At 59.7% G+C, this 55131-nt stretch carries 55 protein-coding genes and 2 pseudogenes (2 of these 57 running past the window's edge); 24 read left to right on the forward strand and 33 right to left on the reverse strand.

From position 1 onward, the window contains the following. The 3 genes in view from ACMGGH_RS08250 to ACMGGH_RS08260 are tightly spaced (each overlapping or abutting the next) and all read right to left on the reverse strand, a layout consistent with a single transcriptional unit that may run on beyond the window. Positions 1-35 carry the 5' portion of an MFS transporter gene (locus ACMGGH_RS08250; RefSeq protein ID WP_232948668.1) on the reverse strand. 1585 nt of this gene lie to the left of the window's left edge, so the window shows 35 of its 1620 coding nt (coding positions 1-35); its start codon is at positions 33-35; its stop codon lies beyond the left edge, outside the window. After that, positions 32-439, reverse strand: a complete 408-nt coding sequence (locus ACMGGH_RS08255; protein WP_028015359.1) for a DoxX family protein — start codon at positions 437-439, stop codon at positions 32-34. Before ACMGGH_RS08255 ends, ACMGGH_RS08250 begins: the two co-directional genes overlap by 4 nt. Next, the gene (locus ACMGGH_RS08260; protein ID WP_045259557.1) at positions 439-2310 is read right to left on the reverse strand and encodes an amidohydrolase; all 1872 of its coding nucleotides are present in this window, start codon (positions 2308-2310) and stop codon (positions 439-441) included. The genes ACMGGH_RS08255 and ACMGGH_RS08260 overlap by 1 nt, the downstream gene beginning before the upstream one ends. A gap of 219 nt (positions 2311-2529) precedes the next feature. Between ACMGGH_RS08260 and ACMGGH_RS08265 the strand changes: the two genes are divergently transcribed. The 5 genes and pseudogenes from ACMGGH_RS08265 to ACMGGH_RS08285 all read left to right on the forward strand — a co-directional run bounded on the left by ACMGGH_RS08265 (position 2530) and on the right by ACMGGH_RS08285 (position 9752). Further along, complete coding sequence (locus tag ACMGGH_RS08265) at positions 2530-3216, forward strand: hydrolase (RefSeq protein ID WP_023331928.1); 687 nt, start codon at positions 2530-2532, stop codon at positions 3214-3216. 61 nt (positions 3217-3277) lie between these two features. Then, positions 3278-3499 (forward strand): DUF1427 family protein, encoded by a 222-nt coding sequence (locus ACMGGH_RS08270; RefSeq protein ID WP_028015362.1) that lies wholly within the window; start codon positions 3278-3280, stop codon positions 3497-3499. Next, complete coding sequence (locus ACMGGH_RS08275) at positions 3496-3756, forward strand: XapX domain-containing protein (RefSeq protein ID WP_232948667.1); 261 nt, start codon at positions 3496-3498, stop codon at positions 3754-3756. Before ACMGGH_RS08270 ends, ACMGGH_RS08275 begins: the two co-directional genes overlap by 4 nt. 23 nt (positions 3757-3779) lie before the next feature. After that, a complete protein-coding gene (locus ACMGGH_RS08280; protein ID WP_028015364.1) occupies positions 3780-4160 on the forward strand; it encodes a response regulator transcription factor in 381 nt (126 codons plus the stop codon). 9 nt (positions 4161-4169) lie between these two features. Then, a pseudogene (locus ACMGGH_RS08285) lies at positions 4170-9752 on the forward strand (trifunctional serine/threonine-protein kinase/ATP-binding protein/sensor histidine kinase). 3 nt (positions 9753-9755) lie between these two features. Here ACMGGH_RS08285 and ACMGGH_RS08290 read toward each other — a convergent pair. Beyond that, positions 9756-10373 (reverse strand): response regulator transcription factor, encoded by a 618-nt coding sequence (locus ACMGGH_RS08290; protein ID WP_045259555.1) that lies wholly within the window; start codon positions 10371-10373, stop codon positions 9756-9758. Between the two features lie 179 nt (positions 10374-10552). Further along, complete coding sequence (locus tag ACMGGH_RS08295; protein ID WP_045631073.1) at positions 10553-10939, reverse strand: VOC family protein; 387 nt, start codon at positions 10937-10939, stop codon at positions 10553-10555. Between the two features lie 85 nt (positions 10940-11024). Between ACMGGH_RS08295 and ACMGGH_RS08300 the strand changes: the two are divergent. Further along, positions 11025-11630 (forward strand): annotated as a pseudogene (locus ACMGGH_RS08300) (ATP-dependent Clp protease proteolytic subunit); the annotation flags it as partial. A gap of 135 nt (positions 11631-11765) precedes the next feature. Continuing rightward, positions 11766-12887: a cupin domain-containing protein gene (locus tag ACMGGH_RS08305; RefSeq protein WP_219357871.1), complete on the forward strand. Its 1122-nt coding sequence runs from the start codon at positions 11766-11768 to the stop codon at positions 12885-12887. Positions 12888-12925: 38 nt separating this feature from the next. Here the strand turns inward: ACMGGH_RS08305 and ACMGGH_RS08310 are convergent, their stop codons facing one another. Next, the gene (locus ACMGGH_RS08310) at positions 12926-13114 is read right to left on the reverse strand and encodes a hypothetical protein (RefSeq protein ID WP_028015370.1); all 189 of its coding nucleotides are present in this window, start codon (positions 13112-13114) and stop codon (positions 12926-12928) included. A 220-nt stretch (positions 13115-13334) separates the two neighbouring features. On the opposite strand from ACMGGH_RS08310, the gene ACMGGH_RS08315 reads away from it, so the two are divergent. From ACMGGH_RS08315 to foxA, 3 genes are all read left to right on the forward strand, one after another. After that, a complete protein-coding gene (locus tag ACMGGH_RS08315) occupies positions 13335-13568 on the forward strand; it encodes a DUF2171 domain-containing protein (protein WP_028015371.1) in 234 nt (77 codons plus the stop codon). 138 nt (positions 13569-13706) lie between these two features. Then, positions 13707-14660 (forward strand): AraC family transcriptional regulator, encoded by a 954-nt coding sequence (locus ACMGGH_RS08320; protein WP_048959775.1) that lies wholly within the window; start codon positions 13707-13709, stop codon positions 14658-14660. Between the two features lie 121 nt (positions 14661-14781). After that, complete coding sequence (gene foxA / locus ACMGGH_RS08325; RefSeq protein WP_232948708.1) at positions 14782-16890, forward strand: ferrioxamine B receptor FoxA; 2109 nt, start codon at positions 14782-14784, stop codon at positions 16888-16890. Positions 16891-16969: 79 nt separating this feature from the next. Here the strand turns inward: foxA and ACMGGH_RS08330 are convergent, their stop codons facing one another. Beyond that, positions 16970-18385, reverse strand: a complete 1416-nt coding sequence (locus tag ACMGGH_RS08330; RefSeq protein WP_232948665.1) for a PLP-dependent aminotransferase family protein — start codon at positions 18383-18385, stop codon at positions 16970-16972. Positions 18386-18561: 176 nt separating this feature from the next. On the opposite strand from ACMGGH_RS08330, the gene ACMGGH_RS08335 reads away from it, so the two are divergent. Then, on the forward strand, positions 18562-18723 hold the full coding sequence (locus ACMGGH_RS08335; protein ID WP_032644967.1) for a DUF1127 domain-containing protein: 162 nt from the start codon (positions 18562-18564) through the stop codon (positions 18721-18723). Positions 18724-18760: 37 nt separating this feature from the next. Here the strand turns inward: ACMGGH_RS08335 and ACMGGH_RS08340 are convergent, their stop codons facing one another. Continuing rightward, the gene (locus tag ACMGGH_RS08340; protein WP_232948664.1) at positions 18761-20149 is read right to left on the reverse strand and encodes a PLP-dependent aminotransferase family protein; all 1389 of its coding nucleotides are present in this window, start codon (positions 20147-20149) and stop codon (positions 18761-18763) included. 101 nt (positions 20150-20250) lie between these two features. Between ACMGGH_RS08340 and ACMGGH_RS08345 the strand changes: the two genes are divergently transcribed. Then, positions 20251-20730: a carboxymuconolactone decarboxylase family protein gene (locus ACMGGH_RS08345; protein WP_014882392.1), complete on the forward strand. Its 480-nt coding sequence runs from the start codon at positions 20251-20253 to the stop codon at positions 20728-20730. Here the strand turns inward: ACMGGH_RS08345 and ACMGGH_RS08350 are convergent. Continuing rightward, positions 20717-21619 carry a LysR family transcriptional regulator gene (locus ACMGGH_RS08350; protein ID WP_232948663.1) on the reverse strand — a complete coding sequence of 301 codons (903 nt, stop codon included), beginning with the start codon at positions 21617-21619 and terminating at the stop codon, positions 20717-20719. The genes ACMGGH_RS08345 and ACMGGH_RS08350 overlap by 14 nt on opposite strands. Before the next feature lie 100 nt (positions 21620-21719). On the opposite strand from ACMGGH_RS08350, the gene ACMGGH_RS08355 reads away from it, so the two are divergent. The 7 genes from ACMGGH_RS08355 (at position 21720) to ACMGGH_RS08385 (ending at position 27330) form a co-directional block, all read left to right on the forward strand. Next, positions 21720-23135: an aldehyde dehydrogenase family protein gene (locus ACMGGH_RS08355; protein WP_232948662.1), complete on the forward strand. Its 1416-nt coding sequence runs from the start codon at positions 21720-21722 to the stop codon at positions 23133-23135. Between the two features lie 75 nt (positions 23136-23210). Continuing rightward, positions 23211-23534 (forward strand): antibiotic biosynthesis monooxygenase family protein, encoded by a 324-nt coding sequence (locus ACMGGH_RS08360; RefSeq protein WP_041911331.1) that lies wholly within the window; start codon positions 23211-23213, stop codon positions 23532-23534. Beyond that, the gene (locus ACMGGH_RS08365; RefSeq protein ID WP_232948661.1) at positions 23527-23922 is read left to right on the forward strand and encodes an amino acid-binding protein; all 396 of its coding nucleotides are present in this window, start codon (positions 23527-23529) and stop codon (positions 23920-23922) included. Before ACMGGH_RS08360 ends, ACMGGH_RS08365 begins: the two co-directional genes overlap by 8 nt. Beyond that, positions 23897-24592 carry an ArsR/SmtB family transcription factor gene (locus tag ACMGGH_RS08370; RefSeq protein ID WP_232948660.1) on the forward strand — a complete coding sequence of 232 codons (696 nt, stop codon included), beginning with the start codon at positions 23897-23899 and terminating at the stop codon, positions 24590-24592. Before ACMGGH_RS08365 ends, ACMGGH_RS08370 begins: the two co-directional genes overlap by 26 nt. Before the next feature lie 149 nt (positions 24593-24741). Further along, positions 24742-25212 carry a MarR family winged helix-turn-helix transcriptional regulator gene (locus ACMGGH_RS08375; protein ID WP_028015381.1) on the forward strand — a complete coding sequence of 157 codons (471 nt, stop codon included), beginning with the start codon at positions 24742-24744 and terminating at the stop codon, positions 25210-25212. Further along, positions 25209-26276, forward strand: coding sequence for an HlyD family secretion protein (locus tag ACMGGH_RS08380; protein ID WP_028015382.1), 1068 nt, complete (start codon positions 25209-25211; stop codon positions 26274-26276). The genes ACMGGH_RS08375 and ACMGGH_RS08380 overlap by 4 nt, the downstream gene beginning before the upstream one ends. Beyond that, positions 26266-27330 (forward strand): DUF2955 domain-containing protein, encoded by a 1065-nt coding sequence (locus tag ACMGGH_RS08385; protein ID WP_232948659.1) that lies wholly within the window; start codon positions 26266-26268, stop codon positions 27328-27330. Before ACMGGH_RS08380 ends, ACMGGH_RS08385 begins: the two co-directional genes overlap by 11 nt. Here ACMGGH_RS08385 and ACMGGH_RS08390 read toward each other — a convergent pair. Both ACMGGH_RS08390 and ACMGGH_RS08395 read right to left on the reverse strand, forming a co-directional pair. Continuing rightward, a complete protein-coding gene (locus tag ACMGGH_RS08390; RefSeq protein WP_100171022.1) occupies positions 27321-27701 on the reverse strand; it encodes a tautomerase family protein in 381 nt (126 codons plus the stop codon). The two genes, ACMGGH_RS08385 and ACMGGH_RS08390, sit on opposite strands and share 10 nt — an antisense overlap. Continuing rightward, positions 27701-28009, reverse strand: a complete 309-nt coding sequence (locus ACMGGH_RS08395) for a carboxymuconolactone decarboxylase family protein (protein ID WP_028015385.1) — start codon at positions 28007-28009, stop codon at positions 27701-27703. Before ACMGGH_RS08395 ends, ACMGGH_RS08390 begins: the two co-directional genes overlap by 1 nt. 97 nt (positions 28010-28106) lie before the next feature. Between ACMGGH_RS08395 and ACMGGH_RS08400 the strand changes: the two genes are divergently transcribed. Then, positions 28107-28970, forward strand: a complete 864-nt coding sequence (locus tag ACMGGH_RS08400) for a LysR substrate-binding domain-containing protein (protein ID WP_232948658.1) — start codon at positions 28107-28109, stop codon at positions 28968-28970. Here ACMGGH_RS08400 and ACMGGH_RS08405 read toward each other — a convergent pair. Genes ACMGGH_RS08405 through ACMGGH_RS08415 form a run of 3 tightly spaced genes read right to left on the reverse strand, consistent with a single transcriptional unit; the run spans position 28951 to position 31676 of the window. Continuing rightward, complete coding sequence (locus tag ACMGGH_RS08405; RefSeq protein ID WP_232948657.1) at positions 28951-30228, reverse strand: DUF445 domain-containing protein; 1278 nt, start codon at positions 30226-30228, stop codon at positions 28951-28953. The genes ACMGGH_RS08400 and ACMGGH_RS08405 overlap by 20 nt on opposite strands. Before the next feature lie 3 nt (positions 30229-30231). Further along, positions 30232-30885 carry a LysE family translocator gene (locus ACMGGH_RS08410; RefSeq protein WP_232948656.1) on the reverse strand — a complete coding sequence of 218 codons (654 nt, stop codon included), beginning with the start codon at positions 30883-30885 and terminating at the stop codon, positions 30232-30234. A 47-nt stretch (positions 30886-30932) separates the two neighbouring features. Continuing rightward, positions 30933-31676 (reverse strand): AraC family transcriptional regulator, encoded by a 744-nt coding sequence (locus tag ACMGGH_RS08415; protein ID WP_219357862.1) that lies wholly within the window; start codon positions 31674-31676, stop codon positions 30933-30935. A 151-nt stretch (positions 31677-31827) separates the two neighbouring features. Here ACMGGH_RS08415 and ACMGGH_RS08420 point away from each other — a divergent pair, with 151 nt between their 5' ends. Next, positions 31828-33198: an NAD-dependent succinate-semialdehyde dehydrogenase gene (locus ACMGGH_RS08420; protein ID WP_047363849.1), complete on the forward strand. Its 1371-nt coding sequence runs from the start codon at positions 31828-31830 to the stop codon at positions 33196-33198. A gap of 44 nt (positions 33199-33242) precedes the next feature. Here ACMGGH_RS08420 and ACMGGH_RS08425 read toward each other — a convergent pair whose 3' ends face one another. After that, positions 33243-33563, reverse strand: a complete 321-nt coding sequence (locus ACMGGH_RS08425; RefSeq protein WP_028015390.1) for a hypothetical protein — start codon at positions 33561-33563, stop codon at positions 33243-33245. Beyond that, positions 33563-34108, reverse strand: coding sequence for a YfaZ family outer membrane protein (locus tag ACMGGH_RS08430; protein ID WP_232948655.1), 546 nt, complete (start codon positions 34106-34108; stop codon positions 33563-33565). The genes ACMGGH_RS08425 and ACMGGH_RS08430 overlap by 1 nt, the downstream gene beginning before the upstream one ends. Before the next feature lie 410 nt (positions 34109-34518). Here ACMGGH_RS08430 and ACMGGH_RS08435 point away from each other — a divergent pair, with 410 nt between their 5' ends. Continuing rightward, entirely contained in the window at positions 34519-35877 is a 1359-nt protein-coding gene (locus ACMGGH_RS08435) for an esterase-like activity of phytase family protein (RefSeq protein WP_232948654.1), read from the forward strand. Positions 35878-35930: 53 nt separating this feature from the next. Here the strand turns inward: ACMGGH_RS08435 and yjiA are convergent, their stop codons facing one another. The 14 genes from yjiA to hpaG form a co-directional block, all read right to left on the reverse strand. Next, positions 35931-36884 carry a GTPase gene (gene yjiA, locus ACMGGH_RS08440; protein ID WP_232948653.1) on the reverse strand — a complete coding sequence of 318 codons (954 nt, stop codon included), beginning with the start codon at positions 36882-36884 and terminating at the stop codon, positions 35931-35933. A gap of 10 nt (positions 36885-36894) precedes the next feature. Further along, positions 36895-37098, reverse strand: a complete 204-nt coding sequence (locus tag ACMGGH_RS08445) for a YbdD/YjiX family protein (RefSeq protein WP_003856610.1) — start codon at positions 37096-37098, stop codon at positions 36895-36897. 65 nt (positions 37099-37163) lie between these two features. Further along, positions 37164-39317: a carbon starvation CstA family protein gene (locus tag ACMGGH_RS08450; RefSeq protein ID WP_028015394.1), complete on the reverse strand. Its 2154-nt coding sequence runs from the start codon at positions 39315-39317 to the stop codon at positions 37164-37166. A gap of 191 nt (positions 39318-39508) precedes the next feature. Then, complete coding sequence (locus ACMGGH_RS08455; RefSeq protein WP_048957191.1) at positions 39509-40426, reverse strand: helix-turn-helix transcriptional regulator; 918 nt, start codon at positions 40424-40426, stop codon at positions 39509-39511. Positions 40427-40601: 175 nt separating this feature from the next. Next, positions 40602-41114, reverse strand: a complete 513-nt coding sequence (locus tag ACMGGH_RS08460; RefSeq protein ID WP_182033684.1) for a 4-hydroxyphenylacetate 3-monooxygenase reductase subunit — start codon at positions 41112-41114, stop codon at positions 40602-40604. 17 nt (positions 41115-41131) lie between these two features. Further along, complete coding sequence (hpaB, locus tag ACMGGH_RS08465) at positions 41132-42694, reverse strand: 4-hydroxyphenylacetate 3-monooxygenase, oxygenase component (RefSeq protein WP_194386369.1); 1563 nt, start codon at positions 42692-42694, stop codon at positions 41132-41134. Positions 42695-42889: 195 nt separating this feature from the next. After that, the gene (gene hpaA, locus ACMGGH_RS08470) at positions 42890-43780 is read right to left on the reverse strand and encodes a 4-hydroxyphenylacetate catabolism regulatory protein HpaA (RefSeq protein ID WP_028015398.1); all 891 of its coding nucleotides are present in this window, start codon (positions 43778-43780) and stop codon (positions 42890-42892) included. Next, the gene (gene hpaX, locus ACMGGH_RS08475) at positions 43752-45095 is read right to left on the reverse strand and encodes a 4-hydroxyphenylacetate permease (RefSeq protein ID WP_182033688.1); all 1344 of its coding nucleotides are present in this window, start codon (positions 45093-45095) and stop codon (positions 43752-43754) included. Before hpaX ends, hpaA begins: the two co-directional genes overlap by 29 nt. Positions 45096-45116: 21 nt before the next feature. Beyond that, complete coding sequence (hpaI, locus tag ACMGGH_RS08480) at positions 45117-45911, reverse strand: 4-hydroxy-2-oxoheptanedioate aldolase (protein WP_059354706.1); 795 nt, start codon at positions 45909-45911, stop codon at positions 45117-45119. 10 nt (positions 45912-45921) lie between these two features. Continuing rightward, entirely contained in the window at positions 45922-46725 is an 804-nt protein-coding gene (gene hpaH, locus ACMGGH_RS08485; RefSeq protein WP_045259529.1) for a 2-oxo-hept-4-ene-1,7-dioate hydratase, read from the reverse strand. 100 nt (positions 46726-46825) lie between these two features. After that, complete coding sequence (locus ACMGGH_RS08490) at positions 46826-47206, reverse strand: 5-carboxymethyl-2-hydroxymuconate Delta-isomerase (RefSeq protein ID WP_028015402.1); 381 nt, start codon at positions 47204-47206, stop codon at positions 46826-46828. A gap of 9 nt (positions 47207-47215) precedes the next feature. After that, the gene (gene hpaD, locus ACMGGH_RS08495) at positions 47216-48067 is read right to left on the reverse strand and encodes a 3,4-dihydroxyphenylacetate 2,3-dioxygenase (protein ID WP_041911312.1); all 852 of its coding nucleotides are present in this window, start codon (positions 48065-48067) and stop codon (positions 47216-47218) included. 2 nt (positions 48068-48069) lie between these two features. Beyond that, entirely contained in the window at positions 48070-49536 is a 1467-nt protein-coding gene (gene hpaE, locus ACMGGH_RS08500) for a 5-carboxymethyl-2-hydroxymuconate semialdehyde dehydrogenase (RefSeq protein ID WP_232948652.1), read from the reverse strand. Continuing rightward, positions 49533-50810: a 4-hydroxyphenylacetate degradation bifunctional isomerase/decarboxylase gene (gene hpaG, locus ACMGGH_RS08505; RefSeq protein WP_232948651.1), complete on the reverse strand. Its 1278-nt coding sequence runs from the start codon at positions 50808-50810 to the stop codon at positions 49533-49535. The genes hpaE and hpaG overlap by 4 nt, the downstream gene beginning before the upstream one ends. Before the next feature lie 271 nt (positions 50811-51081). Between hpaG and hpaR the strand changes: the two genes are divergently transcribed. After that, entirely contained in the window at positions 51082-51525 is a 444-nt protein-coding gene (gene hpaR / locus ACMGGH_RS08510; protein ID WP_063942918.1) for a homoprotocatechuate degradation operon regulator HpaR, read from the forward strand. 1 nt (position 51526) lies between these two features. On the opposite strand, the gene ACMGGH_RS08515 is transcribed toward hpaR, so the two are convergent. The 3 genes from ACMGGH_RS08515 to xapA are packed head-to-tail and all read right to left on the reverse strand — an operon-like array spanning position 51527 to position 54564. Further along, the gene (locus tag ACMGGH_RS08515) at positions 51527-52459 is read right to left on the reverse strand and encodes a LysR family transcriptional regulator (protein WP_226839344.1); all 933 of its coding nucleotides are present in this window, start codon (positions 52457-52459) and stop codon (positions 51527-51529) included. A gap of 24 nt (positions 52460-52483) precedes the next feature. Continuing rightward, entirely contained in the window at positions 52484-53686 is a 1203-nt protein-coding gene (tsgA, locus tag ACMGGH_RS08520; protein ID WP_232948650.1) for an MFS transporter TsgA, read from the reverse strand. 44 nt (positions 53687-53730) lie between these two features. Next, positions 53731-54564, reverse strand: a complete 834-nt coding sequence (gene xapA / locus ACMGGH_RS08525; protein ID WP_232948649.1) for a xanthosine phosphorylase — start codon at positions 54562-54564, stop codon at positions 53731-53733. A 304-nt stretch (positions 54565-54868) separates the two neighbouring features. Here xapA and tsr point away from each other — a divergent pair, with 304 nt between their 5' ends. Then, positions 54869-55131, forward strand: the 5' portion of a protein-coding gene (gene tsr / locus ACMGGH_RS08530; RefSeq protein WP_048959804.1) for a methyl-accepting chemotaxis protein. It continues 1402 nt past the right edge of the window; the window shows 263 of its 1665 coding nt (coding positions 1-263); its start codon is at positions 54869-54871; its stop codon lies off the right edge, out of view.

Raw genomic sequence — 55131 nt, forward strand, 5'->3', positions numbered from 1 at the left:
ACGTGTGCGTCGCGAACGTCGTTAACCTGGGTCATGCGAACCTCTCCGTTGCCTTACGCTGCAGCCGCCACTGGCCCGGCCCGGTGAGGGCGAGAGTGGTGAAGATAATCAGCAGCAGCCAGCCAAACTGCCCTTCGGCAATCGACCAGTCCGGGTGTACCGCCAGCATCGCCACCAGCAGCACGGCGATAATCGGCAGGCACGCCAGGCGGGTGTAGACGCCCGCAATGATCAACAGCGGGCAGATGACCTCGGCGACGATCGCCGGGATCAGGCTCGCGTAAGGCCCGAAGCCGAACGGATCTTCAATGCGCGTCAGCTCTTCGCTGAAGTGGAGCACCTTCGGCAGGCCGTGCACGTAGAGCAGCAGCAGGCTGCCGGTGAGGCGCAGGAAGAACAGCCCCAGGTCGACCCGGGGCGGCATAGTAGTGTTTTTCATCAGAATGCAAAGCAGCTGCAGCCCAGCGCCCCCCAGAAAGCGTTATCGTCGGACACCGGCATCTCTGACGTGCGGGCGAAATCATGCTGGTGGCTGTGAACCCCGCACGGGCCGCTGCAGTGGTGAGCCACACTCATGCCCACGCGCGTAGCCTGCGGCGGCGCGCTGCGGTAGTGGCCCGGTACCTTCACCACCGGGGACCACTCGGGCAGGACCGGAATGGCCGGTGGCGCGAGCGGGCCGAAGGTGCCTGCGGCGTAGACGATGTCGCCGTTGACCACCGTCAGGACGGACTCGATGCCCTTGATCTCCTCTTCCGGCACGCGGAAGTAGTCTTTGCTCAGCACCGCCAGGTCGGCGAGCTGGCCGACCTTGATCTGCCCCTTCTGGTTCTGCTCGCTGGAGAACCACGCGCTGCCCTGGGTCCAGAGCATCAGGGCGGTATCGCGGTCCAGACGGGCGCTGTGATCGTACATCTGCATCCCGCCGACGGTGCGGCCGGAGACCAGCCAGTAGAGCGCGGTCCACGGGTTGTAGCTCGCCACGCGGGTGGCGTCCGTCCCTAAGCCCACCGGCACGCCGGTCTCGAGCATTTTTGCCACCGGCGGCGTGTGGCGGGTAGCTTCGATGCCATAGCGCTCGGCAAAGTACTCCCCCTGGAAGGCCATGCGGTGCTGGACGGCAATGCCGCCGCCCAGCGCTTTGATGCGGTCGATGTTGGCCTGGGTAACGGTTTCCGCATGGTCGAAGAACCAGTGCAGGCCGTTGAACGGAATATCGCGGTTCACCTTCTCGAACACGTCCAGCATGCGGCTGATGGATTCGTTGTAGGTGGCGTGCAGGCGGAACGGCCAGCGGTGCTCCACCAGATGGCGCACCACGCGCTCCAGCTCGTCCTCCATGCCCGGCGCGAGGTCCGGGCGCGGCTCGAGGAAGTCTTCAAAGTCGGCGGCGGAGAAGACCAGCATCTCGCCCGCGCCGTTGTGGCGGAAGAAGTCGCTGCCCTGGCCCGGCGTGAGCATGTCGGTCCATTTTTCAAAGTCTTCCAGCTCGTGGCCCGGACGCTGGGTAAACAGATTATAGGCGATGCGGATGGTCATCTGCTTTTTCTCGTGCAGCTCGGCAATCACCTCGTAATCTTCCGGGTAGTTCTGGAAGCCGCCGCCCGCGTCGATGGCGCTGGTCAGCCCCAGGCGGTTCAGCTCGCGCATAAACTGACGGGTGGAGTTAACCTGCTGCTCCAGCGGCAGCTTCGGCCCTTTCGCCAGCGTGGCGTAGAGGATCATGGCGTTCGGGCGGGCGATCAGCATCCCGGTCGGGTTGCCGTTGGCGTCGCGCTGGATCTCGCCGCCCGGCGGGTTCGGCGTATCCTTGGTGTAGCCGACCACCTTCAGCGCGGCGCGGTTGAGCAGGGCGCGGTCGTACAGGTGCAGGATGAAGACCGGGGTGTCCGGCGCGGCGTCGTTAATCTCGTCCAGCGTCGGCATGCGGCGCTCGGCAAACTGGAACTCGCTCCAGCCGCCCACCACGCGCACCCACTGGGGCGACGGCGTGCGCAGGGCCTGCTCTTTCAGCATCCGCAGGGCGTCTGCCAGGGACGGCACGCCTTCCCAGCGCAGCTCGAGGTTGTAGTTCAGCCCGCCGCGAATGAGGTGCAGATGCGAGTCGTTCAGGCCGGGGATCGCGGTGTGGCCTTTTAAATCCACCACCTTAGTGCCGTCGCAGTGGTGCTGCATCACCTCGGCGACGGTACCCACTTCCAGAAATTTTCCGTCGCGCACGGCAACGGCTTCCGCGACAGGGTTCTCGCGATCGACGGTGTGAAACTGGCCGTTAACCAGAATAAGATCGGCTTTACCGAGGGTAACCATAACTGCTCCTGACTGAGAGGGGGAATGGTCAGGATTATGGGAACCGGTTTCGGCAAAGATCCAGTTATACAATAGGATAGGTATACCAAAGTATAACTATACCTAAGGTTAACTATACGAAGAGATAATTACGCGCGGCGACGGAAAACCGCAGGATGAGGGTGACTTTATCGTCGCGGCGCTCGCGGCGATTTCTACCCTTAACCACTGGAAAATGCTATGACCTCTTCAAAGCTCGAAGTGTTAACCCCTGCGAACTGTCAGATCATCTTTATCGATCACCAGCCACAGATGGCGTTTGGCGTGCAGTCGATTGACCGCCAGGTGCTGAAAAACAACACCGTGGCGCTGGCGAAAGCGGCCAAAGTGTTCAACATCCCGACCATCATCACCACCGTAGAGACCGAAAGCTTCTCCGGTAACACCTATCCGGAGCTGCTGGACGTGTTCCCGGGCCAGGACATTCTGGAGCGTACCTCCATGAACTCCTGGGACGACCAGAAGGTGCGCGACGCGCTGAAGGCTAACGGCAAGAAGAAGGTGGTGGTTGCCGGCCTGTGGACCGAAGTGTGCAACAACAGCTTTGCCCTGTGCGCGATGCTGGAAGGCGACTACGAAATTTATATGGTGGCGGACGCGTCCGGCGGCACCTCCAAAGAAGCCCACGACTTCGCGATGCAGCGCATGATCCAGGCAGGCGTGATCCCGGTGACCTGGCAGCAGGTGATGCTGGAGTGGCAGCGCGACTGGGCGCGTAAAGAGACCTACACCGCGGTGATGGATATCGTGCGCGAACACTCCGGCGCGTACGGCATGGGCGTGGATTACGCCTACACCATGGTGCACAAAGCACCGTCTCGCCAGAAGAGCGAGCACCGCACCTTAGCGCCGGTCCCGGCTCGCTAAGTTCCGCTGGCGGGCTGGTCCCTCATCCGGCTCGCCGCTGCCTCTTTCTCTGGAGTTCACAATGAGTACTGGGCTGATATCCCTTGCCGCAGGCGTGTTGATTGGCCTGATGTATGCCGTGCTGAAGGTGCGCTCCCCCGCGCCGCCCGCGCTGGCGCTGATTGGCCTGCTGGGGATGCTGGCGGGTGAACAGGCGACGCGCCATCTGTTATCCCGCGACGGTGCGCCGCCTCCTCAGGTAACGGTTCCGCAGGTGAAATCGCAGACGGGAGCGACGTCATGAGAGCATGGATAATTTCGCTGGTGTGCGGCGTGGTTGCTGGGGTAATTTACGCCCTGCTCGACGTTCATTCCCCGGCACCGCCGGTTGTCGCCCTGCTTGGCCTGTTTGGCATGCTGGTGGGTGAACAGCTCATCCCGGTGGGACGGCGTTTAATGAGTCGCGAACCGTTTACCCTCGCCTGGTTTCGTCACGAATGCGTGCCGAAAATCAGCGGCACGGCGCCCCCCGCGCCCGCGAAGGACGATCGCGACGTTTAATGATTTTTTTGAGGAAAGACAGCATGACGCTGCCGTGGCGCATTGCCATCATTGATGACGAACGTTCCGTCCGCAGCGGGCTGAGTAATCTCCTGGAGTCGGAAGGGTATGCCGCCGATACGTTTGATTCGGCAGAGGTGTTTCTGAGCCATCCGCTCGCCCTGTCCGGCGCGGCGCTGGTGATCGCCGATATCAAGCTGCGGGGCATGAGCGGCCTGGAGCTGTTTGACAAGCTGCGGCTGCTGGCCGTTCCCCCGCCGCCCGTGATCTTTATCTCCGGTCATGCTGATGAAAATATGCAGCGGTACGCTCTTAGCCTGGGCGCCGCTGCATTTTTGCGTAAACCCATTAACATCGATATTCTGCTGGATCATATACAGCGGGAGCTGGCCCGCCGACGATAAGGATCGCGGATGAACGAACACGAGCAGCCTGCATTCTGGCCCGCCCAGGGGAATCTTCACCAGGGGCGGGTTTTTGTCCTTAAAGAGGATGTGATTTTTACCGTGCTGGCGCAGGAGGGCGGTATCGCCTGGATGCACGCGCGCCATCCCCATTCAGGCGGCTCGTTCATCATTGCCACCGCGGTGAGCGACGAAGAGGAAGAGCGGGCCACGCGGCTGCTAAAAAACGAATTTGCGCTGCGTGACGTGCTGCAGGACAGCTGGGCCATCCGCGCCGTTGCCTCCACCCAGTACCGGGGACGTTTCGCGCTGGTGTATGCGCCGTTTGCGTTTGAACTGCTGGCGCGGCGCGCGGGCAGGGCGATCTCGGGGATCTCGCGCTTTATTGAGATGGCGATCCAGATCTGCGTTCCCCTGCGCCAGATGCACCTGCAAAACCTGATCCACGGCGATATCAAGCCCGGCGCGATTTTTGTTCATCACGATGCCACCTGCCGTCTGGGCAGCTTTGGCCTCTCCTGTAGCCTCTCCGGTGCCTTCTCCCAGACCCGGCTTGCCGTTTCAGGCGGTACGCCCGCGTATATGTCGCCGGAGCACACCACCCGCACCCGGCGTCCCGTTGACGGCCGCAGCGATCTCTACAGCCTCGGCATGGTGCTGTATGAACTCCTGACCGGACGCCTGCCGTTTGAGTTGGGGGAGGACGATCAAACCAACTGGGCTCACTACCATATTGCCTCGGAGCCGCTGGCCCCGGACGTGATTCGCCCGGACGTGCCGGGAATACTGTCGACCATCATCCTCAAGCTGCTGGAGAAGCACCCCGATAACCGCTACCAGACGGTCGACGGGCTGATTGCCGACCTCCGCCGCTGCCAGGCGACGCTGACCTGCGAGGGCGAGATCGTCGCCTTTACGCCCGGCCAGCAGGACCGCACTCCCGCGATCCATCTGGCGGACTCCCTGTTCGCGACGCATCCGCAGGCGAATGACGTCATTGCCGCGTTTGAGCGGGTGGGGCAGAACCTGGTGCCGGAGCTGGTGACGATCGGCGGGCCGTCGGGGATTGGCAAATCGTCCATCATCGCGACGGCGCTCAAAACGCTGCAGCAGCGTCAGGTATTGCTGGCGGTGGGGAAAGTCGATCAGTTCTCGCCGTCTTTGCCCTACGGCGTATTAAGCTCCGCGTTCCGCACCCTGACGCTGCACCTGCTGGGGCTGCCCGCGGAAGAGGTGGCGAAGTGGAAAATCCGCCTGTCGCGCGCCCTGGAGGGATACGAAGCGCTGGCCGTCAGCCTGGTGCCCGAGCTGGGGCTGCTGCTTGAGAGCAAGCCGCGCTACTCGGCGGATACGTTTTCCATTGATGCCCGGGCGCGCTTCAGCCATATGGTGCTGGCGCTGGTAAAAACCTTTGCTTCTCAGGGCTGCCCGCTGGTGCTGGTGCTCGACGATCTCCAGTGGAGCGACGCGGCCAGCCTGCATACGCTGAAACATCTGCTGGTGACCTGCGGCGCTATCCCGCTGCTGCTGGTGGTCGCCCACCGCGATATCGGTTCGTTATCTGAACCGACGCTGCAACAGCAGCTGGCGAGCCTGCCGGAGGCGGCGCAAAACGCGACTGAAATTGTCCCGCAGGCGCTGTCCGTGAAGGCGGTGGCGCGCTGGCTGGCGACGATATTTCGTGCCCGCAGCGCGGCGACGACCGACCTCGCCACGCTGATCCACGAGAAAACCGGGGGCAACCCGCTCTTTGTGCACGAGTTTTTCCGCCGCATCGTGGATGACGGGCTGGTGGTGCACAACAAATATCAGGATAAGTGGCACTACGATCTGCAGGCGATCCGCGCCCGACACTACACCGAAAACGTCGTTACCCTGGTGCTGGAGCAGCTTGAAGAGCTGCCCGACGAGACGCGCCGCCTGCTGGGCAGCCTCGCCTGCCTCGGCGGCACGGGCGAGATGGAGATGATCTGCCGGGTGGTCAGCATGTCGATGGCGGAAATGCGCTATGCGCTGCATCCGGCGGTGATGGCCCAGCTCATTGTGCTGACGGAAAAAGAGTACGCCTTCACCCACGACCGGGTGCAGGAGGCGGCCTTTGCGATGCTGGATCAGCATGAGAAAAGCCATCTTCACCTGACCACCGCCAGCCTGCTGGCCGACGCCGCGCGTCAGGCCGCGGGGAACGAACTGCTGTTCCGCGCCGTTCACCACGTCACGGCCGCGCTGGACTGCATCCAGCCCGCGCCGCAGCGCCAGATGTTCCGCGAGCTGAGCCTGCTGGCCGCACGACGGGCAAAGCGTTCGGGGGATTATCCATCGGCGCTCAGCTATATCCAGACCGCCAGAGCGCTGGGCAACGCCGGGACGGTGTCAGACTTTATGCTTGATATCGAAGAGGCGGGCTGCGAGTTTGCTCTGGGGCACCTGGAGCGCACCCGCGAGCTGTGTGACGCCATCCTCGGCTGCCCCGGCGGGCTGACCGAAAAGGCGCTGGCGGCCAACCTGCTGGTGGAAGTGTACATTCGCCAGTCGGACAGCCGTCTGGCGCTGGAGGCGGCGCTCTGCTGGCTGGGGATTTTTGGTATTCAGATTGGCCGCCACCCGGAAGACGCCGACTGCGACGAGGCCTGGGAACACTTCTGCAACCGCACGGCCGACGCGCCGCAAAGCCTTTTTGCCCAGCTGTCGCGGATGGATAACCCGGAAACCGAAGCGGTGATGAACCTGCTCTACAGCGCCAGCATTTGCGCCAGCTTCATCTGCCCGCGCCTGCATTTTTTGCTGCTTTGCCGCATGATGCACCTCACCCTCGACCACGGCATCACTGGCGCCTCCACCACGGCGATGGCCTGGTTTGGCGTGCTGATTGGCCAGCGCTACGCCGAGTACCGCCTCGGGTTCCAGTACGGCACCCTGGCCCGCGAGCTGGTGAACCGCCACGGCTACGACGCGTTCGAAGCCAAAACCCTGCTGCCCCTCGACCAGCTCAGCGTCTGGACCCAGCCGCTGTCGTTCACCATCGAGTGCGCAAAAGCCTGCTTCACCGCCGCCGTTACCCACGGCGATATGACGGTGGCCTGCTTTGCGGCCTGCCATCAGGTCATTAACTTCCTCTCACGGGGCGATCACCTGGACGGAGTGTTGACCAGCATCGATCGCGGCCTGGCGTTTGTACGTAAAACCCACTTCCAGGACGTGGAGACCATATTGATGCTCCAGCGCACCTTCGTGGAGTTTTTGCGCACACCGACGATCGGCACCTGGACCGCGTCGCAGGCGCTGCCCGAGGCGCTGCTTCCCGCGTCGCCGGAGCAGGCCCCGGAGCAGACCTCCACCATGCTGTTCTGGTACTGGCTCTACCGCGGCATGGCGCACTTTACCTGCGGCGAGTATACCGACGCGCAGGCGGATCTTGAGATGGCGGGCTGGTACGCGTGGTCTGCGCCGGGCCATATCCATCTGCTGGATTACCATCTCTACAGCGCGCTGGCGCTCTCACGTCAGCTGACGCCGGAGACGTTTTCGGCAAATCACCGCCGCAGCATTCACGCTCACTACGACAAAATCGCCCTCTGGGCGCGCATTAATCCCGGCACGTTCGCGGATAAAGAGGCGCTGATCTAGGCCGAAATTGTCCGTCTGGACGGGATGAACAGCATTGCGCTTGAGCAGTATGAGAAGGCGGTCCGGCTCTCCCGCGAGGGTGGCTTTAACCCGATTAACGCCCTGGCCCACGAGCTGGCGGGCCGCTTTGCGCTGGCCTGCGGCTACCCGACCGCATCAGACGCGCACTTCCGCGGCTCGATTGCCGCCTGGGGCCGCGCGGGCGCGCAGGCCAAGGTGCGCCAGCTGGAGCAGGATTTCCCGCACCTGCTGGCCTCCGGGCAGGCCAGCGCCTACGACACGGTGGCGTTTGCCCAGAACGAGACGATCCGCGATCTGCAGAGCGTGATCAAGGCTTCCCGCGCGCTGTCGGAAGAGATCAATCTTGAGCGCCTGATTGAAAACCTGATGACCATCCTGCTCGAACGCGCCGGGGCGCAGCGCGGCCTGCTGCTTCGCGTGAGCGATAACCTGATCCCGGAGATCGAGGCCAGCGCCTGGACCAGCACCGACGGCGTGCGGGTGCGGATCCTGAAAGACGTGCCGATGGCGACCGACATCCCGCTGTCGGTGCTGGCTGCGGTGATCCGCACCGGGCAGGAGATCCGCACCGGCAAGCCGGAGGAGTTTCATCCCTTCAGCCAGGACTCTTATCTGGTGACCTCGGGGGCGGCGGTGATGTGCGTCCCGATGTTCAAACAGGCGCGGCTGGTGGGCGTGCTCTACCTGGAAAACCGCCTGATGCCGGAGGTCTTCACCGCCGAGCACTCGCGCGTGGTCAGCCTGCTGGGCGCGCAGGCAGCGGTATCCCTGGAGACGGCGCGGCTCTACGCCGAGCTGCTGGCGGAGAACATTCAGCGCCGCCGGGTGGAAAAAGAGCTGCGCGCCAGCCAGACCTCGCTGATGCTGGGCGAGCAGATCAGCCACACCGGCAGCTGGCGCTGGGAGCTGGAGCAGGATCTGATGTTTGTCTCGGAAGAGTACGCCCGCATTCTCGGCCTGCCCGACCAGCAAAAGATGATCTCCATGGCGGAGTTTTTAACCTTCGTCCACGAGGACGATTACGCCCGCATCAGCGCCATCGTCACCCAGAGCGTGCGCGACGGGCTCTCCATGCGTGCGGAGTTTCGTATAAAGCGCACCGACGGCTCAACGCGCTACATCCTCGGGATTGGCGATCCGGTGGGGGTGGGCAGCGAGGTGAACGAGTACTACGGCATCATTACGGATATCACCAGCCAGCGCGCCGCGGAGGATGCCATGCGGGTGGCGCAGGCGGATCTGGCGCGCGTTTCCCGCGCCACCACCGTCGGGCAACTGACCTCCTCCATCGCCCACGAGATCAACCAGCCGCTGATGTCCATCGTCTCGAATGCCGGGGCGAGCCTGCGCTGGCTCAGCCGCGAGCCCGCCCGCCTGGATAAAGTGCGCGAAGGGCTGGAGGAGATCGCCGCGGAAGGCGCGCGTGCGGGGGAGATCATTCGCAGCATCCAGTCCCTGACGCGCAAGCAGGATCCCACCTTCTCGCGCATCGATATGCACTACCTGATCCACCATATCATCACGCTTTCGCGCAGCGAGCTGGAGCAGAGACACATTAGCGTTGATTATCTGTTGAACGCCAGCGACAGCTTTATCACCGGGGACAGCGTGCAGATCCAGCAGGTGCTGCTGAATCTGGTGATGAATGCGGTAGAAGCGATGGCCGAGGTGAGGGATCGCGCCACCACCATCATCCTCAGCACCGCCAACGCGGAAGGGAAAGTGATCGTTGAGATCGCCGATACCGGGAGCGGCATTGAGCCCGAACGGCTGGAGCAGATTTTTGACTCGTTCTACTCCACCAAGCCGCAGGGGATGGGGATGGGGCTGACCATCAGCGCCAGTATCATCGAGCGCCACTGCGGAAAGCTGAGCGCGCGCCGCCGGGAGCCGCACGGCACGGTGTTTACCTTCGCGCTGCCGCTGGCCGCGCAGGAAGGGTAAACGTTACTCCGCGGGCTGGCTTTTGGTCAGGCGCTCAACGGCCCTGACCAGCTCGGCCACGGAGCGCACCTGCATTTTCTCCATCACGCGGCGGCGGTGCACCTTCACCGTGATCTCGCTGACGCCCAGCTCGGCGGCAATCTGCTTGTTAAGCTTGCCGGTGATGGCAAGCTCAAGCACCTCGTGCTCGCGCGGCGTGAGGGACAAATGGCGCTGCTTCAGGGCGTAGTGCTCTTTATTGCGCACGGCGTTGTTTTCCGCCAGCTGCAGCGCGGACTCAATGGCGTCGATCAGCGCGGCGGATTCAACGGGCTTGGTGAGAAATTCGTACGCGCCGCCTTTGATGGCGCGCACCGACATCGGGATAGTGCCGTGGCCGGTGAGAAAAATAATCGGGATCTCGCGCCCGCTGTCTTTGAGCGCGTCCGCCACCTCGAAGCCAGAGATGGCGGGCATCTGCATGTCGAGGATCACGCACGACGGCAGATCCTCAAACCGGTGTTGAAGAAACGTTTCTGCTGATGAAAAACCGATGGCGTTTAAGTCTGCCGATTCCAGCAGCCCGATTACGGACTGCCTGACCGCGTCATCGTCATCAACCACATACACAATGTGTTCCATTCACCGCCCCGGTGCTGATTTAAATGTCGAGGATGCAAACAGTCTCAACGGTGGCGTAAGAGACTGTTTATGCTGACTTTCATCTTAACACATTAAATATCATTATCATTTAACAATATGATAACCATATGAAGTATAGCGAGCCGGGGCGGAGGCGGTGAAGGAATGAAACGCTGTTTTTATGCACCGACAAGCTCGATGCGGTTGCCGTCCGGGTCCGCGATTACCGCTTCATAAAAGCCGTCCCCGGTCATGCGCGGGGCGCTGAGCAGCGTGCCGTTTGCCTGCGCCCGCTCGGCCATGCTGTCCACTTTTGCCTTGCTGCCGACGTTAATGGCGATATGCGCCCAGCCGATAAACTCCGGGTGCGACGGGGCGTCGGGCAGGTCCGGCAGCGTCATCAGCTCGAGGGTCGGCCCGTCATCCAGGGTAATAAAATGGGATTCAAACCCCGGACGGTTTTTGCTGACGTAGCGTTCGTTACTGCGGCCATTAAACACCGTTTCCCAGAACTGAACCTGGGCCTCAAGGCTGCGGGTCCAGAGTGCGACATGTGCAATATTCATAAGATCCCTCGTTATTTGTCTGTGAGGACTTTCACCGATAAAACAGGCTACACTCTGGTTTTGAGCGCGACAAGCTGAGGAAACAACAATGCACTACACACTGAAAGAAAGCGACAAGGACAAAGCGGAAGGGTCAAGCGGCGCGGGCGCTCTGCAGCAAAAACTGCTGGAGTCCCGTTCGATTGTCATCTCCGGCGAGATCAACCAGGAGCTGGCGCAGAAGGTCATTACCCAGATGATCCTGCTGCAAAGCGTCAGCAACGATCCGATCAAGCTGTACATCAACAGCCAGGGCGGCCACGTGGAAGCGGGTGACACCATCCACGACTTCATCAAGTTCATCCGCCCGGAAGTGCACGTCATTGGCACCGGATGGGTGGCGAGCGCCGGGATCACCATCTTCCTGGCAGCGAAAAAAGAGCACCGCTACTCGCTGCCAAATACCCGCTTTATGATCCACCAGCCGCTGGGCGGCGTGCGCGGTCAGGCGACGGATATTGAGATCGAAGCGCGCGAGATCATCCGCATGCTGGATCGCGTGAACAAGCTGATCGCTGACGCCACCGGCCAGCCGCTGGAAAAAGTGAAAAAAGACACCGACCGCAACTACTGGATGTCTCCGGCAGAAGCGCTGGACTACGGCATCGTGGGCAAACTGATTACCCATTACGACGAGCTGAACCTGGATTAAGTTTTACCGCCGTGTACGTGTCGGGTAGCGGCTTCGCCTTACCCGACCTACGCGCGCTCGTTTGACCCATGACAAGTTCCCCTTCTGCCTTCTTGCCTATAATCGCGCCTGTTTCCCCTCTCACTGGTGCTACCCATGGCGTATCAATTGAACCTGAACTGGCCGGAATTTCTTGAGAAATACTGGCAAAAACAACCCGTAGTGCTGAAAAATGCCTTCCCGAATTTTGTCGACCCGATTACCCCGGACGAGCTGGCAGGCCTGGCGATGGAGCCGGAAGTCGATAGCCGTCTGGTGAGCCACGCTAACGGCAAATGGCAGGCCAGCAATGGTCCGTTTGAGCACTTTGACGGTCTGGGCGAAACCGGCTGGTCGCTGCTGGCGCAGGCGGTGAACCACTGGCATATGCCCGCCGCGGAGCTGGTGCGTCCGTTCCGCGTTCTGCCGGACTGGCGTCTGGACGACCTGATGATCTCCTTCTCCGTGCCGGGCGGCGGCGTGGGTCCGCATATCGATCAGTACGACGTGTTTATCATTCAGGGGATGGGTAGCCGCCGCTGGCGCGTGGGTGACAAGCTGCCGATGCGTCAGTTCTGCCCGCATCCGGCGCTGCTGCACGTGGATCCGTTTGAGCCGATCATCGACGAAGATCTTGAGCCGGGCGATATCCTCTATATTCCGCCTGGATTCCCGCATGACGGCTTCACCCATGAAACCGCGCTGAACTACTCCGTCGGCTTCCGCGGGCCGAACGGCCGCGATCTGATCAGCAGCTTTGCCGACTACGCGCTGGAAAACGATCTGGGCGGCGAGCACTACAGCGATCCGGATCTGACCTGCCGCGAACACCCGGGCCGCGTGGAGCAGTACGAGCTCGATCGTATCCGTCAGATGATGATCGACATGATTAGCAAGCCGGACGATTTCACGAAATGGTTTGGCAGCTTCGTCTCCACGCCGCGCCACGAGCTGGATATTGCCGCCGCCGAGCCGCCGTATTCGGCAGACGAGGTGCTGGACGCGCTGCAGGGCGGCGAAACGCTGTCGCGCCTGAGCGGCCTGCGCGTACTGAACGTTAACGGCAGCGTCTTCATCAACAGCGAACAGCTGGAGACGGTAGACGCGAAGGGCGCGGATGCGCTGTGCCGCTACACCGAACTCGGCCAGGCCGAGCTGGGCGATGCGCTGAAAAACCCGGCGTTTGTCGAGGAGCTTACCGGGCTGATTAATCAGGGGTACTGGTACTTCGACGAGTAACAGGAGGCGGCGTTTAGTTAGCCTAAACGCCGCTACGTTTAAACCAGCATATTACATGCCTTCCAGTAGTTCAAAAGCCGCTCGTCGTCGCGCTCTTTTTCCGCTTTGATTTTCATCGCCTGGGCGAGATTCTCTCGCGATAACTCATGGCCTTTTTGCACGATGTCCAGGACCGCTTCACCAAGAGCCAGCGAAATTTCTGCCCGATTATTATTGCGAATCGTCATAAATACCTCCTCGTTGGTTGCGATAATTTAATTATGAACGGGAAATAATCAGTCGGTAATAATTCATCTTATTCTTATTTTTTCAATTCGGCGTTAAATAGACATCATATTCCATTCTGTCAATGATGTTTCAAAATGCTAATAAGCCTTTTAAGCCTTAATTTATGCGCTACAGTTATTTTTCGTGCAACAGGCAAATAACCGAAACAGGAGAATGATTATGGTAGATAAAAGCGCAATTAAGGATCACACTCAGGTTGTCGCCAGCTGCGGAACGCACGTCGGGGTTGTGGACCATTTAGACGGCGAGCGTATCAAGCTTGCGAAGAGTGACCCTGAATCAGGCGGCAAGCACCACTTTATTCCTCTCGGCTGGGTCGATAAGGTCGAAGATAATAAAGTTATCCTGACCAAAAACCATAAAGAGGTTTTTGCTGAGTGGCAGGAAGCATAAATATATTCCTCGTAAAGGAATATATATCTTCGCTCCGGCTTAGTCCGGAGCGTAATAGTGTCTGCGCCCGGTGATTGCTGATATGGTAAAGGGATGGTACTGTTTTGCCTGTCCTTTTCCCGATGCAGGTCCCGAATTATGCTCCAGAGTGAAAATAGATCAGCGAAACGCATATTTTTTGTTGAGGATTTTCAGGTATTCGGCGAGCGCTACGGCATCGACTACCGTTTCCCGCTGTTAAAAGGGGAGCAGGTCAGCGGCAGCCCGGTGTTGCAGGGGAATGTGGAAGAGATGACGCTCTCGTCCGGCATTTCGCTGACCCACTCCGACGTGCATGTATTACAACCCTACGAAACCACATCTCGTCACAGCAGCCCGCTCTATATGCTGGTAGTCCTGGAAGGGTGCGTTACGATCGCGCTCAATGGCATCGACTATCACGTTCGTCCCGGCATGGCGTTCAGCGCCCGTCTGAGTGAGGAACAGGTGATGAGCGCGCGTCACGACGCCGATAGCTCGCTGAAAACGCTCTCGTTTGGCGTGTACCCGCATGAAGCCGGGCGTGAAGCCCTGCTTGAGTCGCTGCTGCTGGAATGGCAAAACCTGAATACACCCACGTTTGTCTGGCACGTTCCCGAGTTTGTTATGTCAGGCATTCAGCATGCGCAGCAGCAGAGGGGAAGCGTGCTCGCGCGTAAGCTATTGCTGGAGGGGCTGATGTACCAGCTGCTCGGCCACGGCCTGAACCAGCGCCAGCAGCCTTGCCCGAGCCGCCCTGAGCATGCGCGCCTGGAACGCGTACGGAGCATGCTGGAACAGTCTCCTGAACGGGATCATACTCTCGCGCAGCTGGCAGCCCTGGCTGCAATGAGCCCAAGCAGCCTGCGCAGCAAGTTCCGTCAGCGCTACGGCTGCACCCTCTTCGATTATCTTCGCGACTGTCGCCTTGCTCTGGCGCGCCGCTATCTGCTGGAAGGCCACAGCGTGCAGCAGGCGGCCTGGATGTGCGGGTATCAGCATGCCACCAACTTCGCTACCGCGTTTCGTCGTCATTACGGGATTTCTCCGGGCGACGTGCGCAAACTCCGCTAACGTAATTTCGCCCATCGCGCGAACGCATCCCGTGCGGTTTAGCATCGCGCATACGTAACCTGGCGGCGCGCATAGCCGTTTGCACTCTCAAAAAGGTAATAATTCTTATTAACAATAAGAAATATCTCTGGAGAGGGTTATGTTTGCTAAATCGCGTCTGGCACTGCTGGTGGGATGGGTTACCGGTAGCGTCGCTTTTCCTTTACTGGCGCAGGATGCGCAAAAAACTGACACCGTGGTGGTGACCTCGCAGATGCAGTCTGCGGCCACCAAGCTTGAAACGCCGGATATTGAAACTCCGCAGTCGGTCTCTATCGTCACGCGCGAGCAGTTCGAAGAGCAGGGCGCAACCAGCGTGCGTCAGGCCGTGAGCTACACGCCGGGGGTCTACAGCAACCAGATTGGGGCGTCTAACCGCTTTGACTACATGGTGCTGCGCGGCTTCTCTGACGGCAGCCTGGACAACGTCTACCTGGACGGCCTGAAGATGATGGGCGACACCAACTCCCACAGCTCGCTGGTGGTTGATCCGTGGTTCCTGGACAGTATCGAAGTCGTGCGCGGTCCGGCCTCCGTGCTCTATGGCCGTTCATCGCCGGGCGGGATTGTGGCGCTTACCTCCCGTAAGCCGTCGTTCGATTCGGGCGGAGAGATCAAGCTCTTCGCCGGGAACAATAGCCAGCGTGGGGCGATGTTCGACGTCACCGGCCCGGTTGATGATAATGACCGCGTGGCGGTGCGCCTCAGCGGGATGACCCGCTATGCCGATTCCCAGTTCGATCCGCTGAAGGAAGAGCGTTACGCGCTGATGCCGAGCCTGACCTGGCGTATCACCGATAACACCCGTCTGGATCTGATGGCCTACCTACACCGCGATCCGGAAGGCGGCAGCCACTCCGGCCTGCCGTATGAGGGCACGGTTGTGCCGCACAGCGGGAAGAAAATCTCCAACACGTTCTTTGAAGGCGAAGACGATTACGACAAGTACGATCGTCGGGAAAACATGGTCGGCTATAACCTTGAGCACCTGTTTGACAGCGGCTGGTCCGTGCGCCAGAAGCTGCGCTACCTGCACACCAAAGTGGAGCTGAACCAGGTGTATGCCGCAGGCTGGCTGAATGACACCGAGCTGAACCGCGGCTATTCCGGCTCTGACGAGAAGATGAACGCCATCACCCTGGATAACCAGGTCGACGGCAGCTTCGACACCGGGGCGGTGAACCACCGCGTGCTGATCGGCATGGACTATCAGGACCGCACCAACAACGTGACCGGCTACTATGGCGGCTTCCCGCCGATTGACGCCTTCCACCCGGTTTACGGTGCGAAGCCGGACTACATCACCCAGTACAGCAGGGAAAAGCATAAGCTTCGCCAGACCGGTTACTACCTACAGGATCAGATGTCCGTTGACCGCTGGCGCCTGACGCTCGGCGGACGTTACGACCAGGTGAGCGTGTCGAACGTCGACAACTTTAACCACACCCGCAGCGATCTGGATAAAAACAACTTCAGCAGCCGCGCGGCGCTGCTGTATCTGTTTGATAACGGCGTTGCGCCGTACGTCAGCTACTCCACCGCCTTTACGCCGACCAGCTTTGCCGACGAGCAGGGCAATATCCTGGATCCGATGAAGGGCAAGCAGTGGGAAGCGGGCGTGAAGTATGAGCCTGAAGGGATGAACAGCCAGTTCAGTGCCTCGGTGTTCCGCATCAACCAGAAGAACATTGCCACCAAAGAGGAGCCGACCGATCCGTACCGTTCCATCGGTGAAATCGAATCCGAAGGCGTTGAGCTGGAGGCGATTGGTCAGCTGACCGACAGCCTGCGCATGCAGGCGGCGTATACCTACACGGATATTCGCTATAAGAAGAGCAGCCCGGAAGAGGAGGGCAAGCGCGCCGTCTATGCCCCGCGTAACATGGCCAGCGCCTGGCTGAGCTACGACGTCAAAACCGGCCCGCTGGACGGCCTGACCGTCGGCTCCGGCGTGCGCTATGTCAACGGGATCGCCAGCGATCGCCAGAACACCCATACGCTTCCGTCGTACACGCTGGTGGACATGGTCGTGGGGTATGACCTGTCAAAAGTGGGGCTTACGGGCGTGAGTGCGCAGCTGAACGTCAATAACCTGACGGACAAAAGCTACGTTGCGGCGTGTAACTCCCTCTCTTACTGCTACTTCGGTGCGGAACGCAGCATTGTGGGCAGCGTTTCGTGGAAGTTCTGAGTCGTTGATTTTGCCGGGTGGCGGCTTCGCCTTACCCGGCCTACTCTATTCCGTAGCGCCACCGGCGCTAAAAAACGTACTACTCCTCCATCGCAATCACAATCGCCTCGCCCATCTTCTTCAACGCTTCGCGATGCTTATCCGTCGGCGGCAGCGCCACGTTGATCCGCAGGCAGTTGCGGTACTTCCCGGAGGCGGAAAACAGCGACCCGGCCGCCGCCTGGATCTTCAGGCGGCACAGCTGCTTGCTGACGCACACCATATCCACCTTCTCCGGCAGCTCAACCCACAGCAGGAAGCTCCCCTGCGGGCGCGTGACGCAAATCTCCGCCGGAAAATACTGCCGCACCCAGCAGGTGTAGGTTTCCATATTCTGCTGATAAATCTGGCGCATACGGCGCACGTGGCGATGGTAATGGCCGTCGCGAATAAACGCCGCCACCGCCATCTGGGTGCCCGGCACGTTAAACCCGCCCGCGGCGTATTTCATGTGCATCACGCGGTCGTAATAGCGCCCCGGCACAATCCAGCCGACGCGCAGGCCCGGCGCCACGGTTTTGGTAAACGAGCTGCAGAGGATTACGCGGCCATCGATGTCCATCGAGTGAATAGTGCGCGGGCGCGGGTACTCCGCCGCCAGCTCACCGTAAATGTCATCCTCCACAATCACGATATCGTGCCGCTGGGCGAGGGCTAAAACCTGTTTTTTCCGCGCTTCCGGCATGATAAACCCGAGCGGGTTATTGCAGTTGGGCACCAGGATCACCGCCTTGATCGGCCACTGCTCCATTGCCAGCTCTAACGCCTCGATGCTGATCCCGGTTTCAGAGTCGGTGGGAATTTCAATCGCCTTGATGTCAAACCCGCGCAGCATCTGCATGGTGCCGTGAAAAGATGGCGACTCCACCGCCACGATGTCCCCCGGTTTGCACACTGAGAGCAGGGCGATCGACAGCGCGCCGTGGCAGCCGTTGGTGATCACAATGTCGCTTGCCGAGACGGTAGAGCCGCCGTCCAGCATCAGGCGGGCGATCTGCTCGCGCAGCTCAAGGCGGCCGTCGAGCACGTCATAGCTCAGCATCTCGCTCGGGTTATGCTGCGCAAGGCGGCTCATCTCGCGCCACAGGGGCTTCAGGCTCGGCTGGTTAATGTCCGGCGAGCCGCCGCCAAAGGAGATCATCTCTTTGTCGGCGCGGGCGTCCAGCAGCAGCATCACCTCATCCCACTGGGTGACGTCCACCGGGCGCTGCACCGGGCGCGTCATCGCCGGGACGGGCGGCTGGGCTTTGCGTTTCGAGACAAAATAGCCGGAGCGCGGCTGGGGAGTGATCAGCTGAAGGTTTTCGAGGATCTGGTAGGCCTGCTGTATGGTGCTGATGCTCACGCCATGCTCCTGGCTCAGGGCGCGCACCGACGGCAGACGCTCGCCGCTGCGATACAGCCCTTGTTCAATGCGTTCTGCCAGAAGGTTGGCCAGGTGTTGATAGCGTGTCATGCTGTATCCTTTATTTTCACCATACAGATTATTAAACCAGTACAGATTGCCGCAAAAAACGGCATGCAGATACCGTTTTAGCGGATCTGTATGTTAAACAAAAGTTGTTTTTGCATCTGTATTGCGCAGGTCGATTTCCAGGATGATAACCCCACTGGCACAGTGAGGAGAGCATTATGGAATTCTACGAGAACCGTTCAAAACGTCCGTTCGTCGTATTTGTCTGGATCGGCAAAACGATCCGCAACTGGTATCGCATCAACCGGACCCGCCGCATCCTGAGCCAGATGAGCGACGAGCAGCTCAAGGACGTTGGGTTATCCCGCAATGATATTTAAACCGTGGCCGGGTAAGGCGCAGCCGCCACCCGGCGGTTCAGTTCAACAGCGCAAGCGTCTGCCATTTCGGCCTTTCCAGCAGCTCCAGCGCCTCCTGATACGTCCGCACGTTGTTATAGCCCATCACCAGCCCGTAGCGTTTGCCCGACCCGCGATACCACTCCGAGAGCGCATTGACCTGCAGCTGCTGTTCCTGCCAGCAGCGGGCCACTTCCCGGTCGCAGCTCCCTTTGGTGAGAAACGCCACGATATGCATCCCGCCGTCGTTTTGCTCGGTGAAAAACAGATCGCCATACACCTCGCGCAGGGCGGCAATCATCCAGTCGCGGCGGGTCTGATACAGCGCGCGCATCTTCTTGAGATGGCGGAAAAAATGCCCTTCGTTGAGAAACGCGGTGAGGATCTTCTGCGTCAGCACCGGCTGGCCGCTGGTGGTGATATCCGCGCAGTCGGTAAAGGCTCCGACGGTGCTGGCGGGCATCACCACGTAGCCCATGCGCAGCGACGGCATGATGGTTTTACTGAAGGTGCCCATAAAGATCACCCGGTCGTGCTGGTCGAGGCTTTTCAGCGACGGCAGCACCTTGCGGGTGTAGTGAAACTCCCCGTCGTAATCGTCTTCGATGATCCACGCCTCGTTCTGGTTGGCCCAGTCGAGCAATTGCTGCTTGCGCGGCAGGGAGAGCGTCACCGCCAGCGGGCTCTGGTGCGAGGGGGTGACGATGGCAAAACGCGCGTCACGATGGTGACGAAGCAGGTAGTCCGTATCAATGCCGCAGCGATCGACCGGCACCGTGTGCAGGCGCGGCACGATCCGCTTCAGCAGCTGCTGGCCCATAAAGTAGCCCGGATCTTCAAACACCACCTTGTCGCTGCGGCTGGCGAGGGTGTCGAGGATCAGCCGCAGGCTGCCGCTGTAGCCGCTGGTGATCAGCACCTGTTCGGCGGTGCAGGACAAGCCGCGTGAGATATTGAGATAGCTGGCGATGGCCTGGCGCAGCGGATACCAGCCCAGGACGGGCGGGTTGAGCATCTCCTCCTGACGCATGGCGCGCGTCGCCTGGCCCGCCAGCAGCAGCCATTTTTTATACGGGAAGCTGTCGAGGGCGGGGATGCCAGGGCGCAGAAATCCGGCCCGCTCGCGCTGGCTGATAAGCGAGGCCGGAAGCGTGCCGGTAGGCTGTTCCGCAGGGGCATTGTTATCCGGTAGCAGTAAATCCGGGTTGACCCGCGTGCCGCGCGCGCCCTGGCTCACCAGATACCCTTCACCCGTCAGAATGGCGTACGCCGTTTCGACGGTTTTGCGCGCCACCTTCAGCTCTTCCGCCAGCACGCGGATGGCAGGTACCTTATCCCCCGGCTTCAGCACGCCCCGCGTGATGTTGTCGCGATAGCGTGTATAAATGTCGTGATAGCCCGGCTTCATGTCCTACCTCATTTCACGCTTTTTGTATCTTTTTACTATGTCATGAACAGCGTAGATTTGCCTCATCGCACGGCACATGCCGCACAAAAAGAGGAAAGACAATGAGCACTCGCGTTAACCACCATAAAGTTACACCTGCCCTCGCCAACGCGCTGTCTGCCCTGAGCATGGAGGTGGCAAAAACCTCCATCGACCCGGCGCTGAAGCACCTGATCGACATTCGCGTGTCGCAGCTGAACGGCTGTACGTTCTGTCTGGATATGCACTCTAAAGAGGCCAAAATCGCCGGGGAACGCGAGCTGCGCCTGTACCATCTGGCGGCCTGGCGCGAGTCCCCGCTGTTCAGCGCCCGCGAGAAAGCCGCGCTGGCCTTCACCGAAGCGCTGACCCAGATTGGCGTTCACGGGGTGAGCGACGCGCTGTACCGCAGCGTGGCGGAGCACTTCTCGGACGTGGAGATTTCAGAGCTGAACTTCGCCATCGTGGCGATCAACGCCTGGAACCGTCTGGGGATCACCTCCCGCATGGCGCCCGGCTCGCTGGACGCGGCTTACGGGCTGAATAAGGCTAACCTGGAATAATCCCGCGCTCGCGGATCATCGCCACCAGCGCCCGCAGTCCCGGCGGAACGTGGCGATGGCCGGGGTAATACAGGCGCAGCCCGGCAAAGGGCTGCGCCCAGTCGTTTAAAACGCTCACCAGTTCTCCACGCTCAAGCTCTTCCCGGATATACAGTTCCGGCAAAAATCCTACCCCTAATCCCGCCTTTACGGCGCGGATCGAGGCAAAAAGATCGGATGTCGCGAAGCGCGGTGGTACAGCAAGGGCGTACGTTTCCCCCCGACGCGCCAGCTCCCAGCGGTAGATCCCGCCGTGGGCCATGCGCATGCCGATCCCCTGATGTGAAAGCAGATCGTCCGGCGTCTGCGGAGTACCGTGACGGGCAAAATAGTCCGGCGTTGCGGTCACCAGCTGGCGGATCTCGCCGGTCAGCGGCACGGCGATCATGTCCTGCGGCACGGACTCCTCGAGGCGGATCCCCGCGTCGTAGCCTTCCGCGACGATGTCGATCATGCGCGCTTCGCTGACGGTTTCCACGCGCATCTTCGGGTAGCGGATCATAAAGTCGATCAGCAGCTGGTCCAGAAACAGGGTGCCGATATGGTTCGGCACGTTCAGACGCAGCGTGCCGGCGGGTTCCCCGGTGTCGCTGTGGATCTCCTCGCTGGCGAGGCGGATCTCCTGCAGCGCCGGGCCAACGCGCGCCACGTAGCGCTGTCCGGCGTAGGTGAGCGCCACGCTGCGGGTAGTGCGGTTAAAGAGGCGGGTATCCAGGCGGCTCTCCAGCCCGGCGATGGCGTTACTGACCGCCGTGGCGGACATGCCGAGCTCCTGCGCCGCGCCGCGAAAGCTGCCGCGCCGCACCACCGCCATAACCACTTCCAGCTCTGTCAGACCTGAACGATGCATAGATTATCCTGAAAATCGAAACAACCCTTGCAGCATAGCGTGGATTATCGCAACGGAGAAGCCGTGCCAGACTGTGCCCACACAGCCTGAGGAGGTTTATATGCACACTATCGAACAGATCTTTATTAACGGCGAATTTGTTACCCCGCACGGCACCGAACGGTTTGATTTATACAACCCGGCGACGGCGCAGGTCATCGGGCAGGTACGCCTGGCGGATGAGGTTGACGCAGCGCGCGCCGTTGCGGCGGCAAAAGCGGCGTTCCCCGCGTGGTCGCAGACGACAAAGCAGGAGCGCATTGCCGCGCTAAAACGTATGCACGCCGCCGTGGCCGCTCGTCACGACGATCTGCTGGAAGCGGTCATCGAAGAGTACGGCGCGCCCGCCTCGCGCTCGGCGTGGATGGCCAGCTATCCGGCGGAGGTGATTGCTCAGGCGATTGAGGCGCTGGAGGCGTTTGAATTCGTCACCCACGCGGGCGCAGCCACGGTGCAGATGACGCCGCTTGGCGTGGCCGGGCTGATTACGCCGTGGAACAGCGACGCAGGATTTATCTGCGGCAAGCTGGCGGCCGCGCTGGCCGCGGGGTGTACGGCGGTGATCAAGCCGAGCGAAATGAGCGCCCTGCAAACGCAGATTGTCACCGAAGCGCTGTGCGATGCGGCTCTGCCGCCGGGCGTGTTTAACATCGTCACCGGGCGGGGTGAGACGGTCGGTGACACAATCAGCCGCCATCCGGACGTGGCAAAAATCTCGTTTACCGGTTCGACGCATACCGGCAAGGCGATCCTGCGCAACGCGGCGGAAAGCTTTAAGCGCGTGACGCTGGAGTTAGGCGGGAAATCGCCGACGATCCTGCTGGATGACGTGGATCTGGCGCAGGCGATCCCGCTGGTGATTCAGGCCGGGTTTATGAACAGCGGGCAGGCGTGCGTGGCCGGAACGCGCATTCTGGTGCCTTACTCGCGTAAGGCGGAGATCGAAACCGCGCTGGCGCAGGCCGTGGCGGCGGTGAACTCCGGCGACCCGCGCGATAAATCAACGGACGTCGGCCCGATGGTCAGCGCAAAGCAGTGGCAGCGGGTGCAGGGCTATATCCGCAAAGGTGTCGAAGAGGGGGCGCGCCTGCTGGCGGGCGGCGAGGGGCGGCCGGAAGGCACGCAGGACGGCTGGTTTGTGCGCCCGACGCTGTTTGCCGACGTGAACAACCAAATGACGATTGCCCGCGACGAGATTTTTGGCCCGGTGCTGTGCGTAATTCCCTATCGTGACGAGGCGGAGGCGATTGCCATTGCCAACGACACGGACTACGGCCTGAGCGCGGTGGTGCTGGGCGGCGATGTGGACCGCGCGCGCCGCGTGGCGCAGCAGATTGTTTCCGGTCGCGTGCTGGTGAACACCCTGGCCCATGAACCGAAAGCGCCGTTCGGCGGGTTTAAGCACTCCGGCGTGGGGCGCGAGATGGGCGAGTGGGGGATCCGGGCGTTTATGGAGCCGAGGTCGATTCTGGGCTAAAGCTTCGCTCTTTACCGAAGCATTGTGCTTTTCCATCCTGCATTCTCTCCTCAACATCACAGCGGAGAGACCATCATGATCGCAGTCCTTTTCGAAGCCAAAGCCGCGCCTGCCCATCAGGCGCGCTACCTCCAACTTGCCGCAGAGCTTAAGCCTTTGCTGGCCGACATCGACGGCTTTATCGATATCGAACGGTTCCAGAGCCTGACGACCGACGGCAAAATTCTTTCCCTTTCCTGGTGGCGGGATGAAGAGGCCGTCCGCCGCTGGAAGCAGAACGTCTTCCATCAGGCGGCGCAGGCCGAAGGGCGGGAGTCGATTTTCTCTTTCTACCGTATTCGCGTGGCGCAGCTGGTGCGGGAGTACAGTTCCGAAACGGGAGGGCGCGCGAATGTATGACGTTCACGTGATTTTCCGCGACGGGCCCGGCGAGCTGGCGCGCTTTGGACAGCTGTTGGGGCGCAACGGCGTGGGGCTTGAGGGTGGCGGCGTATTCGGTACCGATGCCCATTTCCTGGTGGAGGACGGGGAAAAAGCCCGCCGCGTGCTGGTGGAGGCCGGGTTTACCGTGCAGGCGGTGCGCAGGCCGATTATCAGAAAACTCAGGCAGGAACGCCCCGGAGAGTTGGGCGAGATCGCGGCGGCGCTGGCGGCACGCGGCGTGTCTGTTCTTACCCAGTACAGCGACCATGCGAATCACCTTATTCTGCTGACGGATGATGATAAGCTGGCCGCAGAGATCACCGAACCCTGGGCAGCACATGTTAAAGACAAGCTTACCGACTGATAACGGCGCGGCGCTGGAGCAGGCCATTGCGGCGGTGGCGGCGGCAATGGCCGATCCGTCGCGCGTGAAGATGCTGTGCGCGCTGATGGACGGGCGGGCGTGGACCGCCACCGAACTGAGCACCGCGGCAGACGTCGCCCCCTCGACCGCCAGCGGGCATCTCGCCCGGCTGTTGGAGGGAAAGTTGATTACCTGTCTGTCTCAGGGGCGGCACCGCTACTATCGTCTGGCGGGGCACGACGTGGCGGAGCTGATCGAACAGATGATGGGGCTCTCCTGGAGCCGCATTGCGCCGCCGGAAACCACCGCGCCGAAGGCCATGCGGGAGGCGCGCACCTGCTACGATCATCTGGCGGGCGCGGTGGCGGTAAAGATCTACGATTTCATGCAGGCGGAAGGCTGGCTGAAGGCAGACGGTTCAGCGCTCACGCTGTATGGCCGGGAGCAGTTTCTGAAGCTCGGCGTGTCGTTAAGCGCTCATCCGCGCCGCAAGGCCTGCTGCGCCTGTCTGGACTGGAGCGAGCGGCGGTTTCACCTCGGAGGCGAAGCTGGCGCGGCGCTGCTTATTCATCTGGAAAGCAAAGGGTGGATCCAGCGGGTGGCGGGGTACAGGGAGGTGGTGGTGACGGCTTCGGGAAAAAGTGCCGTCAGGAGGCATTTTAGCCGCTAAACTCCACTGCGGGCTGGTGCCCTCACCCCGACCCTCTCCCACAGGGAGAGGGAGACATCGTTTTCGCAATTCCTGCTCTTTCGTCTCGCGTTTCTTGATACTTACCCTGATAACTATTATCTTAACCGCGTGTGATGAGAGGTTTCCCCATGAGTGAAGAAGCGCTGTTTAGCCGCAGGCCGATGGGCATGCGGATGGCGATGATCGTGCGCCAGTGGCGTGCGGTGATCGATGATGCCATTCTCGATACCGGCTTAACCCAGTCGAGCTGGACGGTGATGATGCAGCTTCATCAGCTCGGGGATAACGTCTCAATGAGTGAGCTGGCGGAGGTGCAGGGTATTGAACTGCCGCCGCTGATGCGCACCCTGACACAGCTGGAAAAACAGGGTTACCTGCTGCGCACCACATCGCCTTATGACAAGCGCATCCGGCTTCTGACGCTGACGCCTGAGGGAAAAGCCATATTAAAAAGGCTCACTCAGGTGATTGAGACCTATCAGGCACGCGTGTCGCAACACATCGCGCCGGAGCATATCGAGATTTTCAGCGCCACGTTAAATCAAATCGCCTGCAATTTGCGGACAATCCGCGAAGAAGACAACAAGACCGAAAAATAATGACCCCTGAACAAAAGTTTGCCCGCTGGGTAAGGGTGAGTATTGCCTCTTTCCTGCTGATGTTTATCTATTTTGTCGTCGCGGATATCTGGATCCCGCTGACGCCGGACTCCACCGTCATGCGCGTGGTGACGCCGGTTTCTCCGCGCGTCTCCGGCTACGTGGCGGCGGTACATGTCCACAACAACAGCCAGGTGAAGAAAGGCGATCTGCTGTTTGAGCTCGACGACACGCCGTTTCGCAATAAAGTGGAAGCGGCGCAAATCGCGCTGGAGCAGGCGCGTCTCTCTAACGAACAGCTGGACGCGCAGATCGCCGCCGCGCAGGCCAGCCTGAAAACCGCGGTGCTGACCGCGCGTAACGACAAGGTGACCTTCGAACGCTATCAGAAGCTGAGCACGTTACAGAACGTCTCGCAGGCGGATCTGGATAAGGTCCGCACCGCCTGGCAGAGCAGCGAGCAGTCCGTCAGCACGATTCAGGCCAACATCCGGAACCTGCGCATCCAGCGCGGCGAGCGCGAAGAACACCGCAACGTGACGCTGCAAAAATACCGCAACGCGCTGGATGAAGCAGAGCTGAACCTCGGCTGGACAAAGGTCTACGCCCAGGCGGACGGCACGGTCAGTAACCTGCAGTTAAGCCCCGGTTTTTACGCCTCATCCGGCTCCGCCGCGCTGGCGCTGGTAAACAACCAGACCGATATCGTGGCCGATTTCCGCGAGAAGAGCCTGCGCCATACCCGTCAGGGCACCGATGCCGCCGTAGTGTTTGACGCCTTCCCGGGGCAGGTGTTCCGCGCCCACGTGGCCAGCAGCGACGCGGGGATCCTCGCAGGCCAGGAGGCGGTTAACGGCCAGCTCTCCCAGCCGGAGACCTCTAACCGCTGGGTACGAGACGCCCAGCGCATGCGCATTCACGTCACGCTGGACGAGCCGCTGCCGAAGCCGCTGCCAACCGGCGCGCGGGCGACCGTGCAGCTCTACAACAGCGAAGGGCCGTTTGCGCGCTTCTTCTCCGGAATGCAGATCCACCTGGTGAGCCTGCTTCACTATGTCTATTAATACGCTGGCGCGGGTCTTTACCCCGCACGGCAACATCGTCTACACGGCAAACGACTTTCGCCAGACCCTGCGCATCGTTTTTGCCGGGATGATTGCCCTGAGCATATCGAGCTTCTACAACACCAGCTACGGCGTGTTTTTCGTGGTCTATCCGATCATGCTCCTCTCGCTGGTGCCGGTGTTTAACCGCCACGTGGCGAAGCAGTTTATCTTCAGCGCATCGCTGAACTGCGTCGAAATGGTGATTATCATCGGCTATCTTTCCCAATGGCCGGTCATCATGACGCTGGTGGTATTTGCTCTTTACGTGATGCGTTTTCGCTTTATGAGCAAAGGGCCGCTGTTCCTCTTCGGCTCGATGGGCGTTGTGTGCCAGAGCGTAATGCTCAACTTTATGAGCTACCCCACCACCAACTGGCACACGCTGCTGTTTTCCAACATTGAAGCGAGCGTGATGGCGGTGTGCCTGAGCGCGCTGATGAACTACCTGCTGCCGGACGTGGAGCCCCGCAAGCCGCCGCCGCTGATTGAGAAAGACCACGCCCGCGTGCGCCACGAGTCGCTGCTCTCCGGCAGCGTCGCGACGATGATTTTCGTGGTGTTTCAGATTAGCGACTTAAGCGATTCGCTCTCGGCGCTGATGGCAGGAATTCTGATCCTGTTCCCTATGCACTACCGCGGCGCGGTGATGAGCTCCATCTGGCGCGTGGTCGGGGTAGTGCTGGGCTGCCTCTACATTCTGGTGGTGCAGCTTATCCTCTACGATCACAGCAGCCATATGCTGCTGATGATGCCGCTGATTGGCCTCGGCCTGGCGTTTGGCGCGCGGCTACACGTGATGGAGAAAGTGGGCGCGGGCGTGGGGTTTTCCAGCATCACGACCATCGGCATTATGTTCGGGCAGAATATGCACCCGGACAGTGACCTGGTGTTCAGCGATCTCTATCGCATCACCTCCGTGACCTTTTCGCTGGTGGCGACGCTGACGATGGTCTTTCTGGTGCATTTGATCCTGAACCGTTTCGCCGCCACGCGCTACGTCATTCAGGGCTGATAGCGTTTGCCGCCGCTGAAGCTCCAGTCCTCAGCGGCCGTAAACTGGATAACGACCATCACGTCTCCACCTTCAATGCCCATCTTCTCATTCAGTTGCGCAGCCAGCTGGCGGTAGAGGGCAGATTTCTGTTCATTGCTCCTCGGCTTACCAGCAACGATATTAAACAGTATCGCCCCCTCCGTTCTGCCCGTGCTGAGATAGTGCCGATCAATGTATCGATCCCCGGCCGCGAAGCATTCAAAAAAATGGAACCTGTCCTGTGCGGGAACGGCGAAGGTTTCCGTCAGCGCCTGGTGCAGAATGTCCGAGATCTGCTTTTGCTGCATCTCGCTATAGCGGTCACCCGTCATGATACGAACAAACGGCATTATTGTTTCTCCTCTGCAAGGCTGCTCAGCGCGCTGACGGCGGCCGGCCAGCCTGCGTAAAACGCCAGATGGGTAAACGCTTCGGCTATTTCGTCGTCCGTCACGCCGTTTTGCCGGGCGAAGCCGATATGCCAGGGAAGCTGCGCGGTGCGCCCCAGGGCTGCCAGCGCGGCAAGCGTGATCAGACTGCGATCCCGCGGGGCTAACTGCGGACGCTGCCAGATATCGCCAAAAAGTACCTGCTGGCTCAGTTCCGCCAGCTTAGGGGAAACCTGCGCAAGCGTGTCGCGATTCAGTGTTGTGCTCATTTTTATTCCTCCTGTCGTCTGGAAATCACTCTCGCAGGCTGCCACCATAAATAAAATCGCAATGTTCAGGACTGAATGTCCTGAAAATGAGGATGATATGGATAAACGCTTTTCAACATTAGACCTGGACGCGCTGCGCAGCTTTGTGGAGGGGATTCAGTCCGCCAGTTTTGCCGAGGCGGCGGACAGGCTGTGTCGGTCCACCTCTGCGGTCAGTGCCCAGTTAAAAAAGCTGGAGCAGCAGTGTGGCATGGCTCTGACGGTTAAGCAGGGGCGTACGCTGGCACTGACCCGAGAGGGTGAAATTCTGCTGAGCTACGCCCGACGCATGCTGGTATTAAATGATGAAGCGCTCCGGGCTATCAGAGGTGAGTTGCTTCAGGGCGAGGTACGGCTGGGTATGCAGGAGGACTTTGGCGAGTCCGTGATGCCGAAGGTCCTCGGCGATTTTCACAGACAACACCCTGAGCTTCGCATGACGGCACGCGTCGATCGTAACCCGCCGCTGCTACGCGGCGTGGCGGCGAATGAACTCGATCTGGCGATGGTCTGGCAGGAAGGTCGAGAAGGCGACTACGTGCGAAGCGAACCGCTGGCATGGATTTGCCGGTCCCGCGAGGACATTGAGGTCCTTCTGCAACGAGGTGAGCCGCTCCCGCTGGTGATGTTTGACGCGCCCTGCCTCCTGCGAAGCCGGGCCATCGCGGCACTGGATGCCGCAGGTATTCCCTGGCGTATCGCTTATACCAGCTATAGCCTGAGCGGGCTGTGGGCGGGAGTTAGCGCGGGGCTGGGTATTACGCTCCGCACGCGTATTGGTCTGCCCGAGACGTTACGGATCGACAACCACCTGCTGCCAGATGCAGGAGAGCTGGGTATCGCCCTGCATCAGGGGAGCGCCTCCCCCGATGCAGCTATTACCAGCATGAAGGCGCTGATCCTCAGGACGCTGAATGGATAAGCGTTGGGACTTGCGAGAGTAAGAACAGGATGAGGCCTATCGTCCCGCCCACCAGCGTGCCGTTGACGCGGATGAACTGCAGGTCTTTGCCGATGTTCAGCTCAATCTGGCGGGACATGTCTTTGGCGTCCCAGCTTTTGACCGTGTCGCTGATGTGGCGGGTCAGGAACGCGGCGAAATCTGGCGCGACGCGGTGCGCGGCCTGCTCCAGATGCTCGTTCAGCGACGCGCGCAGGCTGGCGTCGTTTGTTAGCGTTTCGCCAAACCACAGCCCGGCGTTGGCGATGCGCTGCTTCACGCGCGAATCCTCGCTCTGCATATCCGCCTTCAACCACTGGCGCAGGTCAGCCCACATCTCGCCCAGATAGCGGTTAAACGCCTCATCGTTTTTCAGGTAGTGCTTGATGTTGTCGGCTTTCGCCGTCATTTCCGGATCGTTTTTCAGGTTGTCGATAAGCTTCAGCGTGGCGCGGTCGAACGCCTGACGGATCTGGTGCGTGCGGTCGTGGCTGATATCGTCCAGCAGCGTGTTCACCGCGTTCGACACCATCTCCGCGCTTTGATCGCCCAGCCACTCCGTGGGGAGCACCATCGCCTTGCGCGGATGCTCGGTTTTGAGCCAGTGGACAATCTGATCGGCAATAAACTCCCGCGTGCTTTCCCGCTGAATCAGGGTAATCAGGCGGTTGATGATGGCGTCCAGCAGTACCTGATGGCGGTTATTTTTGGTCATGCTCTCCAGCATGACGGCGCTGGTTTCGGTGAAATCCACCTTATCGATGGCCTTATGCACCGCCCGTTTAAGCAGGCGCTGAATACGTCCGTCATCGGTCAGCTCAAGAAAACCGCTCATCACCTGCATCAGATGCAGCCCGACACGCTGGGCGTTGTCGGGCTTGCTGAACCAGGCGCCAATCATCTGCGCTGGCTCATAGCGGCGGATCAGCGCCACAAGCGACTGAGTATCAAGAAACTTCTCCTGCACGAACTGGCCAAGATTGTCGCCGATTCGGTCCTTATTGCGCGGGATGATCGCCGTATGCCGCGAGATAAAGGGAATCGGCACCCGGCGGAACAGCGCGACGACGGCAAACCAGTCCGCCAGCGCGCCGACCATCGCCGCCTCGGCAATGGCTTTGACGCCGCGCACCCAGAAGGTCTGCGGCAGGAAGAGGGTGGTGACAAAGGCCGCGGCGGCAATCAGCAGCAGCGACAGCGCCAGCAGCTTGGCGCGTTTGAGTTCAGCGATTTTTTCCATGGGTTAAGGATAGAGGGAAGCGGGGGAAAAGTGCAAAAATCGCCACAGCACCCACCCGCCAAACCCCATCAGCACCACGCCCGCCGTGCGCTCAATCCACCACAGCGAACGCCTGAGCTTCTGTTGCACCGCCGATAGCCCCATCATCGACACCAGCGCCAGATCCCACGCCAGCACCACCATCACCATCCAGACGCCGCAGGTCGCCTGCTGAAGCAGCGTGACGTCCGGCCCGAGTAACGCCGTCATCAGCGCCAGGTAGAACAGCGCATTTTTTGGATTTAACAGCGCCGACCCCAGCCCCAGCAGGATCTGCTTCATCAGAGAAGGGCACCGCTGTCGGGTTTCTGCAAGCGTCAGCGCCTGCGGTTGGCTGCGCACCAGATGCGAGCCGATCCACAGCAGGTACAGCGCCCCGCATACCTCGATAAGCGTAAACAGCCACGTAAACTGGCGCAGCGCGCTCCAGCCGATAATCACCAGAACAATATAGAGCGCGTTACCCGCGGCGATGCCGACGCACAGCCCGGCGCTGCCGCGCAGCCGATAGCGCGCCGCGTAGCCCACAAGCAGGAAAAAATCCGGACCCGGGCTCAACAGCGCAACAAAATGCGCCAGCGCCAGAGAGAGAAAAGCGGAAGGGAAGAACAGTTCCATAGAGACCTCAGTTAACCATCTGAGGACAGGCTACGGCGCTGCAGAACCTATTTATTGTCTGATATTGATCGGCCCGTGGCGTACTGGCGCGGCGTGGCGGCGGTATAGCTGACGAAGGTCTTATGAAAATGGCTCTGGTCGGCAAAGCCGCTCTGGTAGCCGACGTCGGCGATGTCGTCCCCGGCACGTAGCCGCGCTTTGGCGAACTCCACGCGGGAGATGTTGAGGAAGCTGCCCGGCGTCAGGCCGGTGTCCTGCCGGAAGGTGCGGATCAGCGTCTCCTTGCGCAGCGAGAAGCGTTGGGCAAGTTCGTCGAGAGAGGGCGGGCTGGTGAGATTGGAAAGAAACGCCTCCTGAACCTGCTGGCTGGTTGGGCGAAGCGCGTCTGCGTTATCCGCGCAGCGGGGAAGGGCAGAAAGTAGCGCCTCCACGGACGCTGGAGACATTGTCTTAACGACGTCCAGGTAATGGGCAAACAGGGCAGGGTTACGAATCACCTGTAGCGCCAGAGGAAGATCGGTGTCGATATAGAGCATATGGTAGCTGCGCGGCTGCCCGTCGACGGGGTTGCAGCTGTGCGGCACATAAGCCGGGATCGCAATGAGGTCCCCGGGATGAAGAATGTACTCTTGGTCATGGCACACGCAGCAGGTCTGGCCCTCAACAATCGCGCCGATGGAGAGTTGAGGGTGACAGTGGCGTTTGTACGCCCGCGTGCTTTGCCAGGTGCTGCGCAGCTCAAGGCCCCTGGCGCGGTGAAAAGTCTGGCGAACGTGTCGGGTATCGGTCATGGAAACTCCTTCTGGACGTTTTTTATACCACGTCAGCGAACCGTCCGGCACTGCTTAACTCAGAACCTTCCGGATATACCCAACTTTACGTCCACAGCCAGTCATGTTGACTACCCTTAATACCCTAAGCGGTAAAACATGGAGATTCGATATGGCTTATCAGACAGTAAATCCTGCCACTAACCAGCTCATCAAAGAATACCCCTCACATACCGACGCGGATATCGAAGCGGCGCTGAAGGCGGCCGATGCGCTTTACCATTCGGAATGGGCGAAAGGCGACATCAGCCAGCGCCTGCCGGTGCTGCATAAGCTTGCCGACCTGATCGACGAGCGCGTGGAGGATCTGGCCAAAATCGCCAGCCAGGAGATGGGTAAGCTCATCGAACAGAGCCGCGGCGAGGTGAAGCTGTGCGCGCAGATCGCCCGCTACTACGCCGACAACGCGAAGCAGTTCCTCGCCCCGGTGAAGTACGACTCTGAACTTGGGGAAGCGTGGGTGGAGCATCACCCCATCGGCGTGCTGATGGCCGTCGAGCCGTGGAACTTCCCGTACTACCAGCTGATGCGCGTCCTGGCACCAAACCTGGCGGCGGGTAACCCCGTTATCGCCAAGCATGCCAGCATCGTGCCGCACTGCGCCGAGACCTTTGCACATCTAGTGCGCGAGGCGGGCGCGCCGGAAGGGGCGTGGACGAACCTGTTTATCTCGTCCGAACAGGTGGCGAATATCATCGCAGACGATCGCGTGCAGGGCGCAGCGCTAACCGGCTCCGAAAAGGCAGGCAGCGTGGTGGCCGCGCAGGCGGCGAAGCACATTAAGAAATCGACCCTCGAACTGGGCGGTAACGACGTCTTCGTGGTGCTGGACGACGCGGACCTGGATAAAGCGGTTAAGATTGGCGTGAATGCGCGGCTCAACAACGCCGGGCAGGTCTGTACCGCGGCGAAGCGTTTTATCCTGCACGAGAAAATTGCCGACGCGTTCCTCAGCAAATTTACCGAGGCGTTTAAGCAGGTGAAGATTGGCGATCCGCTGGACGAGAGCACCACGCTGGGGCCGCTCTCTTCCAAAGATGCGCTGGAAACGCTGACCAAACAGGTTAACGAGGCGGTGAAAAACGGTGCCACGCTGCACTTTGGCGGCAAGCCGGTGCAGCGCGACGGGAGCTTCTTCGAACCGACGATCCTGACGAATATCTCCCGCGATAACCCGGCGTACTTCGAAGAGTTCTTCGGCCCGGTTGCGCAGATGTACGTGGTGAAAAACGACGACGAAGCGGTCGCGCTGGCGAACGACTCCCACTACGGCCTGGGCGGGGCGGTGTTCAGCCAGGACATCGAGCGCGCGAAGAAAATGGCGTCGCGGATCGAGACAGGGATGGTGTACATCAACTGGCTCACCGATACCGCAGCAGAGCTGCCGTTCGGCGGCGTGAAGCGTTCCGGCTACGGACGCGAGCTGTCGGATCTGGGGATCAAAGAGTTTGTGAACCAGAAGCTGGTGGTGGTGCGTAAGTAAGAGGTAATAAAAAAACCTGCCGGTTGGCAGGTTTTTTCAGTTGATTACTGTACTTCGATCTTGTCCCAGCCGCTTTTGAACATGCAGCTGTCGACTAACGTATCCCGGCGATATTCATTCGCGTCTTCAACCGTGTAGCTCGTGGAAATATCCTTTTTCTTGTTCTTTTTGTCCGTTTTTTCCGAGCTCGAACCGGTCACCACGTTATCCGGAGGCAGATCGATCAGGGCCTGCGCTTCGCATTCCGTAAGCTTTTTATTCATCTCAGCGTCGCTCACGCCCGGTTTTACCCATTTGTACTGGACGCAGCCGGTGAGCATCAGCGTGAGGCTCAGAACGCAAAGCGCGGTAATGCGGTGTTTCATCAGAAGCTAACTCCACCGCCGACATATGCGCCATCAATCAGGGTGTGGTTTGGACGACCATCTTTACCGTCAACGCTCACGTGGCGGTAGCCCACTTTCAGCGTAACCGGTTTGATTGGGGTCCAGCTTACGCCGCCGTTAGCTTCAACGTAGTTTTTCACGCTGTTGTTCAGGCCTTCTGGTGCCGCATAGCCTTCGCCATAGACGTGGATGCTGTCGGTCAGCGCAACGTTTACGCCGCCGCCAATCGGGAAGGCCACGCCGTTATCGCCTTTTTTCGGGCCGATGTAGATGGCTTTTGCGCCTGCATTCAGCATCACCGGGCCCACTTCCAGGTTGTAGCCTGCGCCCACGCCACCGGTCTGGGTACCGTCGTCGGTGTTTTTCAGCCAGTTACTTTCGAGATAAACACCGGATGAGGATTTGCCCATTTCCAGGTTGAGGTTGGTAAAGTTTTTACCCTGCTCAATGCTGCCGCCCATTGCCAGTGCGGAACCCGAAATGGCGGTCAGTGCAGAAAGAAGAAGAGTGTTCAGTTTTTTCATGTTTCGTGCCTCATCATCAAATTAATCTGGGGGCACCTTAACAAGCGATGTTTATGACTGCAAATGTGATGCAAATCGACTTTTCATGCTGTAATTGTTAATTCTTTTATCTTTATTTGTAACGCTTAAGTTGGGTTGTCGGTGTGTCAACGCGCAAATTTGAGGCGTTGAGGAACAGTTTAATTTTTTGACTAAACGAAATCTGAACGAGGCAGGGATAGTGATTTGAGATGCATTAATTGCGCTTCTAATAATTTCCAATTCCATTTCTAAAATCACATAAAAAAACAAATTTTTACATTTTTATGGTCATTATTCGTTCAGATGTCCGGCCACGTTTCCTTTCCATGTCATTTTTCTGACACGTTTGTTCATTACGTTGTGGGCTTCACTTTCCGGATGCTAACAATATGAAAAGAAAAATCATTCCTGTGCTTATCGGCTTTACGCTCTCTTTCTCTGGCCTGGCGGCGCAGCCCACGGCTGAGCGCTATGTTGTCAGCTTCCCTGACGGCTCACACGTGAAATACAGCGGCGCGTTTGCCGGTGCGTTTCCGAATGGACTCCCGGTAGGGATTGGCTCCGGCCTGCTGTTTACGGGCAAGCAGGGCGATGCTCTGACCTTCGCGACCGTGACCGATCGCGGTCCTAACGCCGATGCGCCCAAAATGGGTAAAAACGAAGCCAAAATTTTTGTCACGCCGGATTTCGCGCCGCTGCTGATGACCATCCGCGTTCAGAACGGCAAAGCGGAGGCAACGGATGCCCGCCCGCTGCATGATGATAAAGGCGAGATTAACGGCCTGCCGCTGCAAAGCGGCGTGATTGGAGCCACCAATGAGGTGGCGTTCAGCGATACCCTCAAAATTCTGAAGGGTGACAACCGCGGGCTGGACACGGAAGGCATCACCCCGGACGGCAAGGGCGGCTTCTGGCTGTGCGACGAGTATGGCCCGTTCCTGATTAACGTCGACAGCAAAGGGAAAATTCTGGCGATCCACGGGCCGCAGGCGGCGGAAGGGGAAAAATCCATCGCGGGCGGTCTGCCAAATGTTATCAAATGGCGCCAGCCGAACCGGGGCTTTGAAGGCCTGACCCGGATGCCGGACGGGCGGATTATCGCCGCCGTGCAAAGCACGCTGGATATCGACGGTAAGAGCAAAAAGCAGGCGCTGTTTACGCGTCTGGTCAGCTTCGACCCGGCGACCGGGAAAACGGCGATGTACGGCTACCCCATCGACAGCGCGGCCTACAGCAAAAACAACGACGCTAAAATCGGCGACATCGTGGCGCTGGACGACCAGCACATCCTGCTGATTGAACAGGGTGAGGATAAAAATGACGCGATGCGTAACCTTATCTACAAGGTGGATCTCAGCAAGGCGAGCGACCTGACCGCTTTCGACAAGCCGGGCGGGTACCCGGAGTTTGATGATGAGAAAACCCTGGCACAGCGCGGCATTACCCTTGCAGCAAAAACGCAGGTCGTCGATCTGCGCGCGCTGGGCTGGAAGCAGGAGAAGGCCGAAGGGCTGGCGCTGATCGACGGCAAACGGCTTGCGGTGGCGAACGATAACGACTTTGGCGTGAAGGTGGCGATGCAGCATCCGGTCGAGGGCAAAAAGCTCAAGGACTATCGGGTGAACGAGGAAGGCAAGCTGACGCTGGATGATAAACCGGTGGAAACCACGCTCAGCGTGAAGCCGCTGAAGAAGCCGGAGTCAGAGAGCGAACTGTGGATTGTGACGCTGCCGGAGGCGTTGAAATAATTTTACCTCTCATCCTTCCCCTCTCCCCACAGGGGAGAGGGGAAGCAAGGCGGTTATTTCTTCAGACCCGCAAACGCTGCTCGGATTTCTTCTTCCGGCAGCTGGATACCAATAAACACCATCACGCTATGCGGCGCTTCATCGCCCCACGGGCGGTCCCAGTCGGCGCTGTACAGGCGCTGTACGCCCTGAAACAGCAGGCGGTTCGGCTCGCCGTCGATCCACAGCATGCCTTTGTAGCGCAGCAGCTTGTCGGCAAACGAAAGCAGCAGGTTTTCCATTACCCGCGAGACCTCGCTGATGTCCACCGGATAGTCCAGCTCCACCACAATCGACGCCACATCGTTTTGCTTGTCTCCCATAAAGTGGAAGCGCGGTTTCGTGGTGACGTTCTCCTCCAGCATAAAGCCGTTGGTGTTAAACAGCTGGGATAGATCGATATCGCCATGTGTCACCGTATAAATCGGCGCGCGCGAGTTGATGCGCTTCAGGCGCTCGCGGAGTTTTTCGCTGTCGCCTGCCACGTCGGTTTTGGTCAGCAGAATGCGGTCGGCGTAGCCCACCTGGGACTGGGCAATGGTGAACTGGTTCATCTGCTCGTCGGCGTGGACCGCGTCTACCAGGGCAATCACCCCGTCCAGCAGGTAGCGCTGGCAAAGAATATCGTGCGAGAAAAAGGTCTGAATAATCGGGCCGGGGTCGGCCATGCCGGTGCACTCGATCACCAGGCGATCGAAGCCGATGTCACCGCGATCGCGGCTGTCGAGCAGGTCCAGCAGGGCGTCTTCCAGCTCGTTAGAGCGGGTGCAGCAGATGCAGCCGTTGGTCAGGGTTTTGATTTGCGTGGCGCGGTCTCCGATTAATTGATCGTCAACGGAGACTTCGCCAAATTCGTTTTCGATGACGGCGATTTTGAAGCCGTGCTGCTCGTTCAGGATGTGGCGCAGCAGGGTGGTTTTACCGGCGCCGAGGAAACCGGTCAGCAGGGTAACGGCAATCGGGGTCATGGTCTCTCCTTTAGCAGCAGCGGACGCCGCCTTCTCCACTTCCGCCGTAGCGCGCTTCCTGACGCTCGCGGAAGAATTCGGTGTAGGTCATGTACGGCTTATCCGGATGGTTGGTCTTCATATGCTCAACGTAGTTGTCATAGTCCGGAATGCCAATCAGCATTTTCGCCGCCTGACCGAGGTATTTTTTTGCTTCGCCTAAGTTACCAAACATTGAGGGTTCCAGATAGAAGAAGCCCGGAGGCGCGCAGCGATCCGGGCCTACAGTGACAGGCTTAATTAATGGTGTGAAGAGGTCTTCACGCCGCCTTCCGGCACCGGCACGTACGGGGTCTCTTTATCCGTACGGCCTTCGGTGTTGCGCACTTTCATCCAGGTTTTGATGCCGTAGAAGATAATGCTGTACACCACCACCAGGAACAGAATGCTCAGACCCGCGTTGGTGTAGTTGTTCACCACGATATGGTTCATGTTGGCAATCTGCTGCGCGGTCAGATCCGCGCCGCCTGCGGCAATCTTCTCTTTGTACTGGTTAGCCATGAAGAAGAAGCCTTCCAGCTGCGGGTTGGTGCTGAACAGCTTCAGGCCCAGCGCCCAGGTGGTGCAGAGCAGCAGCCACAGCGCAGGAACCACGGTCACCCAGATGTATTTGGTGCGTTTCATCTTCACGAGGACGACGGTACCGAGCACCAGGGCAACGGCTGCCAGCATCTGGTTAGATATACCGAACAGTGGCCACAGGCTCTTCACGCCGCCGAGCGGGTCGACAACGCCCTGATACAGCAGGTAGCCCCACAGGCCTACGCACCCGGCAGTACCCAGAACACCCGCTACCAGAGAGTCGGTTTTCTTCAGGAACGGCACGAAGTTGCCCAGCAGATCCTGCAGCATGAAGCGGCCCGCACGGGTACCGGCATCCAGCGCGGTGAGGATGAACAGCGCTTCGAACAGAATACCGAAGTGGTACCAGAAGCCCATGTCCGCCCACGGCAGCACTTTGTGGAACACGTGTGCGATACCCACGGCCAGCGTCGGCGCGCCACCTGCGCGGTTCAGCACGGACGGTTCGCCAATGTCCTTCGCGGTCTGCATGATCTGCTCAGGCGAGATCACGAAGCCCCAGGAGCTGACGGTCGCCGCCGCGTGTGCGCTGGCCTCTTTCAGCTGCGCCATGATCAGCGCGGTATTTTCCCCGCCCATCTCATGCAGGTTTGGCATGGTGATGCCCAGACCCGCCGGTGGAGTGTTCATCGCGAAGTACAGGCCTGGCTCGATAATCGAGGCCGCAACCAGCGCCATGATCGCCACGAAGGACTCCATCAGCATCGCGCCGTAACCGATAAAGCGCGCGTCGGTTTCGTTAGCCATCAGCTTCGGCGTGGTGCCGGAGGCGATCAGCGCGTGGAAGCCAGACACGGCGCCGCAGGCGATGGTAATAAACAGGAACGGGAACAGGGCGCCTTTCCACAGCGGACCGGTGCCGTCAATGTACTGCGTCACCGCCGGCATTTTCAGCTCAGGGTTGATGATGACAATCCCGATCGCCAGCCCGACGATGACACCGATTTTCAGGAAGGTCGCCAGGTAGTCGCGCGGAGCGAGAATCAGCCACACCGGCAGCAGGGCGGAAACGAACGCGTAACCGATCAGCGCGAAGGTGATGGTGGTGTCTTTAAAGGTCAGCGCCGGGCCCCAGTACGGGTCGTGCGCAATCACGCCGCCGAAGTAGATGGAGGCGACCAGCAGTACGATACCAATGACCGACACTTCACCCACGCGCCCAGGACGCAGGAAGCGCATATAGATGCCCATGAACAGCGCAATCGGTACGGTAGAGCAGACGGTGAAGACGCCCCACGGACTTTCGGCCAGCGCTTTCACCACGATCAGCGCCAGCACTGCGAGGATGATGATCATGATCAGGAAGCAGCCGAAGAGGGCGATAGTGCCCGGCACGCGGCCCATCTCTTCTTTGATCATCTCGCCCAGCGACGAACCGTTACGGCGCGAGGAGATAAACAGCACCATAAAGTCCTGCACCGCCCCCGCCAGCACCACGCCCGCCAGCAGCCAGAGCGTACCCGGCAGGTAGCCCATCTGGGCGGCCAGTACCGGGCCAACCAGCGGGCCAGCACCGGCGATAGCGGCAAAGTGGTGACCAAACAGCACGTAGCGGTTGGTTGGCACGTAGTTCAGACCGTCATTGTTAATGACCGCCGGGGTGGCGCGCGTCGGGTCGAGCTTCATGACCTTCTGCGCGATGTACAAGCTGTAGTAGCGATAGGCCACAAGGTAGACGGAGACCGACGCGACCACGATCCACAGGGCGCTGACGTGTTCGCCCCGGCGTAATGCGACAACCGCCAGACAGAAAGCGCCGAGGATCCCGAGTAAGGCCCAGGGCACGTGCTTAAGTAGTTTTTTAGTATCCATAGTAAGACCTGGTTTTTTATGTAAAGAAAAAAGGGTCAGGGTTCGTTGTGAGGAGGTATTGATTAATGCTGGAGCGATCGTGCCAGATCCGCGCGCGCGTAAAGGACGGTAAATGAGTGAGTGGTTGAAAGTGATGGGTGAGCGGTCAAAGGACGCGGCGAGTGGTTCAGGCTCGCCGCTGGTCGGGGAAATTATGTGATTGAGATCACGTGGTTTTCCGGGCTGCGCTCCATCGACAGGTAGCTTTCCAGCGTCTTGATGAGCTTCTCCTTCAGCCAGCTCGGCTCCAGGATCTGAATATTCGGCAGCCAGTAGAACAGCAGCGGCAGGATCTGGTTTTCGTGTGCCGCCTGGCAGCGCAGCGTGACGCCGCCGCGCCGCTCCTCCAGCAGCTCCTGTTCCGGCAGGAGATCGCGGCGCAGGAAGTAATGTGAAATATTATCCTTAATGAATATTTTCACGGTGAAAGTAGTTTCGGACACCCACGGGTCGAGGCTTTTTTCCAGCAGTTCCCGAACATTTTCATCAGGGGTAAAAAAGGTTTTTTGAACATCAAACCAGCTAATCTGGCTTAATGAAAAGGATTTCAACCGGCTATTTTCGGTAGCTTGTAAATACCATATATTTTTTTTGTTAATGAGTTTATAGGGATTAATCAGACGGGTTTTACCCTTATAAACGATCTGACAGACATTATGGTTCTTAATCGATTTCTCGATTTTCGCTAAATGGCGGCGGATATCACGCTGCACCGTGTGCTCTGCGTCATTACCGAGGATAAGAATATGGTTTTCGTCGACGCGCGCCTCCAGCTTTTGCCAGAAGTCCGTATTTCTTTCAGGGAAAAAGTTATCGGCATTCAGGAAGTTAGCCAGAGCATGATGTAATCCCTGCCCGCCGGGAGATTGGGCGGAATGGATCAGTCGATATAGCCCGTTACCGGTATGCTCAACAATGGGCGAGAGCGCATTTAAATCCCGGTAGACGGTACGCTCGGTAATTTTAAATTTCTCCATTAGCGCACTGCGGTTTACCACCCCGTGTAAATGTAGCTCAAGGAGAATATCGACCAGACGTTCAGCCGAGCGGCTCCGCGTCGTTTTAGCCATAAGGTCTTCCTGTATATTGGGTATGCGCTGAACAATGCAAAAGCACTGACCGGAGATGTCAGTATTCAGGCACAGAAAATTTCTCTTATGGATATATAACGGCGTGATTTAGCTGAAACCTTAGGAATTTTTGTAGAAAGCGGCGCTGGCCCGAAAAAGGCCAGCGCGAGGGGGATCACACGACGGCTTCCATCTCCATCATCACCGGGTGGAAACGGCGCTTAAAGTAGATCAGGCCGTGTCCCGCGTCACTCAGGATGATGTTTTTCACTTCGACAAGATAAACCAGATGCGTGCCGATGGTTTGCACCTGGGTAATCTCGCCTTCCAGGCTCGCCAGCGCGCCTTTCAGCACCGGCTGCCCCAGCGGGCCTTTCTGCCAGCAGGAGAGGGCAAAGCGCTCCTCCATTGCCATCCCGGTCATCCCGGCGAAGTGGCGGGCCATGATCTCCTGCTCGTGGTTCAGCACGTTGACGCACAGCCTGCCGTTGCCCTGAAAGACCGGGTTCATGGCGCTGTTGGCGTTAATGCAGACCATGACCGACGGCGGGGTATCCGTCACCGAGCAGACGGCGGTGGCGGTAATGCCGCAGCGTCCGACGTCGCCCTCGGTGGTGACCACATTGACCGCCGCCGACAGGCTGCTCATTGCGTCGCGAAAACGCAGGCGTTGTTCATCTGAATGCATTGTAACCTCCCGCTGCGCTATTTCAGCAGCTTGTCGAGCATGTTGATATCGCTGTTGTTGTGCAGGTGCGGCACGGTCCAGCCGTGCTGGTCGTATTCGGACATGCAGCGGTCGACCATTGCCATCATCTTGTCCATATTCCCTGAGCTTTGCGCCTGACGCAGGCATTGCAGGCGGATCTCATCCTGGCTGCCGGAGTAGTTGATTTCGTACAACTCGTGACGACCCCCAAACTCGCTGCCGATGGCGTCCCACATCAGTTTCAAAATCTTGATGCGTTCGACGTGATCCATTCCGTTGGAGCCGCGCACGTACTTCGCCAGATACTGGTCGATCTGCGGGTTGTTCAGGTCCCGCGCGCTGGACGGCAGATAAATTAGCCCGGAGGTCACGTTACGTTCGATGATGTTCTTGATCTTCGCGTAGGCCATCGGGGCCATCACGCGGTAGGTTTGCAGCGCCGCGTGGTCCGGCAGGTACGCGCCGTTCACCCACGGCGTGGCTTCGGAGCACATGGAGTCGCTCAGCGCCCAGAACATATTGCGCCAGGCCACCACTTCGCCGAGATCTGCCTGCACGCCGCGGAACTCCAGGGTACCGGTGCACTCCAGGGATTTCTTCAGCAGGGCGGTGATGAAGTCGAGCTTCACCGCCAGACGCACGCAGGCCTGAAGCGGGTACATGCGGGCGAAGCCGCCCTCCATCGTCCAGCGACGGCAGCGGTCGAAATCGCGGTAGATCAGCACGTTTTCCCACGGGATCAGCACGTTATCCATCACCAGGATCGCGTCGTTCTCGTCGAAGCGGCTGGAGAGCGGGTAGTCATACGGGGAGCCGGTTGCGCCTGCCACCATCTCGTACGAGGCGCGGGAGATCAGCTTCACGCCTTCGGCATCCATCGGCGCGACGAACATCAGTGCGAAGTCCGGGTTTTCGCCCATCACCTGCGCGGAGCCAAAACCGATCATGTTGTAGTGGGTCAACGCCGAGTTGGTTGCGACGACTTTCGCACCGCTGACGATAATCCCGGCATCGGTCTCTTTCTCCAGCTTGATGTAGACGTCCTTCACCTCGTCCGCCGGCTTGTGGCGGTCGATCGGCGGGTTGACGATGGCGTGGTTAAAGTACAGGCCGGTTTCCTGAATGCGGGTGTACCAGTTGCGGGCGTTCTGCTCGAACTGACCGTAGAAGGCAGGGTTCGCTCCCAGCGCGCAGCCGAACGCCGCTTTGTAGTCCGGCGTGCGGCCCATCCAGCCGTAGCTCAGGCGCGACCACTCGGCGATGGCGTCGCGCTGCTGGCGCAGGTCGTCGGCGCTTTTCGCCACGCGGAAAAATTTGTGGGTGTAGCCGCCGCTGCCGGTGTCGGTGCCCCAGCACAGCGTGTCCTGCATGTCCGGCTTGTGCAGGGCGTCGTACATCTGGGCGATGGACGCCGCCGCATTGCGAAACGCCGGGTGGGTGGTGACGTCCTTAACGCGCTCGCCGTAGATATAAATCTCGCGTCCATCCTGCAGGCTTTTTAAATACTCTTTGCCGGTTAACGGACGTTTGGCATCAGCGCGGAAATCTTCAGGCTTCATAGGGACCTCGTATCGGAAGATGGTTGTTAAATTTATGTTTTGTTTTTGTTGTTTAATTGAAGCGTGAGAGGGGCGGAACGTGAAGGGACGATTGGGACAACGGCGGGTACTTTTCGGGCGGGATTGGGATTTGTGATCTGTGCGGGTTTTTGGCGGGTGGCGCTGCGCTTACCCGCCCTACATACCGCGATGCGCTCAGGAAACCGGTACTTTCTGCGCCCGATACGCGCTGGGCGAGCAGCCCGTCAGGCGATTGAAAAACCGGGCGAAATAGGCCGGATCCTTAAATCCCAGCTGCCAGGCAATCTCGCTGACCGCGCTGTCGGAAAACAGCAGCAGGCGCCTGGCCTCGCGCAGCTGCCGGTCGAAGATCAGCCTTTTCGGCGAGCGGTTGGCGAAGCGGCGGCAGATGTCCGTCAGGCGGGATTCGGTCAGATGCAGTTCGCTGGCGTATTCCGGCACCGTCCAGTGCTGGTGGTAATGGGTGTCGATCAGCTGGGTAAAGCGCTGGAACAGCTTCAGCTCGCCGCGCATCCCGCTGGCCGCGTGGTCGTCGAGCTTCGCGTTGCGCAGCAGCAGGGTAAATACCGCCTGCGCCAGCAGGACCAGCGTATGCTCACGGCCCGGCAGCTGCGCCGTGGATTCCCGGGCGATGAGCTGCCAGTAGTGCTTCAGCGCCGTCAGCTCGTCAGGCTTGTCGGCAAGCGACAGGCAGATCCCCGGCAGGCCGAATGCTTCCCGCGTGCCGGGGTAGAGCACCTCCAGCAGCGGCCAGATGAGATCCTCGCGCACCGTCAGCACGTGCCCGTCGCTGTCGGATTCGGTGATAAACGCGTGCGGCACCGACGGCGGCGTCAGCACAAATAGCGGGGCCTGCACCGAATAGCGGTGGTCGTCGAGCTGGAGTTCAATCTGTCCGGTATCGAGAAAGTGCATCTGAAAATACTGGTCGTGACGATGCGCCTGCATGTCGCGGCCAAAAAAGGCCGCCATGCGGGCGAACGACTGATAGTGCACGTCGTCGGTGCCCAGACTTTCGTCGTACTCCTTGCTGATATCAATGTTGGCGATAGGGCTCTGGCACATGATCGTTCCTCTGTTGAACCGGGTGGGTCATCGGGATGCGCGTCAGCACCAGCGCGCCGACCACCAGCAGACCCGCCACAAACCACAGCCCGGAACTGAAGCTGCCGGTCGCGTCGCGCAGGATCCCAATCAGCAGCGGGCTGACGGCGGATCCGACATTACCGATGGCGTTGATCACCGCCAGCGCCACCGCGCGTGACTGCAGGCTAATAACCTGGTCCGGCGTGGTCCAGAATATCGCCATGGCGGTAAACGATCCGGTTGAGGCCATGATGATGCCAAGCAGCTGGATCAGGCTGTGATCGGTCGCTGAGGCCAGCATCCATCCCGCCGCTGCAAACAGGTACGGCAGGATGGTGTGCTTTTTTCGCTCTTTCAGCCTGTCGGAGCGGCGACTCCACCAGATCATCCCGAGGATGGTACAAAACTGCGGGATCGCCGCCAGCAGGCCAATCACGATATTACTGCTGCCGGTGTTGAAGCTTTGCAGGATCTGCGGCGTCCAGATGTTGATCGCGCTCAGCGTATTGGTCAGACAGAAGTAGGCCAGCGTGTAGAGCAGCACGGCGGGCGTAAGCACCTCGCGCAGCGTCGAGCGCGGCGTGACGGATTGGGCGATGGCGACCTCCTGCTCGCGCGCGATCATCCTTTTCAGCGCCTGCTTTTCGTCTTCATCCAGCCAGGTGGCCTGATCCGGCGTGTCGTTGAGGTAAAACCAGGTCACCACGCCGAGCACCACCGACGGCAGCCCCTCCAGCAGAAACAGCCACTGCCAGCCCTTCAGGCTCCACAGCCCGTCCATCGCCAGAATATACCCGGAGAGGATCGAGCCAAGCATCATGGTCACCGGCATGGCGATCATAAACAGCGCGTTGGCGCGGGCGCGGTGATAGGCCGGAAACCACCAGGTGAGGTAGACCAAAATCCCCGGCAGGAAACCGGCTTCCGCAATGCCTACCAGCATGCGCAGGACGTAAAGCGTTTCAGGGCTGGTGGCGAACATGGTGCAGGTAGAGGCGATGCCCCACACCACCATGATCCCGGCGATCCAGCGGCGTGCGCCGACCTTCGCCAGCATGATGTTGCTGGGGATCCCGCACAGCACGTAGGTGACGTAAAACAGCGTCGCGGCCAGGCCAAACATGGTCGACGTGAGGCCCAGATCTTTGCCCATCGTCAGCCCGGCAAAGCCGATGTTAATGCGATCGAGAAACGAGAAAACAAACAGGATAAAGAGAAACACGATCAAACGACGGAACAGCTTATTTATTGCGCGATGTTCTACATCTTTATTATGCAGGGTTGAGGTCGTCATGTTGCGCTCCACATCGTACGTTTAGTAGACGGATTTATTGTTATCAACTGCTGTGGTGACGTCGGTAAAGCGGGCCGCCAGCGCTTCGGCGCTGCGGGCGAGCAGGGTGGTATCCACACCGACCGCCACAAACAATGCGCCGAGGCCGAGATAGCGTTTCGCCAGCTGTTCATTCGCCATCAGGATGCCGGGCGCTTTGCCCGCGCTGAGGATCTGCGCGATCGCCTGCTCGATGGCGGCCTGCACCTCCGGGTGCTGCGGATTGCCGGCAAAGCCCATGTCGGCGCTCAGATCCGCCGGGCCGATAAACACGCCGTCGACGCCTTCCACGTCCAGGATCTGCGGCAGGTTTTTCAGCGCCTCGCGGGTTTCGATCTGCACCAGCACGCACATGGCGTCGTTAGCCTGATGCAGGTAATCCGGGATGCGATTCCAGCGCGAGGCGCGCGCCAGGGCGCTGCCGACGCCGCGAATGCCCGCAGGCGGGTAGCGGGTGGCGCTTACCGCCAGCCGCGCCTCGTCAGCGTTTTGCACCATCGGCACCAGCAGGGTTTGCGCGCCTATGTCCAGCAGCTGCTTGATCTGCACCGGATCGTTCCACGACGGGCGCACTACCGGCTGGCTGGGATAAGGGGCGATGGCCTGGAGCTGGGTCAGGACGGTCTGCACGCTGTTCGGCGCGTGCTCGCCGTCGATCAGCAGCCAGTCAAAACCGGCCCCGGCCAGCAGCTCTGCGCTGTAGCTGCTGGTCAGCCCCAGCCATAAACCGATTTGCGGGCGGCCCGCCTTCAGCGCCGCTTTGAATGCGTTTTGCATGGTCGCCTCCTTATACAAAGCGACAGCTGATGGAGCCCATGTTGCCGTAGTCAACATGGAAGGTGTCGCCCCTGCTGGCGGCAACCGGACGGGTAAACGAGCCGCCGAGGATGATCTGTCCGGGCTCAAGCTGTACGTCGTACGGCGCGAGCTTGTTCGCCAGCCACGCCACGCCGTTCGCCGGGTGGTTAAGCACGCCTGCGGCGACGCCGGTCTCTTCGATCACGCCGTTGCGGTAGAGCAGGGCGGAGATCCAGCGCAGATCCAGCGCGTCGGGCTTAATCGGACGACCGCCGAGGATCACCCCGGCGTTGGCGGCGTTGTCGGAGATGGTGTCGAACACCTTGCGCGGGCGCTGGGTCTCCGGGTCAACGTTGTGGCAGCGGGCGTCGATCAGCTCCAGCGCGGGGATGACGTAGTCCGTGGCGTTGTAGACGTCGAAGATCGTGCAGTTCGGGCCGCGCAGCGGTTTTGCCAGCACGAAGGCCAGCTCCACTTCGATACGCGGGACGATAAAGCGATCGACGGGGATGTCGCTGCCGTCGTGGAAGAACATGTCGTCCAGCAGCGCGCCGTAGTCCGGCTCGCTAATCTGCGAGCTGGCCTGCATCGCTTTCGAGGTGAGGCCAATCTTGTGGCCTTTCAGCACGCGGCCTTCGGCAATTTTCAGGCTCACCCATTCGCGCTGTACGGCGTAGGCGTCTTCGATGGTGATCTCCGGGTACTCCAGCGAGATCGCGCGGATCTGCTCCCGGGACTGTTCCGCCTGATGCAGGCGGTGGGCGATCAGGGTATGGGTGTGTTTATCGAGCATGGCGATATCCTGTTTTTGCCGGGTGGCGCGTAGCGATCCCGGCCTACGTTCGGGGCTGTTGTAGGCCCGGTAAGCGCAGCGCCACCGGGCGAGCAGACGGCTACTTAAACAACGCGTGCACGTTGTTTTGTTTGTAGTTGAGCGTCGGATCGAGTTCTTCCATGGCGAACGACAGCGCCAGATAGCGCTCCGCCATCAGCGCCGCGAAGTGGGTTTTGATCAGCGCAAACAGCATCTCCCCCACGGCTTCCCGGTTCTCCAGGCTGCGCCCGGCGCCGATCTTCAGCGTCATATGCACAAAGGCGTAATCATGCTTACCGTCCGCCATCTGCCAGGTGTCCAGCCAGTGGGCGCGGCTGCGGATGCCGCCGAGCGGGAAGATCCCCGTGGCGGCCAGCGCCTCGTTCACTTTGGCGAACAGCCCCGGCAGGTCGGCCTGCGCGCGGATGTTGTCGGTACATTCAGCAATAAAGTGCGGCATAACGACTCCTTATGCGGGCAGCGGGAAAACGGCGTTGACCTGGCCGGTGCCGGAGCTGGCGAACAGCTCGGTGAGGAACTCCACCTTGCCGTCGTATTTATCCCAGCCCAGCATCCCCAGCAGCATCACCGTGTCGTGCATGTTGCCCTCGCCGTAGCAGTAGTCGGCGTACTCCGGCAGCATGCTGCAAAACTCTTTAAACTGGCCCTCCCGCCACAGCTTGACCACGCGCTCGTCCATCTGGCGATCAAACTCGCGGGTGTAGCTGTTCATCCCTTCCTCCGCGCGCTGGTCGTCGATAAAGCGGTGCGACAGCGAGCCGCTGGCGAGCACCGCCACGGTGCCGTCGTACTTTTCGATGGCGCTGACGATGGCCTCGCCCAGCCTGCGGCTGTCGGCAAAGTCGTGAACCGTGCAGAACGCCGAGATGGAGATCACTTTGAAGTGCTTATCCGCGTTCATGTAGCGCATCGGCACCAGCGTGCCGTACTCCAGCTTGAGGCTCGGGATGTTGTGCGCCTTGGCGCGCACGCCGAGCTTCACCGCTTCGTCGGCGATCAGCTGCCCGAGCTCCGGGTTGCCGTCGTAGTCGTACGTCATGTCGCGGATAAAGTGCGGCAGCTCGTTGCTGGTGTAGACGCCTGAAAAATGATCCGCACAGTTGATGTGGTACGCGCTGTTCACCAGCCAGTGGGTGTCGAACACGATGATGGTGTCCACGCCCAGTTCACGGCAGCGCTTGCTGATCTCTTTATGCCCGTCGATGGCCGACTGGCGGCAGCCGTGGTTTTTCCCCGGCAGCTCGGAAAGATACATCGACGGCACGTGGGTGATTTTTGCCGCTAACGCTAGCTTGCCCATTGTCAGATCCCCCATTTTGGAATCGGATGGTCGCCCATGGAGATGCAGACGTTCTTCATCTCCGCGAACACTTCAAAGCTGTACTCGCCGCCCTCGCGGCCGGTGCCGGAGGCCTTCACGCCGCCAAACGGCTGGCGCAGGTCGCGCACGTTCTGGGTGTTGACGAACACCATGCCCGCTTCAATGTTGCGCGCCAGACGGAGCACCTTGCTGACGTCCTGGGTCCAGATGTATGACGCCAGGCCGTACTCCACGTCGTTCGCCAGGCGCAGCCCTTCCGCCTCGTCCTTAAACGGCAGCAGGCAGGCCACCGGCCCGAAGATCTCCTCCTGCGCCACGCGCATGCGGTTGTCGACGTCCGCCAGCACCGTCGGACGCAGGAAGTTGCCGCCTTTCAGGTGTGCAGGCAGATCGACCGGTTTGTCCGGGCCGCCCGCCAGCAGGGTGGCGCCTTCCTCGATGCCGAGGCGGATATAGCCGGAGACTTTCTCCCAGTGCTGCTGGCTGATGAGCGCGCCAATCTGGGTGTTCGGATCGGTCGGATCGCCCACGCGCAGGCGATTGGCGCGTTCGGCGAAGCGCTTGACGAACTCCGGGTAAATGCTCTGCTGGATAAAGATGCGCGAGCCCGCGGTGCAGCGCTCGCCGTTGATGGAGAAGATGGTGAACAGCGCGGCGTCCAGCGCGCGCTCGATGTCCGCATCTTCAAAAATCAGCACCGGGGATTTGCCGCCCAGCTCCATGGAATATTTCTTCAGCCCGGCGTTTTTCATGATGTTGCGCCCGGTGGCGGTGCCGCCGGTGAAGGAGACGGCGCGCACGTCGTGGTGGCGCACCAGCGCGTCGCCTGCCGTCGCCCCGTATCCCTGCACCACGTTCAGCACGCCCGCCGGAATGCCCGCCTCCAGCGCCAGCTCGCCCAGACGGTCGGCGGTCAGCGGCGAGAGTTCAGACATCTTCAGTACCGCGGTGTTGCCCAGCGCCAGGCACGGCGCGACCTTCCAGGTGGCGGTCATAAACGGCACGTTCCACGGCGACACCAGCGCGCAGACGCCCACCGGCTGCACCAGCGTGTAGTTGAGCATTTTGTCGTCGACCGGGTAAGTTTTGCCGTTCATCTGCTGGCACACCTCGGCGAAGAACTCGAAGTTGTGCGAGGCGCGCGGGATGAGCACATTTTTGGTCTGGTGGATCGGCAGGCCGGTGTCGGCGGTTTCCATGGCGGCGATCTCGGGCACGTTCCGGTCGATCAAATCCCCCAGGCGACGCATCAGGCGCGCGCGCTCCTTCATCGGCAGGTTGGCCCATTTCGGGAACGCCTCTTTAGCGGCGGCAACGGCCTGATGAATTTCCGCTTCACCGCCGGAGGCGACTTCCGCTAATACCTCGCCGGAGGCCGGGTTAGTGGTATGGAAGTACTCGCTTCCGGCGACGTTTTTACCGTTGATCCAGTGGTTAATCTTTTTCATTTTGCAGTCTCCTCGCTGACAATCCGGTTCACCAGGCGGCCCACGCCTTCCACTTCCACCACCACTTCATCGCCCGGCACCACGTCGGACAGCCCCTTCGGCGTGCCGGTGGCGATCATGTCGCCCGGCTGTAGGGTCATAAAATCGCTCAGATACGCAATCAGGTAAGGAATGCTGAAAATGAGATCGGCGGTGGTGCCTTCCTGACGCAGTTCGCCGTTGACGAAGGTGCGCAGGGTTAAGTTATGCGGATCAGGAATGGCTTCTTTCGGCACGATGTTCGGGCTGATGGGGGTTAATCCGTCGCGGCTTTTGACCCGCAGGTTCGGGCGGTAGTAATTTTCCAGGTAGTCGCGGATGGCGTAGTCGTTGCAGACCGTGTAGCCCGAGACATACTCCATCGCCTCGGCTTCGCTCACCTTACGCGCGGTTTTACCGATGACCACCACCAGCTCCGCCTCGTAGTGCATGTATTCGATATTATTCGGGCGCACCGAGGTCTGGTTGTCGCCATTGAAGGTGTTCGGCGCTTTGATAAACACCAGCGGCTCGGTGGGCGGCTTGAAGTCCAGCTCGCTGGCATGATCGGCGTAGTTAAGACCGAGGGCGAACAGCGTGGCGTGTTCAGGCGTGCGGTGGGAAAGGGCAACGTCGCGCTCGTTCACCACCGGGTTTTCCAGCGGTGGGAAACCTTCCGCCAGAATCCGCACGCGATCGCCCGGGCGGATCTCCACGCGGCTTTGCGGTGTGCCGAGCAGGATCGCATCGCCGGGATTGAGGGTGGCGAATTCGCTCAGGGCGCTCAGCAGTTCGGCGGCGCTGCGCTGCAGATCGGCGGTGTTCCAGTGGTCCGCTTCGCGGCCGTTGATCTCGGTGATGATGGTCAGGTTGTCGACGTTATCAACGGCGGCCAGCTCGCCAAGCGGGCAAAAGCCGTCCCGGCATTTGGCCTTAATGGCCGGGCGGTAGAAGCTCTCTTCCGGCAGGCTCACCTCGTTGGCCAGCGCGTATCCCGCGATGTAGGCCGCGGCGTCCTCTACGCGCACCCTGCTGGCGGTTTTACCCACAACCAGAGCCACCGTCGCGCCGCTTAACACCGTTTCCCCCTGCGGAAAAGGAATGGGCTCGCCCGCGCGAATCACCGTGTTGTGCGGTTTGATAAACCACACCGGCGTTTTTGGCGGCGTGTTGTAAGGGGCTTTTTCAAACGCCTCAGCCCAGGCTTCTTGCTGACTCTGGTGGTTCAGCGCGACGGCAAATACGGTACCTTTCATTCACCTACTCCTCACCCCGACGGTCCGGGTTATGATTTCATTAATATGTTAATGATCTGGTTTTATGCTTTTGCTGTTTATTTCGCAATCAGAAGTGAAGAATTTGTGATATGAATAACAATAAATTTACATGTTGGATTTTAATGCTATGTAAATCAGTTGCTTAATAAAATAGAATGGTTTCTGTTAGACTTTCTGGCAGGAAACGTGTTGTTTATAAAAACATCTTTTATGAATCGTTTACTTGTTAATGATGTGAAGGGGAGAGGCTATGCATGATTCATTAACCATCGCGCTTTTGCAGGCGCGGGAAGCGGCGATGTCGTACTTCCGTCCGATTGTGAAGCGGCATAACCTCACCGAGCAGCAGTGGCGCATCGTGCGCGTGCTGGCTGAACATCCGTCGATGGATTTTCACGATCTGGCGTTTCGCACCTGTATTCTGCGCCCGAGCCTGACCGGCATTCTGACGCGCATGGAGCGCGACGGCCTGGTGCTGCGCTTAAAGCCGGTGAACGACCAGCGCAAGCTGTACGTGTCGCTGACCAAAGAGGGAAATGCGCTGTACGAGCACGCCCAGGCGCAGGTGGAAGAGGCGTATCAGCAGATTGAGGCGGAATACACGCCGGAGAAGATGAAGCAGCTGACGGCGCTGCTGGAAGAGTTCATTACCCTCGGCAATCGTCACATTGCCGCGCGCGGGGATGAGGAGTAGCTCATCCGCGTAATGCCGCGAGGACGTTGCTGAACAGCTCGGGGAGAGGGGCGTCGTACCACAGGGCGTACAGGTCGGCGGGAATCTGTTCTTCAAGCGTGACAAAGGTGACGCCGGGCCAGTGGATAAGCGCGCAGGTTTCCGGCAGCAGCGCCACTCCCGTGGCCGCGCTGACCAGCGCCAGCACCGTTTGTGGCTCAAAGACCTGCTGGGCAATCAGCGGCTGAAAGCCATGTTCCGCGCAGGCGTCGTATACCTGACGCGCGAAGTCGCCCCGGTTAAAGGAGAGTGAGATAAAGGGGCGCTGCGCCAGCTCCGCCAGCGATACGCGGCTGCGTTTCGCCAGCGGGTCGTTTTCATGCACCGCCAGGCGCATGGTTTCCCGCGAAATGAGCTGGCAGCGGATGTTGACCTCGGCGTTGGGGATGACGTTGCGGTTGATGGCGATATCAATCGTGCGGGCGCGCAACGCCTCTATTTGCTGCTGCTGAGAGAGCTCTGTCAGCGTCCAGTGGACGTTGGGGTACTGCTCGTGCAGCGTCTTAAGCCGGGTAAGCAGCGTTCCCCAGATGGCGCTGCCAATAATGCCGATGTTGATATGCTGTTTTTCACTGCGGCCAATCTGCTGAACGTAGTTGAGGGACTGTTCGGCAGCGCTCAGCAGCCGGTCGACCTCGGCCTTCAATATTTTTCCCGCGTGGGTTAACACGACCTTACGGCTCGTCCGCTCGAAAAGCTCAACCTCGAGCAGGGTTTCAAGCTCTTTAATCTGCATGCTTAGCGGCGGCTGGGAGATATTCAGCCTGGCCGCTGCGCGGCCAAAGTGCAGTTCATCGGCCAGAACCTGGAAGTAGCGTAGCATGCGCATGCGCACGCGGCTGAGGAGAGCAGAATCGTTCATGAGGATGGCTGGTAAAGGAGAGGTTGCCGCCATTGTTGCCGTCCTCTCCCTGGTCTGTCAAACCGCGCTGGCGGTTGAGTGATGCAAACGCTCGGCCCGGCTGCGCATAACCGCGCACAGCAGCACCAGAAGCAGGGCAGCGTAGGCGACGGTCGCGGCATTCACCGCACCGTGCAGGCCAAAGCGGCTGTTCACCAGCGACGATACGGTGGCGAACAGCAGCGTGCCGACGGTGCCGCAGGTCAGCAGAGCGGAGATCAGCGTTGGCGAGCTGCGGCTCACCTGCAGCGAACCGTAGCTCATGAGCCCGGAGAACAGGCCAGAGTTAAAGAAGCCAAAGCAGCCGCAGGCAATCAGGATCGCCGTAGTGCTGCCACTGTTGGCGATAAGCGCAATGGAGATCATCCCGACAACCGTGCAGATCAGCAGGAAGGTACGCAGCTTCATAAGCTTGACGGTGAACTGGTTGATGAACAGCCCGGTTGCTTTGGTGACCCAGTAAACGGTTGTAAACAGCGCTGCCTGCTCAGGCTGCATGACGAAGCGCCATTGCAGATAGCCCGGCGTCCACATGGTGAAGATGGGCTCGGCCAGCAGGAACAGAAACAGCGAAAGGCAAATCAGCCATACCGACATTCCCCAGGGTTCAGCCACCGGCGAAGTCGCTTCAACGGGTGTTGCCGCTTCTGTCGTCGGAAAGCGAGCGCGCAGCACCAGAACCAGCATCAGCGCACCCAGTGCCCCCATGATGGCATACATCGCCATCCAGCTTGCGCCAAGCTTAAAAAGCCACGCCAACAGGAAGGAGAGCGTTGCCCCGGCAAGGCTAAAGAAGAAATCGGTGAAAATCAGGCTGGCAGAACGGCTTTTTTCATCGGGATTAATGCGTACCACCAGATAGCTGCCGATAGTCATGAAGATCCCGCCGCAGGCCCCCATCAGGGCGACCGCCACGCTGAACAGGGTCAGGGTCGGGTGCGTAAACAGCACGATGCTCACGACGAGGGTGAGCGCGGCGGCGATGGCCAGCGGTTTTTGCAGCCCCCATTTTTTCATCAGCAGGCCGCCGAGCATAATGGGCACAAACATGCCGATGTTCATCAGGGTAAATACCTGGCCGATAAAGCTCGGATCTTTGTTGAAGGCCGCGCACAGCGGGCCGAGGACAATCCCGAGCGTCGATACCAGCGCGCCGACAAAGTAGTAGCTGAGGTAGGATACGGCGTTCAAACTGCCGCGAGAATAGTTGTTATCAGACATGTGTATTCTCCTGACGGGCACGGATGCCCGTCTGTGGATAACGATCAGCGGTAGTGCTTCACAAACTCGCTGATGAGACGAATAAAATCATCTGTGACCATGGCAGCGCATTTCAGGGTCTGCTCATGGGAAAGTTCAACGTCGCTCAGACCTTCCGCCATGTTGGTAATCGCGGAGACGGCCAGCACGCGCAGGCCGCAGTGGCGGGCAACGATCACTTCCGGCACCACTGACATACCGACGACATCACCGCCTATTCTTTGCATCATGCGGATCTCTGCTGCCGTTTCGAAGTTGGGGCCAGGGTAGGAGACAAACACCCCTTCATGCAGCGTCAGGCCGAGAGTTTTTGCCGTGGCGTGCAGGCGTTCGCGAAGCGTCTTGTCGTAGGCATTCGCCAGGCTGAAAAAGCGTGGGCCAAAGCGTTCATCGTTGGGACCCACCGTTGGCGTGGACGGCATGGTATTGATGTGGTCGTTCAGCGCCACCAGCGAACCCGCTGGAATGTCGGTGTTCAGGGAGCCGGCGGCGTTGGTGCAGAGCATGAAATCACATCCCAACAGCTTAAAGGTACGTACCGCGTGGGTCATGATGCCCATCCCGACGCCTTCGTAAAAATGCCCACGGCCCTTCATGCAGATAAGGTTGACGCCGTGCAGGCTCCCCATCACCACTTTGCCCGCATGGCCAATGACCGTACTGACCGGAAAACCGGGCAGCTTTTCGTATGAGACAACGGTTTTATTTTCCAGCCTGTCGGCTAACGCGCCGAGACCCGAGCCGAGGATCATCGCGATGCGGGGCGTAAAACCGGGTTTAGCTGCGCGCAGGATTTCAGCGGCTTCAAACGGGGAATCAGTAAAGACGGAACGGGACATAACTACTCCTTAACGGGTTATCTCCTTACATTTTCGGGTGCCGTTGATTGGGGTTCCAATATGATTGGCGGGGTTATTGATATTGTTTTTATATTGATGTCGGCGGAAGGGTAGATATTTCAGTAGGTTAGGAAAAAGCGGGGCCCGCAGCGTCGCAAAATGGGGAGAAGAAATGTGATTGGCTTCACTGTGCGGGTGTGAAACGCGATTGCGCGACTTTTTTGCACGAAAAGAGTGCGTTTTTTGTAAAGTTTTCCCTTATCAGGCCGAAAATTCTGTTATCTGTCTGATGGAAAGAGAAAACATGTTAAACCGTATCAAGATTGTCACCAGCTTAATGCTGGTTTTAGCGATATTTGGCCTTTTACAACTCACATCCGGTGGTCTTTTCTTTAATGCTCTGAAGAATGACAAAGAGAATTTCACCGTCCTGCAAACCATTCGTCAGCAACAATCCACCCTTAACGGGAGCTGGGTTGCGCTGCTGCAAACCCGTAATACCCTGAACCGCGCGGGCATCCGCTACATGATGGATCAGAACAATATCGGCAGCGGCGCGACCGTTAA

This window comes from Enterobacter sp. BNK-16 (assembly GCF_048684955.1).
In the GTDB taxonomy this organism is placed as follows: domain Bacteria; phylum Pseudomonadota; class Gammaproteobacteria; order Enterobacterales; family Enterobacteriaceae; genus Enterobacter; species Enterobacter bugandensis.

Excerpts from the sequence above, each read along its gene's own strand:
- ACMGGH_RS08255 (WP_028015359.1), bottom strand. The coding sequence starts at position 439 with ATGAAAAACACTACTATGCCGCCCCGGGTCGACCTGGGGCTGTTCTTC.
- ACMGGH_RS08260 (WP_045259557.1), bottom strand. The coding sequence starts at position 2,310 with ATGGTTACCCTCGGTAAAGCCGATCTTATTCTGGTTAACGGCCAGTTT.
- ACMGGH_RS08265 (WP_023331928.1), top strand. The coding sequence starts at position 2,530 with ATGACCTCTTCAAAGCTCGAAGTGTTAACCCCTGCGAACTGTCAGATC.
- ACMGGH_RS08270 (WP_028015362.1), top strand. The coding sequence starts at position 3,278 with ATGAGTACTGGGCTGATATCCCTTGCCGCAGGCGTGTTGATTGGCCTG.
- ACMGGH_RS08275 (WP_232948667.1), top strand. The coding sequence starts at position 3,496 with ATGAGAGCATGGATAATTTCGCTGGTGTGCGGCGTGGTTGCTGGGGTA.
- ACMGGH_RS08280 (WP_028015364.1), top strand. The coding sequence starts at position 3,780 with ATGACGCTGCCGTGGCGCATTGCCATCATTGATGACGAACGTTCCGTC.
- ACMGGH_RS08290 (WP_045259555.1), bottom strand. The coding sequence starts at position 10,373 with ATGGAACACATTGTGTATGTGGTTGATGACGATGACGCGGTCAGGCAG.
- ACMGGH_RS08295 (WP_045631073.1), bottom strand. The coding sequence starts at position 10,939 with ATGAATATTGCACATGTCGCACTCTGGACCCGCAGCCTTGAGGCCCAG.
- ACMGGH_RS08305 (WP_219357871.1), top strand. The coding sequence starts at position 11,766 with ATGGCGTATCAATTGAACCTGAACTGGCCGGAATTTCTTGAGAAATAC.
- ACMGGH_RS08310 (WP_028015370.1), bottom strand. The coding sequence starts at position 13,114 with ATGACGATTCGCAATAATAATCGGGCAGAAATTTCGCTGGCTCTTGGT.
- ACMGGH_RS08315 (WP_028015371.1), top strand. The coding sequence starts at position 13,335 with ATGGTAGATAAAAGCGCAATTAAGGATCACACTCAGGTTGTCGCCAGC.
- ACMGGH_RS08320 (WP_048959775.1), top strand. The coding sequence starts at position 13,707 with ATGCTCCAGAGTGAAAATAGATCAGCGAAACGCATATTTTTTGTTGAG.
- ACMGGH_RS08330 (WP_232948665.1), bottom strand. The coding sequence starts at position 18,385 with ATGACACGCTATCAACACCTGGCCAACCTTCTGGCAGAACGCATTGAA.
- ACMGGH_RS08335 (WP_032644967.1), top strand. The coding sequence starts at position 18,562 with ATGGAATTCTACGAGAACCGTTCAAAACGTCCGTTCGTCGTATTTGTC.
- ACMGGH_RS08340 (WP_232948664.1), bottom strand. The coding sequence starts at position 20,149 with ATGAAGCCGGGCTATCACGACATTTATACACGCTATCGCGACAACATC.
- ACMGGH_RS08345 (WP_014882392.1), top strand. The coding sequence starts at position 20,251 with ATGAGCACTCGCGTTAACCACCATAAAGTTACACCTGCCCTCGCCAAC.
- ACMGGH_RS08350 (WP_232948663.1), bottom strand. The coding sequence starts at position 21,619 with ATGCATCGTTCAGGTCTGACAGAGCTGGAAGTGGTTATGGCGGTGGTG.
- ACMGGH_RS08355 (WP_232948662.1), top strand. The coding sequence starts at position 21,720 with ATGCACACTATCGAACAGATCTTTATTAACGGCGAATTTGTTACCCCG.
- ACMGGH_RS08360 (WP_041911331.1), top strand. The coding sequence starts at position 23,211 with ATGATCGCAGTCCTTTTCGAAGCCAAAGCCGCGCCTGCCCATCAGGCG.
- ACMGGH_RS08365 (WP_232948661.1), top strand. The coding sequence starts at position 23,527 with ATGTATGACGTTCACGTGATTTTCCGCGACGGGCCCGGCGAGCTGGCG.
- ACMGGH_RS08370 (WP_232948660.1), top strand. The coding sequence starts at position 23,897 with ATGTTAAAGACAAGCTTACCGACTGATAACGGCGCGGCGCTGGAGCAG.
- ACMGGH_RS08375 (WP_028015381.1), top strand. The coding sequence starts at position 24,742 with ATGAGTGAAGAAGCGCTGTTTAGCCGCAGGCCGATGGGCATGCGGATG.
- ACMGGH_RS08385 (WP_232948659.1), top strand. The coding sequence starts at position 26,266 with ATGTCTATTAATACGCTGGCGCGGGTCTTTACCCCGCACGGCAACATC.
- ACMGGH_RS08390 (WP_100171022.1), bottom strand. The coding sequence starts at position 27,701 with ATGCCGTTTGTTCGTATCATGACGGGTGACCGCTATAGCGAGATGCAG.
- ACMGGH_RS08395 (WP_028015385.1), bottom strand. The coding sequence starts at position 28,009 with ATGAGCACAACACTGAATCGCGACACGCTTGCGCAGGTTTCCCCTAAG.
- ACMGGH_RS08400 (WP_232948658.1), top strand. The coding sequence starts at position 28,107 with ATGGATAAACGCTTTTCAACATTAGACCTGGACGCGCTGCGCAGCTTT.
- ACMGGH_RS08405 (WP_232948657.1), bottom strand. The coding sequence starts at position 30,228 with ATGGAAAAAATCGCTGAACTCAAACGCGCCAAGCTGCTGGCGCTGTCG.
- ACMGGH_RS08410 (WP_232948656.1), bottom strand. The coding sequence starts at position 30,885 with ATGGAACTGTTCTTCCCTTCCGCTTTTCTCTCTCTGGCGCTGGCGCAT.
- ACMGGH_RS08415 (WP_219357862.1), bottom strand. The coding sequence starts at position 31,676 with ATGACCGATACCCGACACGTTCGCCAGACTTTTCACCGCGCCAGGGGC.
- ACMGGH_RS08420 (WP_047363849.1), top strand. The coding sequence starts at position 31,828 with ATGGCTTATCAGACAGTAAATCCTGCCACTAACCAGCTCATCAAAGAA.
- ACMGGH_RS08425 (WP_028015390.1), bottom strand. The coding sequence starts at position 33,563 with ATGAAACACCGCATTACCGCGCTTTGCGTTCTGAGCCTCACGCTGATG.
- ACMGGH_RS08430 (WP_232948655.1), bottom strand. The coding sequence starts at position 34,108 with ATGAAAAAACTGAACACTCTTCTTCTTTCTGCACTGACCGCCATTTCG.
- ACMGGH_RS08435 (WP_232948654.1), top strand. The coding sequence starts at position 34,519 with ATGAAAAGAAAAATCATTCCTGTGCTTATCGGCTTTACGCTCTCTTTC.
- yjiA (WP_232948653.1), bottom strand. The coding sequence starts at position 36,884 with ATGACCCCGATTGCCGTTACCCTGCTGACCGGTTTCCTCGGCGCCGGT.
- ACMGGH_RS08445 (WP_003856610.1), bottom strand. The coding sequence starts at position 37,098 with ATGTTTGGTAACTTAGGCGAAGCAAAAAAATACCTCGGTCAGGCGGCG.
- ACMGGH_RS08450 (WP_028015394.1), bottom strand. The coding sequence starts at position 39,317 with ATGGATACTAAAAAACTACTTAAGCACGTGCCCTGGGCCTTACTCGGG.
- ACMGGH_RS08455 (WP_048957191.1), bottom strand. The coding sequence starts at position 40,426 with ATGGCTAAAACGACGCGGAGCCGCTCGGCTGAACGTCTGGTCGATATT.
- ACMGGH_RS08460 (WP_182033684.1), bottom strand. The coding sequence starts at position 41,114 with ATGCATTCAGATGAACAACGCCTGCGTTTTCGCGACGCAATGAGCAGC.
- hpaB (WP_194386369.1), bottom strand. The coding sequence starts at position 42,694 with ATGAAGCCTGAAGATTTCCGCGCTGATGCCAAACGTCCGTTAACCGGC.
- hpaA (WP_028015398.1), bottom strand. The coding sequence starts at position 43,780 with ATGTGCCAGAGCCCTATCGCCAACATTGATATCAGCAAGGAGTACGAC.
- hpaX (WP_182033688.1), bottom strand. The coding sequence starts at position 45,095 with ATGACGACCTCAACCCTGCATAATAAAGATGTAGAACATCGCGCAATA.
- hpaI (WP_059354706.1), bottom strand. The coding sequence starts at position 45,911 with ATGCAAAACGCATTCAAAGCGGCGCTGAAGGCGGGCCGCCCGCAAATC.
- hpaH (WP_045259529.1), bottom strand. The coding sequence starts at position 46,725 with ATGCTCGATAAACACACCCATACCCTGATCGCCCACCGCCTGCATCAG.
- ACMGGH_RS08490 (WP_028015402.1), bottom strand. The coding sequence starts at position 47,206 with ATGCCGCACTTTATTGCTGAATGTACCGACAACATCCGCGCGCAGGCC.
- hpaD (WP_041911312.1), bottom strand. The coding sequence starts at position 48,067 with ATGGGCAAGCTAGCGTTAGCGGCAAAAATCACCCACGTGCCGTCGATG.
- hpaE (WP_232948652.1), bottom strand. The coding sequence starts at position 49,536 with ATGAAAAAGATTAACCACTGGATCAACGGTAAAAACGTCGCCGGAAGC.
- hpaG (WP_232948651.1), bottom strand. The coding sequence starts at position 50,810 with ATGAAAGGTACCGTATTTGCCGTCGCGCTGAACCACCAGAGTCAGCAA.
- hpaR (WP_063942918.1), top strand. The coding sequence starts at position 51,082 with ATGCATGATTCATTAACCATCGCGCTTTTGCAGGCGCGGGAAGCGGCG.
- ACMGGH_RS08515 (WP_226839344.1), bottom strand. The coding sequence starts at position 52,459 with ATGGCGGCAACCTCTCCTTTACCAGCCATCCTCATGAACGATTCTGCT.
- tsgA (WP_232948650.1), bottom strand. The coding sequence starts at position 53,686 with ATGTCTGATAACAACTATTCTCGCGGCAGTTTGAACGCCGTATCCTAC.
- xapA (WP_232948649.1), bottom strand. The coding sequence starts at position 54,564 with ATGTCCCGTTCCGTCTTTACTGATTCCCCGTTTGAAGCCGCTGAAATC.